47 protein-coding genes and 1 tRNA gene are annotated in these 57,671 nt (G+C 39.5%); 26 read left to right on the top strand and 22 right to left on the bottom strand.

All coding sequences use genetic code 11. The annotated features are described in order from the left end of the window. Nucleotides 1-19 precede the first annotated feature (19 nt). A complete protein-coding gene (gene rdgC / locus ACOB82_RS14945; protein WP_448213784.1) occupies nt 20-943 on the bottom strand; it encodes a recombination-associated protein RdgC in 924 nt (307 codons plus the stop codon). Nucleotides 944-1,074: 131 nt separating this feature from the next. After that, nucleotides 1,075-2,826, bottom strand: a complete 1,752-nt coding sequence (locus tag ACOB82_RS14940; protein WP_448213783.1) for an ATP-binding protein — start codon at nt 2,824-2,826, stop codon at nt 1,075-1,077. A 318-nt stretch (nt 2,827-3,144) separates the two neighbouring features. Between ACOB82_RS14940 and ACOB82_RS14935 the strand changes: the two genes are divergently transcribed. From ACOB82_RS14935 to ACOB82_RS14915, 5 genes are all read left to right on the top strand, one after another. After that, on the top strand, nt 3,145-4,068 hold the full coding sequence (locus tag ACOB82_RS14935; RefSeq protein ID WP_448213782.1) for a porin: 924 nt from the start codon (nt 3,145-3,147) through the stop codon (nt 4,066-4,068). 314 nt (nt 4,069-4,382) lie between these two features. Then, complete coding sequence (gene phoB / locus ACOB82_RS14930) at nt 4,383-5,078, top strand: phosphate regulon transcriptional regulator PhoB (protein WP_448213781.1); 696 nt, start codon at nt 4,383-4,385, stop codon at nt 5,076-5,078. A gap of 4 nt (nt 5,079-5,082) precedes the next feature. Then, on the top strand, nt 5,083-6,384 hold the full coding sequence (gene phoR / locus ACOB82_RS14925) for a phosphate regulon sensor histidine kinase PhoR (protein WP_448213780.1): 1,302 nt from the start codon (nt 5,083-5,085) through the stop codon (nt 6,382-6,384). A gap of 303 nt (nt 6,385-6,687) precedes the next feature. Then, nucleotides 6,688-7,647, top strand: coding sequence for a PstS family phosphate ABC transporter substrate-binding protein (locus tag ACOB82_RS14920; RefSeq protein ID WP_448213779.1), 960 nt, complete (start codon nt 6,688-6,690; stop codon nt 7,645-7,647). A 306-nt stretch (nt 7,648-7,953) separates the two neighbouring features. Then, nucleotides 7,954-9,981 (top strand): oxidoreductase, encoded by a 2,028-nt coding sequence (locus ACOB82_RS14915; RefSeq protein WP_448213778.1) that lies wholly within the window; start codon nt 7,954-7,956, stop codon nt 9,979-9,981. A 146-nt stretch (nt 9,982-10,127) separates the two neighbouring features. On the opposite strand, the gene ACOB82_RS14910 is transcribed toward ACOB82_RS14915, so the two are convergent. The 6 genes from ACOB82_RS14910 to ettA form a co-directional block, all read right to left on the bottom strand. Next, nucleotides 10,128-10,247 carry a M13-type metalloendopeptidase gene (locus tag ACOB82_RS14910; RefSeq protein WP_448213777.1) on the bottom strand — a complete coding sequence of 40 codons (120 nt, stop codon included), beginning with the start codon at nt 10,245-10,247 and terminating at the stop codon, nt 10,128-10,130. 210 nt (nt 10,248-10,457) lie between these two features. Further along, a complete protein-coding gene (locus ACOB82_RS14905; RefSeq protein WP_448213776.1) occupies nt 10,458-12,026 on the bottom strand; it encodes a Ppx/GppA phosphatase family protein in 1,569 nt (522 codons plus the stop codon). Nucleotides 12,027-12,058: 32 nt separating this feature from the next. Then, nucleotides 12,059-14,182 (bottom strand): polyphosphate kinase 1, encoded by a 2,124-nt coding sequence (gene ppk1, locus ACOB82_RS14900; protein WP_448213775.1) that lies wholly within the window; start codon nt 14,180-14,182, stop codon nt 12,059-12,061. 96 nt (nt 14,183-14,278) lie between these two features. After that, on the bottom strand, nt 14,279-14,776 hold the full coding sequence (locus tag ACOB82_RS14895; RefSeq protein WP_448213774.1) for a glycine cleavage system protein R: 498 nt from the start codon (nt 14,774-14,776) through the stop codon (nt 14,279-14,281). Between the two features lie 18 nt (nt 14,777-14,794). Next, nucleotides 14,795-15,157: a PilZ domain-containing protein gene (locus ACOB82_RS14890; protein WP_448213773.1), complete on the bottom strand. Its 363-nt coding sequence runs from the start codon at nt 15,155-15,157 to the stop codon at nt 14,795-14,797. 99 nt (nt 15,158-15,256) lie between these two features. Further along, entirely contained in the window at nt 15,257-16,930 is a 1,674-nt protein-coding gene (gene ettA, locus ACOB82_RS14885; protein ID WP_448213772.1) for an energy-dependent translational throttle protein EttA, read from the bottom strand. Between the two features lie 264 nt (nt 16,931-17,194). Between ettA and rimK the strand changes: the two genes are divergently transcribed. The 3 genes from rimK to ACOB82_RS14870 are packed head-to-tail and all read left to right on the top strand — an operon-like array spanning nt 17,195 to nt 20,117. Further along, the gene (gene rimK, locus ACOB82_RS14880) at nt 17,195-18,100 is read left to right on the top strand and encodes a 30S ribosomal protein S6--L-glutamate ligase (RefSeq protein WP_448213771.1); all 906 of its coding nucleotides are present in this window, start codon (nt 17,195-17,197) and stop codon (nt 18,098-18,100) included. Between the two features lie 3 nt (nt 18,101-18,103). Further along, on the top strand, nt 18,104-19,108 hold the full coding sequence (locus ACOB82_RS14875; protein ID WP_448213770.1) for a succinylglutamate desuccinylase/aspartoacylase family protein: 1,005 nt from the start codon (nt 18,104-18,106) through the stop codon (nt 19,106-19,108). 37 nt (nt 19,109-19,145) lie between these two features. Continuing rightward, nucleotides 19,146-20,117: a magnesium transporter CorA family protein gene (locus ACOB82_RS14870; protein WP_448213769.1), complete on the top strand. Its 972-nt coding sequence runs from the start codon at nt 19,146-19,148 to the stop codon at nt 20,115-20,117. 134 nt (nt 20,118-20,251) lie between these two features. Here ACOB82_RS14870 and ACOB82_RS14865 read toward each other — a convergent pair whose 3' ends face one another. Continuing rightward, nucleotides 20,252-21,430 (bottom strand): hypothetical protein, encoded by a 1,179-nt coding sequence (locus tag ACOB82_RS14865; RefSeq protein ID WP_448213768.1) that lies wholly within the window; start codon nt 21,428-21,430, stop codon nt 20,252-20,254. A gap of 267 nt (nt 21,431-21,697) precedes the next feature. Beyond that, nucleotides 21,698-22,135: a CBS domain-containing protein gene (locus tag ACOB82_RS14860; protein WP_448213767.1), complete on the bottom strand. Its 438-nt coding sequence runs from the start codon at nt 22,133-22,135 to the stop codon at nt 21,698-21,700. A 184-nt stretch (nt 22,136-22,319) separates the two neighbouring features. Between ACOB82_RS14860 and ACOB82_RS14855 the strand changes: the two genes are divergently transcribed. The 11 genes from ACOB82_RS14855 to ACOB82_RS14805 all read left to right on the top strand — a co-directional run bounded on the left by ACOB82_RS14855 (nt 22,320) and on the right by ACOB82_RS14805 (nt 34,725). Then, complete coding sequence (locus ACOB82_RS14855) at nt 22,320-23,765, top strand: coniferyl aldehyde dehydrogenase (protein ID WP_448213766.1); 1,446 nt, start codon at nt 22,320-22,322, stop codon at nt 23,763-23,765. Between the two features lie 73 nt (nt 23,766-23,838). After that, nucleotides 23,839-24,495, top strand: a complete 657-nt coding sequence (locus ACOB82_RS14850) for a cupin domain-containing protein (RefSeq protein WP_448213765.1) — start codon at nt 23,839-23,841, stop codon at nt 24,493-24,495. Between the two features lie 154 nt (nt 24,496-24,649). Continuing rightward, complete coding sequence (locus ACOB82_RS14845) at nt 24,650-26,875, top strand: ABC transporter permease subunit (RefSeq protein WP_448213764.1); 2,226 nt, start codon at nt 24,650-24,652, stop codon at nt 26,873-26,875. Nucleotides 26,876-26,891: 16 nt separating this feature from the next. Beyond that, a complete protein-coding gene (pstA, locus tag ACOB82_RS14840) occupies nt 26,892-28,529 on the top strand; it encodes a phosphate ABC transporter permease PstA (RefSeq protein WP_448213763.1) in 1,638 nt (545 codons plus the stop codon). Between the two features lie 101 nt (nt 28,530-28,630). Then, nucleotides 28,631-29,455: a phosphate ABC transporter ATP-binding protein PstB gene (pstB, locus tag ACOB82_RS14835; RefSeq protein WP_448213762.1), complete on the top strand. Its 825-nt coding sequence runs from the start codon at nt 28,631-28,633 to the stop codon at nt 29,453-29,455. A gap of 46 nt (nt 29,456-29,501) precedes the next feature. Next, nucleotides 29,502-30,203: a phosphate signaling complex protein PhoU gene (gene phoU, locus ACOB82_RS14830; RefSeq protein WP_448213761.1), complete on the top strand. Its 702-nt coding sequence runs from the start codon at nt 29,502-29,504 to the stop codon at nt 30,201-30,203. A 201-nt stretch (nt 30,204-30,404) separates the two neighbouring features. Next, nucleotides 30,405-31,085, top strand: coding sequence for a TIGR00153 family protein (locus ACOB82_RS14825; protein ID WP_448213760.1), 681 nt, complete (start codon nt 30,405-30,407; stop codon nt 31,083-31,085). Nucleotides 31,086-31,097: 12 nt separating this feature from the next. Next, complete coding sequence (locus tag ACOB82_RS14820) at nt 31,098-32,363, top strand: inorganic phosphate transporter (protein WP_448213759.1); 1,266 nt, start codon at nt 31,098-31,100, stop codon at nt 32,361-32,363. 195 nt (nt 32,364-32,558) lie between these two features. Continuing rightward, on the top strand, nt 32,559-33,113 hold the full coding sequence (locus tag ACOB82_RS14815) for an RNA polymerase sigma factor (RefSeq protein ID WP_448213758.1): 555 nt from the start codon (nt 32,559-32,561) through the stop codon (nt 33,111-33,113). Beyond that, nucleotides 33,100-33,792 (top strand): hypothetical protein, encoded by a 693-nt coding sequence (locus ACOB82_RS14810; protein WP_448213757.1) that lies wholly within the window; start codon nt 33,100-33,102, stop codon nt 33,790-33,792. The genes ACOB82_RS14815 and ACOB82_RS14810 overlap by 14 nt, the downstream gene beginning before the upstream one ends. Nucleotides 33,793-33,795: 3 nt before the next feature. After that, complete coding sequence (locus ACOB82_RS14805; RefSeq protein ID WP_448213756.1) at nt 33,796-34,725, top strand: hypothetical protein; 930 nt, start codon at nt 33,796-33,798, stop codon at nt 34,723-34,725. A gap of 74 nt (nt 34,726-34,799) precedes the next feature. Here the strand turns inward: ACOB82_RS14805 and ACOB82_RS14800 are convergent, their stop codons facing one another. The 3 genes from ACOB82_RS14800 to ACOB82_RS14790 all read right to left on the bottom strand — a co-directional run bounded on the left by ACOB82_RS14800 (nt 34,800) and on the right by ACOB82_RS14790 (nt 39,293). Beyond that, complete coding sequence (locus ACOB82_RS14800; protein WP_448213755.1) at nt 34,800-35,285, bottom strand: hypothetical protein; 486 nt, start codon at nt 35,283-35,285, stop codon at nt 34,800-34,802. 565 nt (nt 35,286-35,850) lie between these two features. Continuing rightward, nucleotides 35,851-38,022: a malate synthase G gene (locus tag ACOB82_RS14795; protein ID WP_448213754.1), complete on the bottom strand. Its 2,172-nt coding sequence runs from the start codon at nt 38,020-38,022 to the stop codon at nt 35,851-35,853. Between the two features lie 335 nt (nt 38,023-38,357). After that, nucleotides 38,358-39,293: a LysR family transcriptional regulator gene (locus ACOB82_RS14790; protein WP_448213753.1), complete on the bottom strand. Its 936-nt coding sequence runs from the start codon at nt 39,291-39,293 to the stop codon at nt 38,358-38,360. 302 nt (nt 39,294-39,595) lie between these two features. Here ACOB82_RS14790 and ACOB82_RS14785 point away from each other — a divergent pair, with 302 nt between their 5' ends. Beyond that, a complete protein-coding gene (locus ACOB82_RS14785; protein WP_448213752.1) occupies nt 39,596-41,191 on the top strand; it encodes an isocitrate lyase in 1,596 nt (531 codons plus the stop codon). 124 nt (nt 41,192-41,315) lie between these two features. Here ACOB82_RS14785 and ACOB82_RS14780 read toward each other — a convergent pair whose 3' ends face one another. From ACOB82_RS14780 to tkt, 7 genes are all read right to left on the bottom strand, one after another. Beyond that, complete coding sequence (locus tag ACOB82_RS14780; RefSeq protein ID WP_448213751.1) at nt 41,316-41,837, bottom strand: redoxin family protein; 522 nt, start codon at nt 41,835-41,837, stop codon at nt 41,316-41,318. A 182-nt stretch (nt 41,838-42,019) separates the two neighbouring features. Next, the gene (locus tag ACOB82_RS14775) at nt 42,020-42,817 is read right to left on the bottom strand and encodes a DUF481 domain-containing protein (protein ID WP_448213750.1); all 798 of its coding nucleotides are present in this window, start codon (nt 42,815-42,817) and stop codon (nt 42,020-42,022) included. Continuing rightward, complete coding sequence (locus tag ACOB82_RS14770; protein ID WP_448213749.1) at nt 42,807-43,637, bottom strand: mechanosensitive ion channel domain-containing protein; 831 nt, start codon at nt 43,635-43,637, stop codon at nt 42,807-42,809. Before ACOB82_RS14770 ends, ACOB82_RS14775 begins: the two co-directional genes overlap by 11 nt. A 140-nt stretch (nt 43,638-43,777) precedes the next feature. Then, nucleotides 43,778-44,842, bottom strand: a complete 1,065-nt coding sequence (gene fba / locus ACOB82_RS14765; protein WP_448213748.1) for a class II fructose-bisphosphate aldolase — start codon at nt 44,840-44,842, stop codon at nt 43,778-43,780. Nucleotides 44,843-45,280: 438 nt separating this feature from the next. Next, complete coding sequence (locus ACOB82_RS14760; RefSeq protein WP_448213747.1) at nt 45,281-46,459, bottom strand: phosphoglycerate kinase; 1,179 nt, start codon at nt 46,457-46,459, stop codon at nt 45,281-45,283. 18 nt (nt 46,460-46,477) lie between these two features. Continuing rightward, nucleotides 46,478-47,491, bottom strand: a complete 1,014-nt coding sequence (gene epd / locus ACOB82_RS14755) for an erythrose-4-phosphate dehydrogenase (protein ID WP_448213746.1) — start codon at nt 47,489-47,491, stop codon at nt 46,478-46,480. 120 nt (nt 47,492-47,611) lie between these two features. Beyond that, on the bottom strand, nt 47,612-49,594 hold the full coding sequence (tkt, locus tag ACOB82_RS14750) for a transketolase (protein ID WP_448213745.1): 1,983 nt from the start codon (nt 49,592-49,594) through the stop codon (nt 47,612-47,614). Nucleotides 49,595-49,882: 288 nt separating this feature from the next. Here tkt and ACOB82_RS14745 point away from each other — a divergent pair, with 288 nt between their 5' ends. From ACOB82_RS14745 to ACOB82_RS14735, 3 genes are all read left to right on the top strand, one after another. After that, nucleotides 49,883-52,558 (top strand): CHASE domain-containing protein, encoded by a 2,676-nt coding sequence (locus ACOB82_RS14745; protein ID WP_448213744.1) that lies wholly within the window; start codon nt 49,883-49,885, stop codon nt 52,556-52,558. An 8-nt stretch (nt 52,559-52,566) separates the two neighbouring features. Then, the gene (locus ACOB82_RS14740) at nt 52,567-53,490 is read left to right on the top strand and encodes a 2-hydroxyacid dehydrogenase (RefSeq protein WP_448213743.1); all 924 of its coding nucleotides are present in this window, start codon (nt 52,567-52,569) and stop codon (nt 53,488-53,490) included. Between the two features lie 117 nt (nt 53,491-53,607). Continuing rightward, nucleotides 53,608-53,742, top strand: coding sequence for a hypothetical protein (locus ACOB82_RS14735; RefSeq protein WP_448213742.1), 135 nt, complete (start codon nt 53,608-53,610; stop codon nt 53,740-53,742). A gap of 113 nt (nt 53,743-53,855) precedes the next feature. Here ACOB82_RS14735 and ACOB82_RS14730 read toward each other — a convergent pair whose 3' ends face one another. After that, nucleotides 53,856-54,122, bottom strand: coding sequence for a hypothetical protein (locus ACOB82_RS14730; RefSeq protein WP_448213741.1), 267 nt, complete (start codon nt 54,120-54,122; stop codon nt 53,856-53,858). A 555-nt stretch (nt 54,123-54,677) separates the two neighbouring features. Between ACOB82_RS14730 and ACOB82_RS14725 the strand changes: the two genes are divergently transcribed. Next, nucleotides 54,678-54,753 (top strand) — tRNA-Arg (locus ACOB82_RS14725). Between the two features lie 113 nt (nt 54,754-54,866). Here the strand turns inward: ACOB82_RS14725 and ACOB82_RS14720 are convergent. Continuing rightward, nucleotides 54,867-56,036 carry a flagellar assembly protein T N-terminal domain-containing protein gene (locus ACOB82_RS14720; RefSeq protein ID WP_448213740.1) on the bottom strand — a complete coding sequence of 390 codons (1,170 nt, stop codon included), beginning with the start codon at nt 56,034-56,036 and terminating at the stop codon, nt 54,867-54,869. Nucleotides 56,037-56,297: 261 nt separating this feature from the next. On the opposite strand from ACOB82_RS14720, the gene ACOB82_RS14715 reads away from it, so the two are divergent. Both ACOB82_RS14715 and ACOB82_RS14710 read left to right on the top strand, forming a co-directional pair. Then, nucleotides 56,298-56,945 (top strand): FlgO family outer membrane protein, encoded by a 648-nt coding sequence (locus ACOB82_RS14715; RefSeq protein WP_448213739.1) that lies wholly within the window; start codon nt 56,298-56,300, stop codon nt 56,943-56,945. 9 nt (nt 56,946-56,954) lie between these two features. Continuing rightward, the gene (locus tag ACOB82_RS14710) at nt 56,955-57,422 is read left to right on the top strand and encodes an LPP20 family lipoprotein (protein WP_448213738.1); all 468 of its coding nucleotides are present in this window, start codon (nt 56,955-56,957) and stop codon (nt 57,420-57,422) included. The last annotated feature ends 249 nt before the right edge of the window (nt 57,423-57,671 follow it).

Here is a 57,671-nt window from a genome sequence, read left to right as displayed (position 1 = left end):
ATCAATAAAATAAATTAACTTACTCTTCTTCTATATAACTATTTGTTGTTAACGAGAATTGTGCGAGTAAGTCGACAATAAAGCGGTTAATTTCACCAGTCATTAAGGCAAAGTCAGCGTCTAGTCGAGCAACAATATCATCTTTGTCGATGTCATCATTTTGTTCATGTAATACGTCGAAAAACTTCAATTTCTTAATGGCTAAATCATCACACAGCATGCATGAAAGTGCTTCGTCCCACTCTAAAGCAATTTTCGTTGCGAATTTTTCAGCATCGATGTGCACTTTAATTTCGTCACTTAATAAATCTTGGTTTTTAACGCGAATAACCGCGCCATCATCACCTAAGGCGTTAAACTCGGCTTCCATACCTAGCTGGAAGTTTTCACCAAGGCTTTGCTCGGTGATCCAGTCAGTCATAATTTCATCTGGTGCTTGCTCTGGACTAAAACTAGTCACAGGTAATGTACCTAACACCTTACGCAGTAATGCTAAGAAATCTTCTGCTTTGCCACGAGAACTTGAGTCAACGACAATTAAATTATGCTGTGGCGAGATATAACCACGGGTATCGCTAAAACGGCTAAAAGCTCTTGGTAATAATTCAAAGGTAATGTCTTCTTTAAATTGTTCTTTTTCTTTTTTGGTGGCACTGCGACCATGCTCTTCTTCTAGTTTAGCGCAGCGCTCCTCTAACATTTCCTTAATCACCGGAGCGGGTAAAATTTTCTCTTCTTTGCGAGCACATAATAGGTAACTGCCATTGGCTGCATGTACTAAGGTGTTGCCATGCTTCCCTAAGGCATTTACCCAACCAAAATGTGATTGTTCCGTTGACTTACAAGGGGTAAAAGGATGCTCGGATAAATGTTGCTCAAGCTCTTGTTCGGTCCATTTGAATGGACGGGTAAAGGCGAAAAAATAAAGGTTTTTAAACCACATGTAAGCGTTCCTTTAACATAATTTGAATAATAAAACGGACGGCATCATACCTTAATTAATGCTATCGATCATTAGCTAAAGGTAATTAGAAAGGGGCAATTATTTTATTATAATGGCAGCGGCACTTTAGCTTAGCGCATATTGCCAAATTCGATATCAAACGTAAGGCCGTTACCTTGCTCACTGCTGGCGACAATTGTGCCATTTAAGGTGTCTGTTACCAGGTTATAAATGATGTGGGTACCCAGTCCTGAGCCTCCTTCACCTGCTTTAGTGGTATAGAAAGGTTCAAAAATATTGGGCAATACTTCGGGGGCTACACCTATACCATTGTCGCGATATTTGAGGTGTAAAAGGTCGTTTTGATAATTGACATCAATTCTAATTTCACCGCGGTTTTTTCCTTCAAAACCATGAATAATTGAATTGATAATTAAGTTAGTTAATATTTGCGATATAGCACCTGCGTGCACGAACATATTAATATCATCAGGGCAATTAACTTTAACGCTATGGGTGGTTTTCTTTAATTTCGGGTGTAGTGACTGAATGACTTCATCAATATATTTAGCAATATTTATTTGCCTAATTTTATCACTGGTTTGGTCAACTGCGACTTGTTTATAGCTTGAAATAAGCTCAGATGCGCGGCTTAAGTTGTTAACCATCAGTGTTACACTACGGTTAGCATTATCGATAAAATCTTCCAAGCCTCGTTTGGTCATGGATTGGCTATTCATACTTTCCCGTAACGCTTCTAACGCATCGGCTAAATAGGTGGTAGAGGTAATGGCAACACCGATTGGCGTGTTAATTTCGTGGGTAACTTCGGCTGACAAATTACCTAATACGGCCATTTTTTCAGCTTCTAATAAGCGCTCTTGTGCTTTATTCAGTTCGTTAATCGATGCTTTTAGATCTTTATTAGTATGAATTAAGGTGCTTTCTGTTTGACGACGTCGGTTATTTTCTTCTTTAAGTTGGTCTTGCTGTTTTAGTAACTCTCGTTGCTGCATTTCCATTTTTAACATTGTGGTACTAAGCGACGACGTCTTTTTCGCAACCTCTTGCTCTAACAATAAGTTTTGTTCATCAAGCTGCTGGTTAGCGGCAACAATATCACTTTGTGCCAACGCGAGTTTTTCTTTAAACAGCACTAATTCATCAATTAAGTTGTTATATGCATCTTCGAGGATATTTAATTCGTTCTTTTCAAAGTTCATTGAATGAAGTTTGGATGCTTCGGGATCTTCTAGATCTAATTGATTAATTTGTTCGGTCAATTCATTTAATGGCGCGGTAAGTAATTTATTAAACGCTAAGCTAAATAAGAATATTAATGCCGCGGTTTTTACCATGGCATTGCCGATTAGAAAGTATAAGCCGACTTCTATCCGGTTAAAAATAACCTCGTTACTTGAAAGTAAGGTCACCGAGCCGACTTGAGTCGTACGTCCAGAGAATTCAAATATTAATGGAAAAGTATGACCAAACAAATTGCCCGATACTGAGCTCATATTTGTGGTGCTACCACCATTAACCTCGCCGTTATTATTGTTATAGTTAAACGCGGTATCATCACCGGTTTCGCCAAGTTGGGTAATTACTTGGTTATTTTCATCGGTAACTTTAATCCCTTTAATCATAGGAATAGCTACTAACCCTTCGGCGATATCGATGGCTTGTTGGGTATTTAGCTCCCATACCGCTCGCGTTAAACTGCCACTAAAGGTTTTTTCTAAAGTTAATAATTCACTATTGATATGGCTTTTCGCATTAAAGTATTCAGCAAAAATCTGTGCACCTGTAACAAGTAACGTTAACAGGAAATAGAGAGACAACACTCTAGATAACAGTTTTCTGGATATGCTGGTGACTTTCATTGCACGCCTATTTTTTATTTTTATGTTAGAGCTCAAGCTTATACTACCTAGTTTAGCTGAGCTTGACAGCTTTTTTAGTTAAGTCGCTGTTTTAACATCGACATTAGGGATTATTTTAAAACCTAGTCTATATTTAGCAATGGCAAAGTGACTAATACAAAGTCACACGAAGTCACACAAATGAAACAGAAAAGAAACAAAAGTTACAAAAAAAAATAATAAAACTTTCAACTTTATTTCACACTGTAATAAAAGTGTCATATTGGGTTGTCACAATGCGCGGCAATTAAATGACCTCTTTACATTAAAGGTATAAACATGAAATTCACTAAACACATGCTAGCGTTAGCAATCCTTTCAGCATCTTCGTTCGCAGCAAGTGCTGCATCGATTGATATTTACGGTAAAGCTAATGTCACAATTCAAAACTCTGACGATGGCGAAGGCTCTTATTCTGAAATTAAGAGCAATAACTCTCGTATTGGCTTTAAAGGTACTCATGAATTAGGTAACGGTTTAACTGCTGTTTATAAAGCTGAATTTGGTGTAGATATGGACGGCGACAGTGAAGATAACATCACTGCGCGTAACCAATATGTTGGTCTACAAGGCGTTTTCGGTGAAGTATTAATCGGTAAAAATGACACCGTACTAAAACAGTCACAAGGTAAAGTAGAGTTATTCAGCGATCTAAACGGTGATATTAATGTGTTATGGAAAGGCGAAAACCGTATGGCTGATACCTTAACTTATAAATCACCAAAATTCAGTGGCTTCCAGTTTGGTTTAACGTATGTTGCTGAAGACAGTGTTGATGCTGATGATGCTATTTCTGCATCAATCACTTACGGTGATTCATCTCTTAAAAAATCTGAGATCTACGCAGCAATTGCTATGGACTCTGATGTAAAAGGTTATGATATTGTTCGTGCTGTAATTCAAGGTAAAGTGGCAGGTGTTACTTTAGGTGCAATGGCGCAAACGCAAGAAAATCAAGATACTGGTGTAGACACTGATGGTTTCTTAGTGTCAGCTAAATACGGTTTAACTAAAGAGTTGGCGTTAAAAGCACAAGTGCAAACTGCGAACACTGATGGTGGCGATGATAAATTTGGTGCAACAATTGGTGCAGATTACGCGTTAGCAAAAAATACTAAGCTGTTCGCTTTCTATACCACTTATGACATGGACTCTAAAGCAGACCAAGATTATTTAGCCGTTGGTCTTGAATATAAGTTTTAAGCTAACAACAATTAGCTGTTAAAAAGTCGCATTCGTGCGACTTTTTCACTTTTATGAGGGCTTATGACATTTTGATTGCAAATAATCTGGTTTATGTCATAAAAGTGTAATTAAACTTTATCACAATGTTCTTATTTATTAGGAATGTTGAGCGTCTAACTTATCAACTTTTTTCTACTAAGGTTGAATAGAAAGTCAGTATTTAGCATATCTCAATGCAGCTTGAAGCAGTGATTTGCCGGTTAAATTGTCATAATGATAAATAATAGCGTCTACATATCTAAGGTTGATTACAATATCTCAGGTAATTTTGAATGAATAGACAAATTTTAGTGGTTGAGGACGAAGCTCCTATCAGGGAAATGATTACTTTTGTGCTAGAGCAAAATGGCTTTAATGCAGTTGAGGCCAATGACATTGATCAAGCTATGACCAAAGTTGTTGAACCCTATCCTGATTTAGTGCTGTTAGACTGGATGCTACCGGGGGGTACAGGTGTAAAATTAGCAAAAACCTTAAAGCAAAATGAATACACCCGTAATATTCCTATTATTATGCTTACCGCAAGAGCTGACGAAGAAGATAAAGTGAAAGGTTTCGATGCTGGTGTTGATGATTATGTGACTAAACCATTTTCACCTAAAGAACTTATCGCTCGCATCAAAGCGGTGATCCGCCGAGTATCGCCAACAGCATTAGAAGAAGCGATTGAGTTTCATGGGATGAAACTCGACCCAGTTGCACACCGTGTTACTATTGAAGGTAATGATTTAGATTTAGGTCCAACAGAGTTTCGCTTACTCCATTTCTTTATGACTCATACAGAACGTGTTTATTCTCGTGAGCAATTGCTAGATAATGTATGGGGAACAAATGTTTATGTCGAAGATCGTACCGTAGATGTGCATATTCGACGTTTAAGAAAAGCGATTTCAGGTCAAGGTCATGAAGAGTTTATTCAAACGGTTCGAGGTGCTGGTTATCGTTTTTCCGGGAAGGTACTAAACTAGCGGTATGCCAATTAAATTATCTGTCAGTCAAATTATTCAGCGACTGACAATTCTCTTTTCTATCAGTGCCTTACTAGGCTTTCTAGTAGGGCACGTTTTTCTTGTGATGTTAATTGCAGCATTGGCTGTCATTATATATCAGTATAAATACATTTTATTGTTGTCTGATTGGCTTTGGAAAACCAAATCTATCTCCCCGCCGCAGGCAGAAGGCACATGGGGGTGTATATTTGACGGTTTAGACAAGCTCGTTAAAAAGCACCGAAGAAAGCAAAAACGCTTAAGTGAGCGTATTCGTCGTTTCCGTGATGGTGCTGACGCAATTCCTGATGCTGGCGTTGTTCTTGGGCATGATTTAACTATTCAGTGGGCGAATAAGCGCGCCATTAAATTACTTGGCATTCGCTGGCCTGGAGATGAAGGGCAGCGCATTGATAATTTATTACGTGCGCCAGAGTTTTCTGAGTACATAGAAAAAGCCCGTTTTGATAGCCCTTGTCTGTTGCCTGCGCCAGTAAATGCCGACATTCAACTAGAGTTGCGCTTTATGGATTATGGCCAGGATGCGTTGCTATTATTGGCGAGAGATGTCAGTAAAATACATCGTATTGAAGAAATGCGCCGTGACTTTGTGGCTAATGTTTCCCATGAGCTTAAGACCCCACTTACCGTAATGCGCGGTTATGTTGAGATGATGAACACGCCGGATAGTGGTTTGGCGCCGCAATGGCATCAAGCAATTAAAGTGATTGAAGGGCAAGTCTCTCGTATGGATCGCTTGGTTGAGCAATTATTAGTGTTATCGCGTGTTGAAGTTAATACTGAAAATGAAGTTAAGCAAGTGCTTAACGTACCTGAAATAATTCAACAATTATTGCGAGATGCTAATTGGCTTAATCAGGAAAAACATCATGATATACAATCAAGTATTGACTCTTCAATTGGCGTGTTAGGAGTAGATACTGAACTTAAAAGTGCGTTTGCTAACTTAATTTCAAATGCCGTTTCCTATACGCAAGCCAATGGTAAAATTGATGTGATTTGGCAGCGCTTTGGCAGCAAAGTTAAATTCTCGGTCAAAGACAATGGGCCGGGTATTCGACCGGAAGATGTTAATCGCTTAACCGAACGTTTTTATCGCGTTGATAAGTCACGATCACGAAATACAGGTGGCTCAGGTTTAGGTTTAGCCATCGTTAAACATGTACTTCATCATCATAACGCTGAGCTAATCATTGACAGTCGCTGGCAACAAGGTAGTGAATTTTCAATAACTTTTGATGAAAGTTCGGTAGTTACACTTTAGATGTTTAAAACAAGCAATGGAGGCTCAATGCTACCATTGCTTAGTTTATCGTTTCCCATTCACCACACATCACCGGCTTAGCAAAACAGCTTTGCTCAAAATCACTCATTAAATCTCTTTGTCTGTAATATAAGTGTCATAAAGTGGAAATATAATTGTCACAATTGCTTTATATAGTAGTCACAAATCTTACATACAAATGATTTGTTACACTCTTGAACTTCGCTTTTAAGCAAAGGGAAGAAACAAAAAAGAGTTAATAAGTTATTGGTATTACACATTACACGCTCATTGGAGATGATTATGAGTTTTAAACGTGCTTTAAGCGCAATTAGTTTAGCCGGTTTAGTTAGTTTTTCTGCTTTTGCCATTGATAAAGACTTACCTGAGTACACTAAAGTTAGTGGTATTTCAGGCAACTTATCATCAGTAGGTTCTGATACATTAGCAAACATGATGACATTCTGGGCTGAAGAGTTTAAACGTACTTACCCAAATGTTAACGTTCAAATTCAAGCTGCTGGCTCTTCTACTGCGCCACCAGCATTAACTGAAGCAACTTCAAACTTAGGCCCAATGAGCCGTAAAATGAAGTCTCGTGAAATTGAAGCATTTGAAAAGCGTTACGGTTACAAGCCTACAGCAGTTCGCGTAGCAATTGATGCATTAGCGGTATTTGTTCACAAAGATAACCCAATTGAAGGTTTAAACATCGAGCAAGTAGATGCAATTTTCTCTAGCAACCGTAAATGTGGTGCAGAAAAAGACGCTGATCGTTGGGGTGACTTAGGTTTAACTGGTGAGTGGACTGGTAAAGATATCCAATTATATGGTCGTAACTCAGTATCAGGTACTTACGGTTACTTTAAGTCAAAAGCACTTTGTAAAGGTGACTTTAAAAATACCGTTAACGAACAACCTGGCTCTGCGTCAGTAGTACAATCAGTATCAGCGTCATTAAATGGTATCGGCTATTCAGGCATTGGTTACCAAACGTCTGGTGTGCGTGCATTACCATTAGCTAAAAAAGGTACTGACTACGTTGAAGCAAATATGGACAATGCGATTCAAGGTAAGTACCCATTATCTCGCTACCTTTATGTTTATGTAAACAAGCACCCTAATAAGCCACTAGCACCAATGGAAGCTGAATTTTTGAAAATGGTTTTATCAAAATCAGGTCAAAAAATTGTTGAGAAAGATGGTTACATTCCACTTCCTGCATCGGTTGTAGAAAAAGAATTTAAAAAGTTAGGTTTATAATCGCTCCTGCGAAACTAACTTAAACAAAAGGTCAGCAATGCTGGCCTTTTTTGTTGCCTGCATTTTAATTAGACCGTTTTCCTTTTTTCTTGTATCAAAGGCTCAATATCAATATCCGCTATCTGTTTCTGTTCTGAATATCTAACATTATAGTTTTTATAGGGTTTATTGCTTGTGGTTACCGTGTAAATACTTGGTATAGCAAACTGGCCATTAATTTAATCTTGACACTGTCAATATTGGTTGCTATTTTGACCAAAAATTTAAGCTACATTCATTCTATAACTGAATATCGACGGTGCCGTTATGACTACGCAATACCCTAATATTTTAAAGCCTTTAGATCTTGGTTTTACTACGTTAAAAAATCGCATTTTAATGGGCTCAATGCATACCAATTTGGAAGAAATTCCAGGTGGGTATGAAAAGCTAGCCAAGTTTTATGCCGCACGTGCAGCAGGTGGTGTTGGTATGATCGTTACGGGTGGTATTGCGCCAAATCGCAGCGGTGTAGTATTTGAAGGCGCCGCCTGTATGGATGATGACAAAGAAGTGCCGGATCACAAAATTGTTACCGATGCTGTTCATAAAGCTGGTGGTAAAATTTGTATGCAAATTTTGCACACCGGTCGTTATGCCTATACCAAAGCGCTTGTGGCACCATCGGCTGTTCAGGCACCAATTAATCCGTTTCCCCCGAAAGAATTAACTGAAGAAGATATTGAACAGCAGATTTCAGATTATGTGCGTTCGGCAGTACTGGCGCAAAAAGCAGGTTATGATGGCGTTGAAATCATGGGCTCTGAAGGTTATTTAATTAACCAATTTATTGCTCAGCAAACTAACCACCGTGCGGACCGTTGGGGGGGGAGTTTTGAAAACCGTATTCGTTTCCCATTAGAAATTCTTCGTCGTGTTCGTGAAGCGGTAGGCAATGAATTCATCGTTATTTATCGACTCTCGATGCTTGATTTAGTTGAAGGTGGTAGCACTTGGCCGGAAGTTGTAGAGCTTGCCAAGCAAGTGGAACAAGCGGGCGTAACCATTATTAATACCGGTATTGGCTGGCATGAAGCGCGTATACCTACGATTGCTTCAGGTGTGCCTCGGGCGGCGTTTACTGGTGTTACTGCCAAATTACGAAAAGAAGTTTCAGTGCCGGTGATTACTTGTAACCGCATTAATACGCCAGAAGTAGCTGAAGAAATTTTAGCGAGTGGGCAAGCCGATATGGTCTCAATGGCGCGTCCATTCCTAGCAGATCCTGACTTTGTGATTAAGGCCGAGCAAGGGCGAGCACAGGAAATTAATACCTGTATTGGCTGTAACCAAGGCTGTCTTGATCAGGTGTTCGAAGGCAAGTTAACTACTTGTTTGGTTAATCCATTGGCGTGTAAAGAGTATGAGCCTGAAGCACAACCTACCACTGAACCACGTAATATTGCGGTGATTGGTGCAGGTCCTGCGGGCATGATTATTGCCGCTGTTGCTGCTGAGCGCGGTCATAAAGTGACCTTAATTGAGGCGCGCGACACCTTAGGTGGTGAATTTGAAATTGCCGCTCGTATTCCGGGTAAAGAAGAGTTTTATGAAACGCTGCGCTATTTCCGTAACCGTTTTGATAAAGCAAACGTAACTGTGCGTTTAAATGAAACGGCAACTAAACAGCAGTTGGTTGCCGAAGGTTATGATGATGTAGTTGTAGCCACTGGTGTTAACCCATGGACGCCACCAATTCCAGGTACTGAAAATGCAGAATACCTTAATTACCTTGATGTGTTAGTTGAAGGGAAAGAAGTTGGTAAGCGCGTTGCTATTATCGGCGCAGGCCCTATTGGTTTTGACGTTGCTGAATTTTTAACAGAGCCAGAAAGCCACAAACAGCAAACTAAAAAAGAGTTTATGGCCGAGTGGGGTGTTGATAGCAACTTTGAAGTTCGCGGTGGGGTTGTTCAGCCGAAAGCGATGGAAACAGTAGATCGCGAAATCTATATGTTAGAAGTGCGCGATATGAAAGTGGGGGCCGATTTAAGTAAAACCACAGGTTGGATCCATCGTACAGTATTACAAAAGCGTAATGTCACTATGTGGGGCGGTGTGCAGTTTAATCAGGTCGACACCAATAAAGTTAGCATTACCCATAAAGGCGAAGATAAGGTATTAGATGTTGATACTGTTATCGTTTGTGCAGGTCAAAAATCACGTAACGATTTAGCTGAGCAGCTAGCCGACACAGGTATGAAAGTACATGTAATTGGCGCAGCTGAAAATGCACGCGGTATGGATGCAAAACTTGCTTTTGCAGCTGGTCTTAAATTTGCGCAAACTCTTTAATTGTTTAACTAAAGTGATAAATTAAGGCGATTAGGTAATCTTATCTATTAAAAATAGCTCTGTTGATTTTCAGCAGAGCTATTTTTGCATGCCAAGCTCACCGTAAGTAACAAGCCCGTTCTTATTTAACGGGCTTGTTAAGTTATTTACCAAATTTTTACTCTTTCTTCTGGTTTTAAGTACAAAGCATCATCGGGTTGTACGTTGAATAATTCGTAAAATTCGGGGATATTGCGGACAACGCCGTTGATTTGATTAGGTGCCATAAATCATTTTATTTTCTAACTACCTTTTGTTCTGAAGATAGAAAGATTAAATGTCTGTTATTATAATTTTATGAGTCACTTTAAAAAAATGACCGAACGACACATAATGGGGCGAAAAGCGGATATTAACTATCAACTTTGATTGAGGCCTAATAATTAAAACTGGCATATTGAATTCGAGCTTATTTATCACATTTATTACTCGAAAACCTAACCAAAACTTAAATCAATACCTAGTTGAGTCAGCTGTTTGTGCTCTTGTAATAAGTCTGCTTCAAATAACGGTTTTTCAGCCAGCCAGCCTGAATCAAACAAAAGTACCGCCATTTGTGTGGTGACATTAAATTCAGCAGCAATTTGCTCGGTAAGTTGTCGCTGTTGATTCAAGATAATGGCTAATCGAATAATTACTAATAGCTTGTTAAGTGCACTTTGTTTTAAGGTATAGCATTGTAATTGTTCATTAAATTGAATTTTTTTACGCTGATTGCCCACCAGCCAAGCTATTGCTGTTTGTTGTTCAAGTGTAAAGCCCGGTAAATCGGCATTGCTTAGAATGTAATGCCCATGTTTATGGTACGCTGACGGGTTAATATCAAAGCCTATTTCATGTAAATTAACGGCCCAAAACAGTAATTGATGATAGATTTTTTTATCGATTTCCCAAGTTGATTTTGCTGATTGATATAGGTTCTCTGCTGTTTGCCAGACATTGTCAACTTGTTGTAAATCAATATTAAATCGAGTGGCAAGGCTGTTGATGGTTCGCTCACGAACATCTTTAAATTGTTTGGCATCTAACTGTTCACATAACACGCCTTCACGTAATGAGTAATCACAATAGGTGATAGGCCCTGCGCCTAACATTTCTGCAACGCCAATTAATATAGCCAAACCTGGGGCAATAATGTTGCGCCGCGTTTCTTTTAAATTGGGTAAATTAATATGCTCAACATCACCAAAGTCGATAAGTATCTGGCGAAACTGATATAACTCTTCAAGAGTAAAGGCTTGTTCATGCCCTCTGATTTGGTTGAGTTGATTGTAAATACATTTTAACGTGCCAGATGTGCCAATAACTTCTTGCCAGCCGGCTGTTTTAAATCGTTTTACATGAGATTCAATTTCTTGCTTGGCGTGCAATATTGCGCGGTTAAAGGCGACAGCGGAAATCGTGCCATCAGCAAAATATAACGACTCAAAGCTAACACAACCGATATTTAAGCTGGTTAGCCGTTTGGTCTCGAGATTTATACCAATCACGCATTCAGTACTACCACCACCAATATCTATCACTAATCGCTGAATATCTGGCGGCAAATAATGAGCGGCGCCTTGATATATTAATCGCGCCTCTTCGTGGCCTGAAATAATTTCAATATCAAATGGGAATACTTTAGCGGCGGCGGTTAAAAATTGATTGGCGTTGACGGCTTGACGCAACGTGTAGGTAGCAACAACCCTGAAGTTATCAGGGGTTAGTTGCTGGGTAAGTTCACTGAGTTCAGCTAACGTGGCTATGCCTCGGTCTATGGTTGCTTGATCTAAGACAAAATTACTGTCTAGTCCTTGTGCCAGTTTTACTCGATATTTTTCGCTATGTAAGATCTGCAAGTTGTTATTTACTATGCGAGCGAATACAAAATGAAAACTATTCGAGCCAATATCCAACGCACCAATATGGCTGGTTTCAATAATATGTGTCGGATCTTCAAGTTGGCTTACTTGACCTATTTGGCTAGCATTAGACGCTTGATTTAATTGGCTCTTTTCGTTCATCTGAATTGCTCTTTGCTTTAGCATTAGCACAGCTATTCTAGTTGTTGCAGTAACGCTTTATCGGCTTGCTCTTGTGCTTTTAAGTAATCATAAATTGCCAATTGCGAACGCATTGGTACTTTTTTGCCTTGTTTAACATAAGTATTGTCTTGAGATTGATTAATCACACGAGCTTTTTGGTTATCTTTTAACTGTAGCGATAATAAATCAATAATGCGTTGTTTAAGTGCTGGATCATAAATCGGGCAGGCAACTTCAACGCGTTCATCAATATTACGTTCCATCCAGTCAGCGGAGCTTATAAAAACCGTTGGGTCGCCATGGTTATGAAAGACCATGACGCGAGGATGCTCTAAAAACTGATCGACAATTGAAATAATCTTAATATTTTCACTGATGCCAGGCAGCTGTGGAATTAACGAACACATGCCTCTGACGATAATATTAATCGTTACACCAGCATTGCTGGCTTTATATAAGCGGTCAATTAAGCATTTATCTACTAAGTTATTTATTTTCAAAGTAATACTAGCTTCATCACCTGTTTTAGCAGACACAATTTCATTATCAATAAGTTGGTATAAACGTCGGCGAGAGGTCAGCGGCGATACAATTAAGTGACTAAAGCGGAAACGCTTATAGCTGTGGGCAATAAATGAAAAGACATTATCGACTTCTTGGGTGATTTCTTTGTGCTTAGTAAATAATGAAAAATCGGTATAAATACGGGCGTTCTTTTCATGGAAGTTTCCTGTGCCAACATGGGCGTAACGCACGGTTTGGCCATTCTCAATGCGAGAAACAATACATAATTTTGCATGTACTTTCAGCGACTCAATACCGAATTCAACATTAATGCCGGCATCTTTCATACGCTCAGCCCAAGCAATATTAGCTGCTTCATCAAAACGTGCGCGTAGCTCTACTACAACAGTGACTTTCTTACCATTTTTTACCGCTTCAATGAGCGAGTGAATAATCTCGGAATTTTTCGCAACCCGATAAATATTGATTTTAATGCTTTGTACTAGTGGATCATACGAAGCTTGTCGAAGGAATTCGGTAAAATGACGGAACTTATAATAAGGGTAATACACCAAGACATCTTGGTGGCGAATGGCGTCAAACGCGTTATTAAAAGCGAGGAAACGTTGTGAATCTAAGGCGTTAATGCTTTGTCGTTCTAACGATCTATCGCCTAAATTAGGAAAACTAATAAAGTCTTTAAAGTGGCGATAGCGCACACCTGGCACTAAGTTATTTTCGTCTTTAATTTTTAACGCTTTACGTAAAAACCGCACCATATATTCTGGCATATGCAGGTCAAAGCCCAAGCGCGATGGTGCCGCTTTCAGCCGTTGTTTTAACCCTCTGGACATTTTATCTAGCAGGCTTTGATCAATTTCATCGTCAAGATCATATTCAGCATCGCGCGTTAGTTTAACTGAATAAGCGTCCATATCTTCGTATTCAAAAATACCTTGGAAAATATCATCTAAAAAGTAATGAACAATATCGTCAAGCATTACGATGCGTTGGGTCGTTGCATCGTCACTTTTCGGTAATAAAATAAAACGACTGACTTCTGCACGTGGAATTTCAATTAACGCATATTGAATATTTTCACCCTGTATTAACGCAACTAATAAATAGATACCGTCATCATCTAAGCAATTAACCAAATGGGTATTTGAAGAAATAATGATTGGGGTGATATGACGAATAACTTGATGGTCAAAAAAGGTTTTCAGCCAATGTTTTTCGTGATCGGAAAGCTGTTTTTTAAAGACTTTCGATTTTTCATCGTTAAATAGTAATTCAACATTATTCGCTTTTAGTTCGTCAAAAGCGATATTGGCGATGGTCTGAAATTTGTCAGTTAAGGTATTTACCTTGGCAATAATATCATCAAGTAATTTTTGGTGAATAGCTTGTTGGGCAGAAACCCCCTCATTAGCGGCTTCTTCCAATAAAATTTTACGGCGAATATTGGCAACTCTAACCCGGAAAAATTCGTCTAAATTGGCTGAATAAATTCCTAAAAAATGAATGCGTTCAATCAGTGGAACCTTGTTATCAGCCGCTTCTTGCAATACTCGTTCATTAAAAGATAACCAACTGAGTTCTTTATCAAAATAAATGCGGGAATCGTTCATATACCACTCGAAAATACGAAAAGCGTTTAGTGTAAAACGCCAATGTGACAGTTTAACGAAAGTTGTCTTTAAACTGTCACATATTAAATGTGCAATTTATTTTGAAATGTCGACCATTAAATCGTCGGCAATATTTTCTAGCGCTTCAATTAAACTATCAATTTGGCTTTCATTTACCGTCACTTGCACTTTAGCACTAAACATCATCTGGCCAGTGTGTGGAGCAGGGCCTTGTTTACTGACCAATTTAATTAAGTTGCCGCCTTGGTGATGTATTACCGACGAAATATCTTGAACAATACCGCCGCGATCATTAGCGGTTAACTCTAACTGTATTGATGAGTGGCTTTGCTCTGTAGCTGGCGTTGTTATTTGGCTAATAACGGTTAAGTCATCAATACTTTTTAACGCAGCATCTAAATTAGTGATATTTTCTTCTGTTGCCGACACTTCAATAACACCAGCAAAAGTGCCACTTAAATGATGAAGGCTACTGTTTTGCCAGTTACCGTTATGGCTTTTAATCAGGCGTGATAATTTTTCAACTAAACCCGGCTTATCATTGCCGACAAAACTAATGACGATATGATTCATGGAAAGGTCCTCGGAAAGTTATTGTTGTTTTGAAAGTTGGGAAAGTTCTTTTTCTAATTGCGATTCATCGCCTAAATTAAGTTCTACTAATCGTCTTAAATGGGTGACGCTGTCAATATCAATGGCGTTACATTGCAAGCCAATAACATCCGGTTCTTGATGAACCACGGCAACATGCATTTCGACTTGGGCTTCACTTCCGGCAAGCGCAAAATTTAATGTACCTAATTTGCCTTTAAGCTCGGGGTTGCCTTCGGGCACAGTGACTAAGGCACCGTTAAGAGAGATATCGTGTATTGAAACGGAATATTCTTGCTCGTCTACCGTTAATGAGGCAGTTATTGAAAACAGGATACGGGTGAATTGACGTCTATTTTCCATTACGTTTCCATTTCAGTCGCTAAGTTTTAGTTATCGTAATTCTTAGCATAGCCTGAGATAAAAAAAAAGGCACCCTTAAGTGCCTTAATTTATTAAAAATTAACTAATTTTTTTGTATTTAATCCGATGCGGTTGATTCGCTTCTGGCCCTAAAGTCTTTTTAAGCCACTCATCGTAATCGGTGAAGTTACCTTCGAAGAAGTTCACTTGACCTTCATCGCGGTAATCAATGATATGAGTGGCAATACGGTCTAAGAACCAGCGGTCATGGGAAATAACCATGGCACAGCCTGGGAATTCCAGCAATGCTTCTTCTAGCGCACGCAAGGTTTCAACATCAAGATCGTTAGTTGGCTCATCCAGAAGTAATAAGTTACCGCCAGTTTTCACTAACTTAGCTAAATGTACGCGGTTGCGCTCACCACCGGATAAATCACCAATAAATTTTTGCTGATCATTGCCTTTAAAGTTAAATCGAGAACAGTAAGCGCGCGCTGGAATTTCATAATTGCCAATTTGAATAATGTCATGGCCTTCTGAAATTTCTTGGAATACTGTGTTCTTGTCGTTCATGTCATCACGGAATTGATCAACACTAGCCAGCTTAACGGTTTCGCCTAGCTCAACGCTGCCAGAATCTGGCTGCTCTGCGCCTGATAACATTTTAAATAACGTTGATTTACCCGCACCGTTGGCACCAATAATACCGACAATCGCGCCTTTAGGAATCGAGAAGCTTAAATCATCAATTAATACGCGATCGCCAAATGATTTGGTTAAGTGGTTAACTTCTAATACTTTGTCACCTAAACGTGGCCCAGGTGGAATGTATAGCTCATTGGTTTCATTACGTTTTTGATGAACTTGGCTGTTAAGCTCTTCAAAACGCGCCATACGGGCTTTGTTTTTGCTTTGACGTGCCTTCGGGTTTTGACGTACCCACTCTAGTTCTTGCTTAATGGTTTTCTGTAAGGCGCTTTCAGAACGTGCTTCTTGCTCTAAACGCTTGTCTTTTTGCTCAAGCCATGACGAATAGTTGCCTTCCCATGGAATACCTTCACCACGGTCAAGCTCTAAAATCCAGCCAGCAACATTATCTAAGAAGTAACGGTCATGGGTAATGGCAACCACAGTACCAGAGTAATCGTGTAAGAAGCGCTCTAACCAAGCAACAGATTCGGCGTCTAAGTGGTTAGTTGGCTCATCCAGTAATAACATATCTGGCTTTTGCAATAACAAACGACAAAGCGCAACACGGCGACGCTCACCACCACTAAGTACGGCAATTTTTTGATCCCACTCAGGTAAGCGTAATGCGTCAGCGGCACGTTCTAACTGGTTTTCTAAATTATGACCGTCGGCACTGGCTAAAATAGCTTCTAATTCACCTTGCTCTTTAGCAAGGGCATCAAAGTCTGCATCTTCTTCTGCGTAGGCTGCGTAAACTTCGTCAAGGCGTGCCATGGCGTTTTTAACCACAGACACCGCTTCTTCAACAATTTCACGTACGGTTTTGTTTTCATCAAGCTCAGGCTCTTGCGGTAAGTAACCAATGTTAGTACCGGCTAACGCCTTTGCTTCACCTTCAAATTCGGTATCAACGCCCGCCATAATACGCAGTAGTGTTGACTTACCGGCACCATTTAAACCAAGGACACCAATTTTAGCGCCAGGGAAAAATGATAATGAAATGTCTTTTAAAATTGTACGTTTAGGTGGCACCACTTTGCTAACGCGGTGCATTGAATAGATAAACTTATCTGGCAATGCCATAAGAAACCTTCAGTTATTGAGTAATAAAATTGTCTGGCTGTATTGTAGTTTAACTACCTCCGAGCAGGCAACTGATTGCCAATGCCAACGCAGAAAATAAACGTAAATAATAGCTAGCAGACTAAAAGCTATTGGTAATAATTAGGGAAAACAAAGATCAACACGCGCTAGTTACATTAAATGAATTATCGTTGAAATAATTATTATACTCACTAATACTATACTAATTGATTGAAATTAAATAAAAAAAGGAAGGTTGCTGACATGAAAATTGCTATTTTATCGCGAAATGAAAATTTATATTCCACCCGTAGATTAGTTGAAGCAGCGCAGCAACGTGGTCATGAAGTTGATGTAATAGACACCTTACATTGCTATATGGACATTACCAGCAGTAAGCCAGCAGTTAGATATCATGGTAAGCAGTTACCTAAATATGATGCGGTTATTCCGCGTATTGGTGCTTCTGTCACATTTTATGGTACAGCCGTTGTTCGACAGTTTGAAATGATGGGCACATTTATTGTCAATGAGTCGGTAGCCATTAGTCGCTCGCGAGATAAATTACGCTCTATGCAACTGTTATCGCGTAAAGGTATTGGCCTGCCTCGTACAGGTTTTGCTAGTAAACCCGATAACATTAAAGATTTAATTAAAAATGTTGGTGGTGCGCCTGTGGTTATTAAACTGTTGGAAGGTACACAAGGTATTGGCGTGGTACTGGCTGAAACTGCAAAAACTGCTGAAGCGATTATTGAAGCGTTTATGGGGCTTAAAGCCAATATTTTAGTGCAAGAATTTATTAAAGAAGCTGGCGGCGCCGATATCCGTTGTTTAGTGGTTGGTGGTAAAGTAGTCGCCGCCATGAAACGCCAAGGCGCGGAAGGTGAATTTCGCTCAAACTTACATCGTGGCGGCAGTGCTGAATTAGTAAAATTAACCAAAGAAGAGCGCGCTACTGCGGTTGCTTCAGCCAAAATTATGGGTTTAGCCATGTGCGGCGTTGATATTTTAAGAGCCGAACGCGGCCCAGTGGTAATGGAAGTTAACTCGTCACCTGGATTAGAAGGTATTGAAAGTGCAACAAAAAAAGATGTCGCGGGCATGGTTATCGAATATATTGAGAAAAATGCAAAAGAAGGCAGAAACCGTACAAAAGGAACCGGTTAATTTATGAGTGAAGTAACCATTGCAGGTGTTAGTGTCAAACCTGGGGAAACTAAGCAGTTAGAGCTCCCAGTCGCAAGATTATATACAGATACTGAAATTTCTATGCCGATCCATGTGCAACGTGGCAAACGAGAAGGGCCGACGCTATTTATTAGTGCCGCCATTCATGGTGACGAGTTAAATGGCGTTGAAATTATTCATCGCATTATTAAATCTAAAGCGTTGAAAAGTTTGAAAGGGACGTTAGTGGCGGTGCCAATAGTGAATGTCTATGGGGTACTAAGTCAAAGCCGCTATATGCCAGATAGACGCGATTTAAATCGTAGTTTTCCAGGTTCGGAAAAGTCATCATTGGCTGGCCGTGTAGCAAATTTATTTTTAACCGAAATTGTCTCCCAATGTGACTACGGTATTGATTTACACACTGGCGCCATCCATCGCAGCAACTTACCACAAATTAGAGCAAACCTTGATGAAGCTAATGTTCTGGAACTGGCTGAGGCTTTTGGTGTACCTGTGGTTCTTAACGCTAATATTCGTGATGGCTCTCTGCGGCAATCGGCATCGGAAGAGGGCACGCCAGTGTTACTTTATGAAGCAGGTGAAGCCTTACGTTTTGATGAACTGTCGATTCAGGCTGGTGTAAAAGGCATTATTAATGTGATGAGAAAGCTTGGAATGTTGCCAGCAACCCGCTCTAAAAAAGAACAAGTATTGCCATTTATTGCCAAAAAATCATCGTGGCAACGGGCGTCTGCCTCGGGTTTAGTGAAGGATAAGAAAAAGCTGGGCGAGCAGGTAGGTAAAAATGATGTGTTGGCGGAAATCTGCGATCCTTTTGGTAATGTTATTAGCCAACTTAAGGCAAAGTTTTCTGGGATCATTATTGGCAAACAAAATATCCCATTAGTGCAAGAAGGCGAAGCAATGTTTCATATCGCCTACTTTGAAGATCATGATGAAGTGGTCGAGAATATTGAACTAATGCACGATAATATTATTGATTAATCATTGATGATAACGCTTGCTTGTGAAGAGGGGAGTTATGATTAAGGCAATGCTGATATCTACCGATGCTTCAGTGCAGATTGGCGGCGAAGAGTTAATTGATGTTTGGCAAAATGACGAGCAGACAACATTATGGTTAGATCTTAACGGCGTAGAGCGTGAGCAAGAGAAACGGTGGCTAGAACGTTTTGGTTGCCATGAATTAGCAATTCAAGATGCACAACGAGACCGCCACCCTCCGAAAATTGAAGTGTTCGATGACTTTATTTTTATATTGTATCGAGGGTTTGTTGCCCATCATGACAAATTAAAATTTGAACACTTACAGGTCAGTATGTTTGCTGGGCATAGGTTATTAATTACTTGTCACCCTAAAGCCTCAATTGCCATAAATAGCTTATTTAATAAAGACAGCGCTAAATATTTAGCAAGCAGCCCGATTAATTTAGCCCTTAAAATTTTTCATAGCAGCTGTGGAAACTACCTTAAACAATTATTCGAATTTGAGCACAGCCTTGAGCAAATTGAAGATAAATTTCAGCTCAGTGGTAATGATAAAATGATGCGCGAATTAACTCTGTATCGTTCTCATTTAGTTAAGCTAAGGCGTATATTTAATTACCATGTTGCAATTGGCGATAGCTTAAATATTTTAGTGGAAGATGAAGATACCGACCTGATTACAGAAAAAGAAGTACACAATGTTAATGACCTACGTGAGCGTCTTGAGCGTTTATTAAGCTTGTTGCAAATGTATTATGATATTTGTAGTGATTTAATTGATGGTTATATGTCGATTACCTCTCATCAGCTAAATGCAACTATGCGGGTGTTAACCGTGATCACCGCGTTGTTTGTACCACTCACATTCTTAGCTGGAATTTACGGAATGAACTTTGAGTATATCCCCGAGCTTAAAGCAGAAAATGGTTACTTTATTTTACTCGGCGTTATGTTGGTGATTACTGTTGTGTTGGCGATTTTGTTTCGAAGGAAGCGCTGGTTGTGAACTTAATACGATTAAATGTGAACACTAGGCTATGGCAAGGCGGAAACTATATAGAAACCAAAAGAGCACTTAACGTGCTCTTTTTATGTGGTTAAAAATTATTTTAATTATTAGCTTTTATTAACTTAGTGGCACTAACTTAGCGGTACTAACTTATTGGTCGCACGATTATATAAGTAGAACTTCAATCCAGCATTTTCTTGATTAGTTGCTTGCTGACCCACTTTAACAATAAATATTGTATCGTCTTGGCTTTTACTGGCTATTTCAAGTTGTTGGTTTTTAAACACATTTAGTAAACCTGAAAACACTTGCGCTTCAGCACTGTCGAGCTGATGAACAACATAGTTAACTTCAGGTGAATTTGCCAAAAGTGCATATATGCTGTGACCATCGTTACTAATAAGTGCTTTTTTTACGTCATCAGGGCTATTGTCGGTAATTTTTGAATATTCACCTGAGGCTAAGTTGTAGCTAAATAAGCTGGTGGTCGATTGGTTTAGGTTATCTAACGCCAGCAAGTTCTCTCCGCTTTTATCAATGATTAATGGCGTAAATTTATCACCAAAAGTATCAGCATTGATCTGTTGCCAATTATCTTCAGTTAATACATAAAATTGCTGTTTAGCGTCTCGGCCATAGGCTACTTTCACTTCACCTGAGCTGTCGCTTAAGATAGATGCGTAAGATACTGGTGCTCCAGCAATACGTTTATTTTCAAACTGACCATTGTAAATATCTAAACGATGCAGTGATGCTGAGCGTTCGCCATGATCCACCCAACGAGTGTCAGAAGGTTTGATACCTGTTGGCCACAGTGTTGAACTAATTAAGATTGTGCGGTCGTCATTGGCTAATAAATTGATAATTTCGGCAGAGCCTTCCGTCGGTTCTTTCTTTTTAAACTTCGAGCCAGCACCACGTGCTTTGCGGTCATATATCGCACGGTAGCCGTAGATCATTTCTGCTTTGGTGCCATCAATATTGGTGGCAAAAATTTCACCGTAGTAAATAGACTCTTTCCGCCAGGCTTCTTTTTTTAACACTTTCACTAAAATGCGTTCATTGTTAGCCCAATAAAAATCACCCACTTCACTAAGTCTTGGTAATTTAGTTGCGCCAACATATTGCATTGACTCTAGATTGATAAATGCAAGTGAGCGTTTACCTTCAGTGAGCAAAACAACCGCTAAGTGTTTGCCGTCGGGTGATACTTTAACTTCCTGAAATGGTGAGCTATTTTGAGCATTAGCTGTTTGCAGTATGGCTAATGACAAAATGAGCACTGCGAGGTGTTTTAATGATTTAAACATGTTGACCATTTATCCTTAATGTCAGCGATGGTTTTGAATCGATGGTTTTGAATCAAAGTTTTCCAACCGGCATGTTCTAACCGATATTTTACCAGCGATAATTAGTAACCAATTTGTTACAAGTAAAGTTTAGCAGCTAGATTTAGTTGTTTAGCGCGGCCATTTCAAGCAAAGAGTTGTAACAAAGTATTGGAGCTGCGAAATTCTACGCCCTGATTTTTCGCGTTTTAACGCATGTTTTTATTAAGTTGTGATTAAAGTTTGTACTTAACTAGCGCTTTGGTTTTTGCGTTGTTGGCGGTGAATATTGGCTAGCACTTTGACGATATCACGCCATGAAACTATGCCAACAAGTTGTTGATTATTAATCACAGGTAAGCAAGAGATATGATTATCATCGAACCATTCTAGCGCTTCTTTTACCGGTAAGGTCGGCGGCGCAGCAATAATGTTACGCGTCATAATGAGGTGCACTTTTTTCTTTAACATTGTCGCATCGGCATGGGTTTGTTTTGCGGTGCCAATACTTGGGCTTAAATGTTTATATAAGTCTCGGTCTGTCATTATACCGACGAGTTGCTTGGTCTCATCTAATATTAAAATGTGATGAATCGGGTGTTGCTCAAATAAGGCTTTGGCATGACCAAGCGTTTCGTCTAAGTTTAGGGTAATTAACTTGGTCGACATAATAGCGTCAATATTCACTTTAATTTCCTGTATAAAGCGAGACTTACGCCATTAAAGTAGAATAATTTTATTGTAAGGTAAAGGAAAGTAACGCGCTTTATTTTAAGCATTACACTGGTGACTAAAAAAGTTGAACTTGCATTGAACTTTAAGTAACCTTGGGTAACTTAGTTGGTGTTTATTTATATTTAAGGCAAGAAATATGGCGGAAAATACCTATACACAGGCGCAAGATGACAGTTTAATTGAGCAAATTGATCAGTTATTTGATCTGCAAAAGCAAGCGTTTAGAGGTACACCTTATCCGTCAGTTGAAGCGAGAATTGAAGCGCTTCAAAAGTTAAAGGCAGCAATGTTAAGCCATCAAGATGCTTTAGTTGATGCCCTGAATAGCGATTTTGGCTGCCGCTCGGTTGATGACTCAAAAATGGCCGATTTAATGCCAACGCTAATGGCAATTGATTACGCCATTAAACATGTAAAAAAGTGGATGAAGCCTTCTAAACGTCATGTTGGTATGTTATTTCAGCCAGCCAAAGCTTACGTGATGTATCAGCCGCTTGGGGTAATAGGTATTATCACGCCATGGAATTACCCGTTGTATTTATCAATTGGCCCACTGGCGACTGCACTTGCAGCTGGCAATACCGCAATGATTAAAATGTCGGAATTCACGCCAGCGACTAACCAAGTACTAACCGAATTAATTGCCAATACCTTCGATGCAAAGCAAGTGTGCGTAATTGCTGGTGGTGCATCTGTCGCTGCGCACTTTTCAACGAAAGCTTTTGATCACTTATTATTTACTGGTTCAACACGCGTAGGTAAGTTAGTGATGGCGGCGGCGGCTAAAAACCTAACACCGGTAACACTAGAGCTAGGTGGTAAATCGCCAACGATTATTGATGACAGCATCAATATGAAAGATGCAGTATCTCGATTTATCTTAGGTAAAACTCTCAACGCAGGGCAGACCTGTGTAGCGCCTGATTACATATTATGTCCAACAGCTCGTAAGGACGAGTTGCTTGCTGCTTGTCAGTACTGGTTTGAAAAAATGTACCCTAGTGTTGAAAGCAATAATGATTACACGGCAATCATTAATCAGGGGCAGTTAACTCGCCTTAGTCAATGGCTTGAAGATGCCAAGGCAAAAGGCGCAGAAGTTACAACCTTAGGTAAAGACAGTATTGAACAATGTTTAGCTGCAGGTAAATTACCACTGACATTGTTAACGAATGTTAACAATGATATGACGGTAATGAAGGAAGAGATTTTTGGACCGTTGTTACCGATTGTTTGCTATGACAATTTAGAACAAGCAATTGATTATATTAATGAACGTGACCGACCATTAGCCTTATATATTTGTAGTCATGATAAAGAAGTTCAGCAGCGAGTGTTAAAAGCGACGCATGCCGGTGGTGTTTGTATTAACGATGCGGCAATGCATGTGGCGCAAGATGATTTGCCATTTGGCGGTGTAGGTCCGTCAGGTATGGGTCATTATCATGGACCCGAGGGTTTCTATACCTTTAGTAAAGCGAAGCCGGTTTTTGCCAAAGGTAAATTTAACTCAGCAACGCAAGCTTTTCCGCCATACGGTAAATTAATTCATAAGCTTATTTATAAGTTTTTTATTAAATAGCTTTGGTTTTTATTAAATAGCTTTGGTTAATAATGGTCGCTAAGTTAACGCCATATTTACCTATGGACATTGAATGTTAAATTTAGCTTTTGAGCAAAAGTTAGCTATTGATACTGAGCAGATGCCTTGGGAGTCATCGCCTGCTCAAGGCGTTTGGCGTAAGAAATTAGAGCGGGAAGCTGCAGAGTCAGGCCATGTTACTAGCATTGTGAAATATGCTGCCAATAGCCACTTTAATGCGCATACTCACCCTAATGGTGAAGAGATCTTAGTGCTAGAAGGCACTTTTAGTGATGAGCAAGGCGATTATCCTACAGGAAGTTATTTACGCAATCCTGCGCAAAGTCGTCATCAACCTTACAGTAAAGATGGTTGCACGCTATTGGTAAAACTTAACCAGTTTCAGCAAGGTGATACTAACCAACTGGCGATTAATAGCCATCAACTTTCATGGCAGCCTGGTTTAGTTGAGGGGTTACTTGCTAAACCCTTACATAGCTATGGTACCGAACATGTTGCTTTGGTTAAATGGCAGCCTAATACGTATTTTAAACCGCATGTTCATGCTGGCGGTGAAGAAATTTATGTTATCGATGGCATCTTTGAAGATGAATTTGGTAGCTATTCAGCTGGTAGTTGGTTGCGTAGTCCCGCCTACAGTAAACATACGCCTTATAGCAAAACTGGCTGCACCATTTGGGTGAAAACTGGCCATTTACCACCACGATAAATACGATTCTGCTTTTATCAACCGCCCATTTTTACTGATGAATTTTCTTTTGTGACAGTTTGATGAAGCTCTTGCTGTCACAAAACTGTCATATAACTGTCTTATAATGCTCGCCAATTCATTTTAATCCCATTTAATTAAGTAGGTAAATTGAGTGTCTATAGCGTCTCAATCGGCTGATATACGTCAGTTGAAAAATAAGCTAGCGAAATGGTTCATCTCCCTTGGAGGTGTCATGGTGCTATTTACTTTGATCTTAATCTTTTTATATTTGCTTTATGTTATTAAGCCAATTTTTGAATCAGCTCATGTCGAGCCGGTGAATGAAGTTAGTGTGCAAGTTAACGGAGACATCTTAGCAACAGGCTTAGATGAGCTTAAGGAAGTGGCGTATCAAATTGATTCGTCAGGCACCATTAGCTTTTATCAAATGGCTGAAAGTGACTTTCGCGCTCAAGGTAGTGAAATGTTATCTGAACAGATTACTACTAATGAAATTGCTCAAGTTAAATCGAGTTTTGGCGGCAAATATTTAGTAGTAGATGTTGATGGCGGCGTGAAGTTAGTTCGTGCGAAGTTTTCATCTATTTATCCAAATGATAAACGTGATATTTCACCATCAGTAGCTTACCCGCTAGGTGAAGAGCTTTTACCCGTTGATGAACAAAATAGTAAACTAGAAAATATCAGCTTTGCTATGAACGATGAAAAAGCGGTATTTGTTGCGTTTACTGAAGATCAACGACTCATTAAGACGACCTTTGTTGCCGATGATGACTTTAGCTACGACGCTGCTTTTGAAGCTGTTTATCAAGAAATAGAATTCTACGGCCCAAGTGTTGATGATATTTTGATCACGCCAGATCTAATGATGGCCTTTGTTCGTGTTGGCGATAAAGTCACTGTCTACGATTTAGATGATGAGTTCTCAGTTGATGTAAAAGCCGAACTTAATAACGTAGTTGCCAACGGCACTCATATTACCAGCATGGCATTATTATCAGGTGGCAGCTCAGTACTATTTGGTGATAGTGATGGTCAGGTGAGTCAGTGGTTTGAAGTTGCTGGTAAAAACGGCCGTCAGTTCCAAAATATTCGTCAGTTTACTGCCAGTAAGACAGAACCAGTAGTAGCTATTTACACGGAAGCATATAGAAAAAGTTTTTATACCTTAACACCAACAGGTGAAATGGGGATTTTCTATACCACTAGTGATGCTGATTTATGGCACGGTGCTATTGCGCAAAAAGCGCCTAATGCGGTTGCTATTGCGCCAAGAGCTGATGCCTTAATTTTAGCTGAGAACAATCGGTTAGCGGTATTAAAGCTTGAAAACGAGCACCCTGAGGTGACTTGGAAAGCGTTATGGCAAGAGGTGTGGTACGAAGGTTACCCTGAGCCTGACTACATTTGGCAGTCAACTTCAGGTAACGATGATTTTGAAGCTAAGTTTTCATTAGTACCAATTTCGTTTGGTACGATTAAAGCGGCAGCTTATGCCATGTTATTTGCTGTGCCAATTGCCTTAAGTGCGGCAATTTATACCGCCTACTTTATGCCGCCAGCGCTGCGTAAAAAAGTCAAGCCAACCATAGAGTTGATGGAAGCCTTACCAACGGTAATTCTAGGTTTCTTAGCCGGCCTTTGGTTAGCACCATTAATTGAAACTTATTTACCTGCAATTGTGTTATTGCTGTTGTTCTTACCGTTATCAACATTTTTAGCGGCATTTGCTTGGTACAAACTACCAAAGCAGTACAAAGCGATATTACCAGAAGATTGGGCACCAATTATTTTAATACCAATATTGCTACTTGCAGGAAGTGCTGCATTTGCGCTATCGCCAGTCATTGAGTCGGTATTCTTTGGTGGTGATATTCGCCAATACATTACCAATGATTTAGGTATTTCATTTGACCAGCGTAATGCGCTAGTTGTTGGTATTGCTATGGGCTTTGCTGTTGTGCCAACAATATTTTCAATGGCTGAAGATGCAATTTTCAGCGTACCTAAGCACTTAACGAGTGGTTCATTAGCACTTGGCGCTACTCCGTGGCAGACCCTTGTTAAAGTTGTGTTGTTAACTGCAAGTCCAGGTATTTTCTCTGCAATTATGATGGGCTTAGGTCGCGCCGTTGGTGAAACCATGATTGTACTGATGGCAACGGGTAATACGCCAATTCTTGATTGGAGTATTTTCCAAGGGATGCGTACTTTGTCAGCAAACATTGCGGTAGAAATGCCAGAGTCAGAGGTGGGTAGTTCGCATTACCGTATTTTATTCTTGGCGGCATTTGTCTTATTTGTCTTCACATTTGTTTTTAATACGTTAGCTGAATTTGTTCGCCAACGTTTACGTGAAAAATACAGTTCGCTGTAAGGGAAGGATTGATTAAATGAAAGATTGGTTTAAAACAGGCTCCCCTTGGGTTTGGTTGTCAGCGGGCGGTGTAAGCCTTAGCTTAATCTCAGTTGTTGGCTTATTGTGGTTGATTGCGTCAAATGGCTTGTCGTATTTCTGGCCATCACAAATCCATCAATTTAGTGTAATGGACGAGCATGGCAAATCATCAGTAGTTATTGGTGAAATTTACGACCGTGAATCAATTCCTGCTATTCAATTAGCACATGTTGATTTAGGTAAAGAAATTGAATCAGACACTATTGAACGCTTTTTAGTTAAAACCGGTAACCGTGAGTTAGTGAGCTTAGATTTCCGTTGGATTTTAGAGCCACAAATTACTGAGCGTAGCTTGCCTGCTGATGTTGCAGTGGTTGAACGCCGCAGTAACGGTAACTTCTATGGCTTTGTCGATGCGATTATTCTTGATGGTAAAGAAGTTGATTCGACAAATTTGGAGCCACTATTAGAACGAGTGAATCAGTTCCAAGAGCAAATTAGCGAATTGCAAACAGTTGATATCGGCGCAATTAACTATCAATTGGAAAGGCTACGTTTGAAAGAGCGTAAGCATGTCATCGATGGCACATTAACTGATGAAGTAAAAGCTGATATTGAGCAAGAAACTGCTTCGTTAAAAGCTGAATATCAAACATTAGAAAAACAATTAATGGCGCTGCGCGAAGATGTATCGCGCGATCAACTGGTTATGCGTGCGATGGGTGGTGAGAAAGTCACTATTGGTTTCGAGCAAATTATTCAGATCAACTTTAACAACCAATTAGGCTTCTTTGGCAAAGTAGGTGTGTTCTTTGAACAAATTGGTAGCTTTATTTTTGACGAACCACGCGAAGCAAATACTGAAGGTGGCGTGTTCCCAGCGATATTCGGTACGGTATTAATGGTATTGCTGATGACCGTAATTGTTGCGCCGTTTGGTGTTATTGCTGCGATTTACTTACATGAATATGCCGGCAAAAATGCCTTTACTAAATTATTACGTATTGCCGTAATTAACTTAGCGGGTGTACCGTCAATCGTTTACGGGGTATTTGGCCTGGGTTTCTTTGTATACATGGTAGGCGGCAATTTAGACCGATTATTCTACCCGGAAACATTGCCAAGTCCGACATTCGGTACGCCAGGTGTTTTATGGTCAGCCATTACATTGGCGATTTTAACGCTGCCAGTAGTTATTGTTTCAACAGAAGAAGGCTTAGCACGTATCCCTGCGTCAATGCGTCACGGCAGTTTAGCGCTAGGAGCAACGAAAGCCGAAACTTTGTGGCGAATTATATTACCTATTGCCAGCCCTGCGATTATGACCGGTATTATTTTGGCGATAGCGCGCGCAGCAGGTGAGGTAGCTCCACTAATGCTTGTTGGTGTGGTAAAAATGGCACCAACGCTGCCGCTTGATGGTAACTTCCCGTTCTTACATTTAGATCGTAAGTTTATGCACCTTGGCTTCCATATCTACGATGTAGGTTTTCAAAGCCCAAATGTTGAAGCGGCAAGACCATTGGTTTATGCAACGGCATTATTACTGGTAACTATTATTGTTGCGTTGAATATGACCGCGGTAAATATTCGTAACCGATTACGTGAAAAATACCGAGCGCTAGAGCACTAGTGCAAACAACGTTACTGATTAAAGTTTTTAATTAAAAGTTTATTTGGCGCTGTTAGTTATTATTAGCAATAGCGCCGTTAAAAAGGTTGAAAGAGTTATTTATGATTAAGGTAACCCCTAAAACAGCAATTGATATGCCAGCACCATTGGACTTGGCTAACTTGTCACCTGAGCAAACGGCACTTGAAATTCAAAACCTGAATTTATTTTATGGTGATAAGCAGGCATTGCAGAATATTGGCATGAAGATCCCTAAAGGTCAGGTTACAGCGTTTATCGGGCCAAGTGGTTGTGGTAAGTCAACATTATTGCGTTGTATTAACCGCATGAATGATTTAGTTGATACTTGTCGTATAGAAGGCAGCATTGAGCTGAATGGCGAGAATATCTATGGTAAGCATGTTGATGTTGCTGCGCTTCGTCGTAAAGTAGGAATGGTATTCCAACGTCCAAATCCGTTCCCGAAAAGCATTTACGAGAACGTTATTTACGGTTTACGTATTACCGGTGAAAACAATCGTCGTGTTCTAGATGAAGCGGTAGAGCGCTCTTTAAAAGCGGCAGCGTTATGGAATGAAGTAAAAGATCGCCTTCATGACAGTGCGTTAGGTTTATCTGGCGGTCAGCAGCAACGTTTAGTTATTGCCCGTGCAATTGCTATTCAACCCGAAGTGTTGTTACTAGATGAACCAACCTCGGCACTTGATCCAATTTCAACGCTAACGATTGAAGAGTTAATTAACGATCTGAAAAAGCAATTTACTGTGGTTATTGTAACTCACAATATGCAACAGGCAGCGCGAGTTTCAGATCAAACTGCGTTTATGTATATGGGCGACTTAATTGAGTATTCAGATACCAATACGCTATTTACTACACCAGCTAAAAAACAAACCGAAGATTATATTACTGGCCGCTACGGTTAATCTTTGATTGGTTATAATATAGATAGAGCAGCTTAAAGAGATACTTATGGATAATTTAAATGTCGGCCGTCATATTTCAGGCCAATTTAATGAAGATTTAGAGCGTGTAATTAATCACGTAATGGGCATGGGTGGTTTAGTTGAGAAACAACTAAAAGATGCCATTGTCGCCATGATTGAAGGCGATGAAGAAATGGCGAACAAAGTGCTTAAAAACGATTATCAAATTAACAATATGGAAGTTAATATTGATGATGAATGTACCCGCATTATAGCCAAGCGACAGCCAGCAGCTGGCGATTTACGCCTAATTATGGCGATCATCAAAACCATTACCGACTTAGAGCGTATTGGTGATGAAGCCGAGAAAATTGCTAAGGTTGCTCAAGAAAGCTTTTCTAAAGAACAGCGTGATTTATTGCTGAACTTAGAAAACTTAGGGCATAGCGTGTTAAGCGTATTGCAAGCAACCTTAGATGCATTTACTCGTATGGACTTTGATGCCGCAATCAAAGTACATAAAAGCGATGATAAAATTGATCGCGAATACGAAGGGTTAATGCGTCAGTTAATGACCTATATGATGGAAGATCCACGTTCAATTCCACAAATTATGAGTGTAATTTGGTCGGCTCGTGCGTTAGAACGCATTGGTGATCGTTGTCAAAATATCTGTGAATACATTATGTATTTTGTCAAGGGTAAAGTAGTACGCCACACACGACCAGAAGATATGGAAAACTTATAAAAATTGTTTTAACTAACAACTGGTTGAAAATTAGACTAGAATCAAGAGACACACATTTTGTGTGTCTTTTTTATGCCTTTAAATATGGCGCATGGCTCAAGTTTATTGAAATACTTTGTGACTATTGGTTGCAAATAGTCGCTATTAAGCTAGAATCCGCGTCGAAAAATAACAAAGAGATTTGTACCCGGAACTTTTATTATGCCGAACAATTCAATTTTAGGTGTTTTTGCTAAATCACCTATAAAACCCCTCGAAAAGCACATTCGAATAGTAACCAAGTGTGCTCGCCAATTACCGCCATTTTTCGATGCAGTAGAAGCCAAGGACTGGGACAAGGCCGCAAAGGTACGCGGAAAAATTTCACAAATTGAAAAAGACGCTGATGCATTAAAACGCCAGCTACGATTGGAGCTACCTGGTGGTTTATTTATGCCAGTTAACCGTGCTGATTTACTTGAACTATTAACCCAGCAAGACCGTATCGCGAATAAAGCGAAAGATATTTCTGGTCGCGTGCTAGGTCGTAAATTAGACATTCCAGCTGAACTTCAAACAGACTTTAGAAGTTATTTAACTCGTTGTATCGATGCTACAGAAAAAGCAGCAGATGCGATAAATGAGTTAGATGATTTGCTTGAAACGGGCTTTAGAGGTCGTGAAGTTAATTTAGTTGAAAAAATGATCCTTCAGTTAGATGAAATTGAAGATGATACCGATTCAATGCAAATTGCACTACGCCAAAGCTTATTGAACATTGAAAAAGACCTTAACCCTGTAGATGTGATGTTTTTGTATCAGATCATTGAATGGGTTGGTGACTTAGCCGATTTAGCTGAACGTGTAGGTGCACGTTTAGAAATTTTATTAGCGAAAAACTAGGGTAAACAAGCTATGGATATTTTAATTTCATATGGCCCTATGTTGGTCGTACTAGCTGCGGTTGTCGGCTTTTTTATGGCATGGGGTATTGGTGCCAATGACGTGGCTAACGCCATGGGTACCTCGGTTGGTTCAAAAGCTCTAACCATTAAACAGGCGATTATTATCGCGATGATTTTCGAATTTGCCGGTGCTTATTTAGCTGGTGGTGAAGTAACTTCAACTATTCGTAAAGGCATTATTGACCCAGCTTACTTTACTGAAATTCCGCACCTACTGGTGTTTGGTATGATTTCAGCATTATTAGCGGCGGCAACTTGGTTATTAGTCGCATCAGCCTTAGGCTGGCCGGTTTCTACCACTCACTCAATTGTTGGTGCGATTATTGGTTTCGCGGCAATTGGCGTAAGTGTTGATACCGTTGCTTGGGCAAAAGTGGGGGGGATTGTCGGTAGTTGGATAGTCACACCACTTATTTCGGGTGTCATCGCATTTGTGATCTTTAACAGTGCTCAGAAGTTGATATTTGATACCGAGCAACCCCTTAAGCAAGCCAAGCGTTGGGTACCGCTTTATATGTTCCTAGCGGGCTTTGTTTTATCGCTAGTAACGATTAAGAAAGGTTTAAAGCATATTGGTTTAGAAATCGGCTCAACGGAAGGTTTTATCTACGCGATTGCTGTCGCAGCTGTGGTGGCAATAATTGGTAAAGCGTTTATCTCACGCATTAAGTTTGATGAGAAGGCTGATAAATCAAGTCACTATGTTAATGTTGAAAAAGTATTTGCAATCTTAATGGTCGTTACCGCTTGTTGTATGGCGTTTGCTCATGGTTCAAACGATGTAGCAAATGCTATTGGTCCATTAGCTGCCGTGGTAAGCATTGTAGGTCATGAAGGTGAAATTGTTAAGAAAGCAGCGCTTGAATGGTGGATTTTACCGTTAGGTGGTTTAGGTATTGTAGCCGGTCTTGCCATTTTCGGTCACCGAGTTATTGCGACTATTGGTAAAGGTATTACGCACTTAACGCCAAGCCGAGGCTTTGCGGCTGAACTTGCTGCAGCGTGTACTGTAGTAATAGCATCAGGTACAGGTTTACCGATTTCAACAACGCAAACTTTAGTTGGTGCGGTATTAGGTGTGGGTATGGCACGTGGTATTGCTGCAATTAACTTGGGTGTAGTCAGAAATATTGTTGTTTCTTGGGTTATTACTTTACCTGTAGGCGCGGGTTTATCAATTGTATTCTTCTGGATACTGAGTAACTCATTTGTTTAAGTTAGTCAGATTCTAAAAATAAAAGAGCCACTTGTAAAAGTGGCTTTTTTTTGCCTGATTTTCATAGAATAATCAAATGACTAGTAGAAAAGTCAGTAAAAAATTGAAAAAAGTTAAATTAAATTCAAACTTTTTTCTTAAGTAAACCTACCTTATTAATAACAAAGACAAAACATATGGAAAAGTGGGATTTAAGTGTTTGAACGAAGCGACGAAACACTCATAAAGCAAGCACTTAAAGGCAAGAAATCGGCTTGGGTGAGCTTAGTGAAGCGTTATGAAACTAGCATATACAACTATGCCTATCGTATGGTCAGTCACCCTGATGATGCCATGGACTTAATGCAGGACGTGTTTATTGCAGTCTTTCGCAATTTGTCATCTTTTCGCGGCGATAGTCCATTTAAAGGTTGGCTGTTTAAAATTGCTCATTACCGCTGCATTGAATATTACCGCAGAAAGCGGCCACTACAGTCAATAGATGATGCGCCAGAGCAATATGATGAAGATGAACAAGGTTGTCCTGAGTTTTCGATGACTCAAGGCCAAGATAATGCAGCACTGTATCATGCCATGCAAAAATTGGCATTTAATCAAAAAATTATGGTGGAAATGAAATTCTTTCAACATTTCACTTTTGAAGAAATTGCTCAGCAGTTGGGTATTTCTACCAATACTGCTAAATCACGCCTTTATAGTGCGTTAGATAAATTAAAAGATTATTTGGAGGTCAGCGATGTCGCCGCATGATAAATCCTTTGAACAGTGGTTAAACAAAGAGTTACCCCCTGAACAAGCTGCACAGTTTGAAAATGATGAAGGTCATGAACAGTTTATGAAAGAACAAATTGCAACGGCGAAGTATGTTGAATATTTAGCTGATAATCAGCCACAGCATAAGGTACCTGAATGGGATAGAACCGCAGGTATTGAGTTTGAGCAGAAATCTTGGTTTCAGTGGCAAGGCTTTCCCGCGCTTTCCATGGCGTTTTCATGTTTTGCCATAGCGTTAGTGTTGTTTAATGTGCAGTTAAAAGTAGGTGAACAAGGCATATTACTTAGCTTTGGCGATCAAAATAATCAGGCGCAAGTGGCAGCTCAGGTTACAGCAATTATAGAACAGCAAGTAGATGAAAAGTTAGCGACTTATCAACAACAGCAACAACTGGCTTTAGTTAAGTTTACCGCTGATTTAAATGAACGCCAGCAACAAAGTAATTTGCAACTAGCCAGTTATATTCTTGATACCTCTCGTCAGGAGCGTAAAGAAGATATGAGTGACTTTATTCAGTTTGTTAATGCTCAACGCCAAGATGATGTATTAGAGCAAAGAATTCGTTTTCAGCGGCTTGAAGATGCCCTGAAATATCAAAATCAAATGATTAATAGCAATACTATTCAGCAAGCAAGCTGGGTGACTGAGGAGTAAGAAATGAAGAAGTTTTTAGCGATAGCCCCATGCCTTTTAGCGTCATGGGCGGTAAATGCCAGTGATGTTAATGTTGAACAGCTACAGAAACAAATTGGCATTATGGATAATATTATTAAATCCTCGGTCGGCAACTCAGGCAATAACCAGGGCATTAAATTATCAAGCGTAGAAAGTACTTATTTAATGAATCAAGGCGTGGTGATCGCGCTAAATACCAGTGCACGCTCTGGCTCTTGGGGAAATTATAATTTTGTTATTCCACCACTGCCACCAATGCCAACATTTTCTCCTGATCAAATAGAGAGCATTGAAGCAGAAATTCAGGTTGCCAGTGAAATGGCTAATATTGATGTTGATAAGACATTTGCCAAGGCGATGGAGAATGCCTCGAGAAGCTATGAACGAGCAATAGAAAAATTGCATGGAAATAGGGAAGAGGTCAGAGAGCTTCATGAAGAGCAACGTGATATTGAATATGAATTACGCGATATAGAACGAGAACATCGTGATATTGAGTTTCAGATGCGCAGAGCGGATAAAGACGAAAAGCCTGAGCTGACCAAAGAAAAAGAGCAATTAGCAGAAAAGCGTAAAGCGTTATTAGAACAGAAAAACATGCTAACCAAGCGCAGCCAAGAGTTTAAAGCCAAGCAAGCTGAAACAGCTAAGCAAAGTGAATTAGCGCGAGTGGAATACTTTAAATCACTAAGCAAAGAAGTAGCAGAAACCCTATGTTTATATGGCAATGGTTTAAAGGCGTTACCAAAAAATGAACACGTTACGGTTATTATGAAATCTGGCGGAGCGCTACAAGGTCGCCATTACCAAGATAATATTTATGTCTTTAGCAAGCGTGATATTAATGGTTGCGCCATTGATGATATTACTTCAGCGCAGTTGCTGGAAAAAAGTAAGAATTATCAATTTTAGCGAAAGGCTATAACGGAAATTAAAAAGGCCACTGAATAAGTGGCCTTTTTAGTTGGATATTTTTTTAGCTTTTATTAACTATTCTTAGATGCGCGACAACCTTGATTTGACGAGCTATTTAATGCCATTTCGCCTTTATCATTTACTGAGTAGCTTGGTGAAGATTGAGTTAGCTTAGCAATAAGTTGCTGTAATTTATCATTAAATACAGTTGCTAAGGCAAAGAATTCATTCTTTTTACTTGCCTTTTTAGTTGCTTGCATTGGTAGGTTATCTAAAGGAATTCTTACCAATGGCTTATCAAACATTTGGGCAAAGGTTTCTTGCTTAAAAACGTTATTAATTTGGCCATGGGTATTTAGTTGAGTGATAGCGGTAACTTTATTCACCACGACAAAATTTTGCTCTGAATACTTTTGATTAGCGTACGTTTGATCAGAGTACATTTTATCAAAATACGTGGGTATAGCGGCTGTTACGCTAGAACTTGCAACGGTACTACATAAACCAACTGTACTCAGCGCTGTGGCGATAAATAACTTTTGTAGTTTGGTAGACATCGTTTTGCCCTCTAAATCCATGTTAAATAGTTTTAACATAATTGTAACTAAATTGCTCCATTTTACTTTAATTTGTAACATGCAATTGCGCTAGTGTTTTGGGGTGAATGGCTGATATGGTGAGACAAGCCGCAAAAATAAAGGAGTTTGGGCTGCTTCAACACATAATTGCCATATGCAATCTTTATTAGCGCTTATTAATTGTTAATTAACAAGTAGGATTTGACAGAGCAAAATGTCATTTGTTCCTGCCTGAGTTAATTAGTTTGGCAAAAACAAATGACGCTTTGATGAAGGGTTAGGGTCTGTTGATCTTTCAGTTTATAATTCTGTTGTTTATGAAAAAGCGGTCAATCGCGGCGCTCAATATAAAGTTTGGTTGTTCCAAATGCATATTAAGCAACAAAGAGTGACACTTTTTCAAAACACCCCGAAGGGCTATGGCTAATTTTCAACCTAACTGCGTTGAAAATCGTTAATGTAGAATAACTACATTACACTCTGTTCGCCTTGTCATCTTAAAAATTAGCCTATAGCAGAGACTAAAATGAAAGATCAACAGCCCCTAATGTTGTTGTTTTCTTATTAGTCGATAATGGTGTAATAAAGGCTCTGTATAACCAGAAGGCTGTATGTCACCTTTAAAGATTAAATCGCATGCCGCCTTAAACGCAATGTTGTTATCAAGGTCTTGCGACATTGCCTGGTAGGCAGAGTCTGATTGGTTTTGTTGATCAACTATTTTAGCCATTTTGGTCATGCTCGCCATGACTTGTTCTTGTGTGCAAATACCGTGTTTTAACCAGTTAGCAATATGCTGACTTGAAATTCTTAAGGTTGCTCTATCTTCCATCAAGCCAATATTATTAATATCTGGCACTTTAGAGCAGCCTACACCTTGATCAATCCAACGAACTACGTAACCTAAAATACCTTGCGCATTGTTATCAAGTTCCTGGGTTATTTCTTCATCGGTCCAATTAGTGTTATCAGCCAGTGGAATTTTTAAAATATCGTCAATGTCCGCCGGTGTGCGTTGGCTTAGTTCTTGTTGACGTTCAGCAACGTTTATTTGGTGGTAGTGCAGGGCATGTATAGTTGCCGCGGTGGGTGATGGCACCCAAGCGGTATTAGCACCTGATTCTACATGGGCAATTTTTGCTTGATACATGGCGTCCATATTATCAGGTACTGGCCACATTCCTTTACCAATTTGAGCTCGGCCACTAAAGCCACAAGCTAGACCAATATCAACGTTACTCTGTTCGTAAGCTGCTATCCACTCGGTTAGTTTAATATCATTTTTGCGGGTCATCGCACCTGCTAGCATTGACGTGTGAATTTCGTCACCAGTGCGGTCAAGAAAACCTGTATTTATAAAGACCACGCGTTCTTTAGCCTGGTAGATACAGTTTTTTAAGTTCAAGCTGGTACGGCGCTCTTCATCCATGATCCCCATTTTGATAGTGTTAGGGGCCAAGTTTAACAACTGTTCAACCTTAGCAAATAAGCTATTAGCAAATGCTACTTCTTCACTACCGTGCATTTTAGGTTTAACAATGTAAATTGAGCCACAACGGCTGTTGCCACCTGCATATTGCCCGTTGATATCCAAACTGGCAATTAAGCTGGTCATAATCGCATCTAAAATACCTTCAGGAACTTCGTGGTTGTTTTTGTCTAAAATTGCTGAGTTAGTCATTAAGTGACCGACATTTCGGACAAACATCACACTGCGAGATTTTACTTGAACGCTTTGGCCTGACGGTTTTATAAACTCTCGATCTGTGGCCATTGCCCGGGTAAAACTTTGTCCATTTTTATTAATGGTTTCGGTTAAATCACCCTTGATAAGACCGAGCCAATTTTTATAGGCAAGCACTTTATCTTCAGCATCAACTGCTGCTACAGAGTCTTCGCAGTCCATAATAGTGGTTAATGCTGACTCTAAATTGATGTCTGAAAGCCCTGAGCTATCTTGTTGCGAAATAGGGTTTTGTTGATCAAAACATAATTCGATAAACAAATTATTATGACTAAATAATAAGCTTTCACTTGTGTCTGAAGTGACTGCTTTACCTATATAGCTCTGTGGCTCACATAATTCACTAATGCTGTCGTCAATAAATTGTGCAACAATCGAATCGTCCTGCGCGATATAACGGCATACGTCTTTATGACTGCCTTTTGTTAAAGGAAGTGATTTATCTAAGAATGCTTTAGCAAAACTAATGACTTGGCTACCGCGCACTGGGTTATATTGCGTGCCTTTGTCGCAGCCATTTTGTTCACTAATAAGGTCTGAACCATAAAGCGCATCATACAGGCTGCCCCATCGTGCATTCACCGCATTTAACGCAAAGCGAGCGTTCATAATAGGCACAACTAATTGTGGACCAGCCATCGTGGCTAACTCTGCATCTACGTTTTGAGTTTCAATTTGAAAGTTTTCAACCTCTGGCTCAATGTAACCTATGTCAGTTAAAAATTGTTTATAGCCAGTAAATGTCTCTTGGCTGTATTTATTTGCGGAATGCCAGTCGTCAATTTGTGTTTGTAACTGATCACGCTTTGCTAAGAGTGCAGCATTTACTGGCGATAAATCATGAATGATTTCAGCGGCGCCAGCCCAGAAAGTTTCAGTGTTATAGTGAGTTAATGGTAAGACTTCATTGGTAATGAATTCATATAGTTCACTAGCAACTTGTAATCCATGAGCGTTAATTCGAGTTGTCATAACTGTACCATCATTGAAATTTATTAAACTTATGGCAATGTATTCACATAAGGTTATAAGAGCAATAGCTCAATAATGTACTGACTGATGATTTAACATAAATATGGTGCAGGTTTTTGAGTTAACTTATTGATTGTTAACGGTTAAATTTTAAGGGTTGAAAGCTTTATATGTTTTATTTTTGTTTGTGATAATAGGTATAAATAAAAGTTATTGTTGGTGGCTTGGTATGTCAATGCGTAAATAATAAAAAGCCACCACGGGTGAAGTGGTGGCTTTCATTTTTGCAGCGCTAACTATTCAGGATTTAGTTGATGAGGTTAACGATTAGATGGTCAACTCTCTGCGGCCGCTTCCATTACTAAATGTCTAAACCAAATATGGCTGGCATCGTGGTGTAGCAACGGCGACCAGATCATTTTTAACTCAATATCAGGGATGTCAAATGGTGGTTTAAGGATAGTAAAGTTAGGGTCGTTTTTATGCAGTAAAGCGGCTTTGGTTGGCAGGGTTGCAATCAAGCCATCTTCATAAGCAAGCTGCATTGCCACATGATAATTTCGCGTAAATACTTTAATGTCACGCTTTTTACCTAATCTAGCTAACGCTTCATCAACCCAACCTAATTTTTGAACATCTTTCGGGTCCATACCTACGCCTACACCAAACCCTGTTTTTGATACCCAAACGTGTTTTGATGCTAGGTAAGTATTTAAATTAAATTTAGTAACAACTTCATTGTCGGCACTTAGTAAGCAAGAAAAGCCATCACGCCAGATTGTTTTTTGGTGAAATGATTGCGGCAATTCATCAAAGCGGTTAATCGCCATATCAATTTTGCCCGCCTCAACATCATGAAAGTTAACGTCACTTGGCGTCATAATATCGATGGTAACATTGGGAGCAATTTTATTGATATTTCTTAGTAGCTTAGGAATTAACGTCGATGCGGCATAATCACTGGCCATGATCCTAAACACGCGCTGGCTGCTTTCTTGATTAAATTCTTCTTCGCCTTGTAGCGCCTCTTCTAATTCAAGCAATATTTTACGAATCACTGGTGATAATGATCTTGCCCGTTCGGTAGGTACCATGCCATCTGAAGTACGCACTAAAATAGGGTCGTTGAATAAGGTACGTAAGCGCTTTAAGCCATTACTCATTGCTGGCTGAGTAATATTGAGTTGACTTGCGGCACGTGTGACATTTTTTTCTCTTAGCAATACATCTAAATAAATTAACAAGTTCAAATCAATTTTAGAGATATTCACAAAATATATCCTTTGCTAGAAAATCATTTATTTAGAATATATTTGGCAGCAACTGCTTTGTAAAGACCTATTATTATATTTGGAGATAAATAAATTTCTTCCGTATTTGATCTGTTTTTAAGTTGTGTATTCACATTGTGAATGATGATGATAATAACTATAAATTATTTGGATTTTTATTTGTGGCAGTAAGATGAGTGACAAGGTTTAAGAATGTTTTCTAAACCGACTACAAAAAAGTTGTCAGTTATAGAAAACCTACAGAATTATTTATTTTAGCTTAGTAATGGAAGGGTAACCACATGTCTACATACAACGAGCAAATCAATCAACTAGCTAGCTTGAAATCAAGCCAATCAAGTGCGTGGGATGCAATTAGCCCAGAATATGCGGCTAGAATGCGTTTACAAAACCAATTTAAAACGGGTTTAGATATCGCTAAATACACGGCTGATATTATGCGTAAAGATATGGAAGCTTATGATAAAGATCCAAGTCAATATACACAGTCGCTTGGCTGTTGGCATGGTTTTATCGGTCAGCAGAAAATGATTTCTATTAAGAAGCATTTCCAAAATACAGATCGCCGTTATTTATACCTTTCTGGTTGGATGGTTGCAGCGCTTCGTTCAGACTTTGGGCCTCTGCCTGATCAATCAATGCATGAGAAAACATCCGTTGCAGCGCTAATTGAAGAGTTATATACCTTCTTACGTCAAGCGGATGCTCGTGAACTTGGTGGTCTTTTCCGCGAATTAGATAAAGCGCGTGAAGAAGGCAACGATGTTAAAGCGCAAGAAATTCAAAACCAAATTGATAATCACGTTACTCATGTCGTACCAATTATCGCTGATATTGACGCAGGTTTTGGTAACGCTGAAGCAACTTACTTACTTGCTAAGAAAATGATTGAAGCGGGCGCGTGTTGTATTCAAATTGAAAACCAAGTGTCTGATGAAAAACAATGTGGTCACCAAGACGGTAAAGTAACAGTACCGCATGAAGATTTCTTAGCGAAAATTCGCGCTGTACGTTACGCATTCTTAGAGTTAGGTGTTGATAATGGTGTAATCGTTGCTCGTACTGACTCATTAGGTGCTGGCCTTACTAAACAAATCGCAGTAACTAAAGAGCCGGGCGATTTAGGTGACCAATACAACGCATTCTTAGATTGTGAAGAAGTTGCATTAAGCGACATGAATAACGGCGACGTAATCATCAACCAAAACGGTAAATTAGTTCGTCCTAAGCGTTTACCAAGCAACCTCTTCCAATTTAAGAAAGGTACAGGTGAAGCACGTTGTGTACTAGATTGTATTACGTCATTACAAAACGGTGCTGACTTATTGTGGATTGAAACGGAAAAACCACATATTGGCCAAATTGGCGGTATGGTAAATGAAATTCGCAAAGTGATCCCAAATGCAAAATTAGTTTACAACAATTCACCGTCATTTAACTGGACATTAAACTTCCGTCAGCAAGTATTTGATGCATGGCAGGAAGCCGGCAAAGATGTATCAGCCTATGACCGTAACAACTTAATGAGTGCGGAATATGATGAAAGCGAATTATCAGTTGAAGCAGATGAGCGCATTCGTACTTTCCAAGCAGATGCAGCGCGTGAAGCGGGTATTTTCCATCATTTAATTACCTTGCCAACGTATCACACGGCAGCGTTATCAACAGATAACCTTGCGAAAGAGTACTTTGGTGAGCAAGGCATGTTAGGTTATGTGAAAGGCGTACAACGTAAAGAAATTCGCCAAGGTATCGCCTGTGTTAAACATCAAAATATGGCAGGTTCTGATATGGGTGATGATCATAAAGAATACTTTGCTGGTGAAGCGGCGCTTAAAGCTGCCGGTAAAGACAACACCATGAATCAGTTTGGTTAATAATCAGCACCTCTTTACTTAATACTTAACTAAGTTAAAGAAAATAGTTAAAGAAAATGCAAAAGCCGCTTGGTCCCAACCCCAAGCGGCTTTTTTATCTGCTAGCTATTCGCTTTAACGTCAATTAACGTTTTAAATACGCCAGCATAGTTTCAACATCACTACATTCAAATGGATCTTCTGGGCAATTATCCATTTTGCCCTTTTCGCAAAAAAGCTGTTTTATTTCGCCATTCACTACATACATAGAATAACGCCATGAGCGGTTACCAAAGCCTAAGTTATCTTTTTTCACTAACATGCCCATTAATCGCGTAAAGTCGCCATTGCCATCTGGTAGCATTTTTACCTGTTCAATGCCTAAGTTTTTTGCCCATTGATACATGGTAAAGGCATCGTTAACACTAAGGCAGTAGACCTCATCAATACCGAGAGCGATCAACTCTGAGTATTTTTGTTCAAAGCAGGGTAAGTGGTTACTTGAGCAAGTGGGAGTAAAGGCGCCTGGCAGCGAAAAAACCACAATATTTTTATGATCAAATATTTCTTTTGAGCTGATATCTTGCCAACGAAACGGGTTATCGCCGCCTATGGATTCATCTCTAATACGGGTTTTAAACGTTACATCTGGCACATGCTTTATCATAACCAAACTTACCATCTTTAGTGTTTGAACTACTATTAAAGGTAGGTGATTTGGTGGTGAATTCAAAACCACTGACATGAAAAAATATAACCCATTAAAAAGGTCGCAAATAGCGACCTTTTTAGTGAGCGTTAATGAGCTAATTAGTTCAAGTTAAGTTACTCGAATAAAGCCATTTAAGCTTAGAAATTATAAACTAGCGTAATAGCTGTTTGAGTGTCAGTGTTTTCTTTATCTTCGCTGACCTTAGTATTGTGGTCAACAATGAATGAAAACCTAATAGCTAACGCTTTGACTAATTTAGTGGTTAACGTAGTTTCTGCTTTATATACGCTGTTATCTTCACTATCTACCGCTTGAGTGGCACGAACCAGCTGCTTGAACTCTACAGCTTCATTTATTTTCCGCTTATACAATGCCTGTGCTTGAATAATAAAAGCGTCCATATTTTCTGCGTCTTCAGTTTCGGTACCTTTTACACGGTCTCTTTTGAAACCTGGACCTATATCTGCAAAAAATGACGCTTTTTCTGTTTCATACCACTTTTTACCCCAACCGCTCGAAACAGTGGTTTGATATTCAAAGCTGCTGAATCTGTCGTCTTCATACACTAGACTGCCGTACATATAGTTAGCACCATTTGCAGCAAACGAGTAGTTTGTTTGGCTATTAACCGTGATCTTCTGATCGGTAGTATTTAATTTATCTTTCGAATTACCGTTTTCATCAACCACCGCTACTTCAGATTTACGGTATAACAGTGACGCTTTTAACGTACTGCGCCACTTGCCATATAAATGTTCGAAGTCAAAAGCTGACTTTACATCGCCACTTTTATTGTTACCGGTTTTTAATAAAAAACCTAATTCAGCAGAAGCTTTATATTGGTGATCAAGGGCTGTTGGTTGTTGTTCTTCTGCATAAGAAGTTGCGCATAAAAATAAACTACAACATGCTGCAGCAACTAAATTATTTTTCATTAGATTCCTCTTTATTCAAATGTACACTCATTTGTGGGTATGGTATTTCAATGCCAGCTTCATCAAGTGCAACTTTAATGTTTTCTAATAGATCAAAGTGAACTGGCCAATAATCTTCTGATTTTACCCAAGGGCGAACGACAAGGTTCACTGAGCTGTCGGCTAATTCGCTTACGCCAATTGTGACATCTTTATCCTTTAATACACGTTCATCTTTAGCAACAACTTCAGCTAAAACACGCTTGGTATCGGCAAGATTCGCATCATAACTCACACCAATTATTAAATCGATACGGCGAATTGGTTTAGTTGAAAAGTTAGTGATGGTACCGCTAGTAATAGAACCGTTTGGGATAATCACGGTTTTATTGTCACCAGTTCGTAATTTGGTTGAGAAAATTAAAATTTCTTCAACAATACCCGCTGTACTGCCAATTTGAACAAAGTCGCCCGCTTTAAAAGGGCGGAAGGTAATCAGTAGTACACCAGAGGCGAAATTTGATAGTGAGCCTTGCAGCGCTAAACCTATAGCTAAACCGGCGGCACCAATAATGGCAACTAGTGACGAGGTGTTAAAGCCAAGGTGAGATATCGCAATAATAATCACCAGCGCCATGCCAACGCCATAAACTAGGCTTGATACAAACGCGATTACCGCATTATCAACCGACTTTCTTTCGAGTAATTTACCAACGGCTTTTGAAATTATGTGCGCGACAAATTTACCTATGATAAAGATTAAAATGGCGACGATAAATTTCATGCTGAAATTGATAATCATTTGCTGATTATTGACAACCCAATTTGAGATATTTTCCATGACTTAGCCCTTTTATTATTTTGTTAACAAAGTATATATAACTCTGTTATTGAAGCCTAGATTAAAAGTTTACTTTGTTAAATTTTTGTAACAAAAAAAAGGCCGTAATAGGCCTTTTTACTCAGTAATTTTCAATCAAGTTATTTGATTAAAGCAGATAACTCACCATTTTGGTATTTGACAAACATATTTTCTAATGAAATAGGTTTGATCTTGTCAGCATTGCCAGCGGTGCCAAATGCTTCATAGCGGGCAATACAAATGTCAGTCATTGCTTTAGTCGTTTCAGCAAGGAATTTTCTAGGATCAAATTCGCTTGGGTTATGTGCTAAAAAGCGACGCGTAGCACCGGTTGACGCTAAGCGTAAGTCCGTATCAATATTTACTTTACGAACACCGTTTTTAATACCTTCCTGAATTTGTGCTACCGGAACACCATAAGTTTCAGGAATATTACCGCCGTACTCATTGATAATCGCCAGCCACTCCTGAGGTACAGATGATGAGCCGTGCATTACTAGGTGAGTATTTGGAATACGGGCATGGATCGCTTTAATACGATCAATTGCTAAAATGTCGCCTGTTGGTGGACGTGTAAACTTATAAGCGCCATGTGAAGTACCACAAGCAATGGCTAAGGCATCAACTTGCGTTTTTTGTACAAAATCAGCTGCTTCTTCAGGGTCTGTTAACATTTGTTCCATCGTTAACTTACCTTCGGCACCGATACCATCTTCTTCACCTGCTTCACCGGTTTCTAGTGAGCCTAAGCAGCCCAGTTCACCTTCTACAGAAACGCCACAAGCATGTGCCATTTCAACCGTTCTGCGCGTAACATCAACGTTGTATTCATAGCTCGATGGTGTTTTACCATCTTCGCCTAATGAGCCGTCCATCATTACGGATGAAAAGCCTAATTGAATTGAGCGTTGGCAAACTGCAGGTGATGTGCCGTGATCTTGATGCATAACCACTGGAATATGTGGGAATTCTTCAATGGCCGCTAAAATTAAATGACGTAAAAATGGAGCGCCGGCATACTTACGGGCACCAGCAGAGCCCTGCAGAATAACCGGACTGTTGGTTTTATCTGCCGCGATCATAATAGCGCGTACTTGTTCTAAGTTGTTAACGTTAAATGCTGGAATGCCATAACCGAATTCTGCAGCGTGGTCTAACATTTGACGCATGGAAACTAAAGCCATGAAAGTGCTCCTAAATTTTTATCACTTAATTCAACATGAAGTGCAGCGGTACCAACTCACTTGGCCTTGTTGCGTACCTGTTAACGTATAAACAACAATGAATAAACCGCAACTTGTGTAATGCATTGTGAAAGTTTTCAAATGCGGCGGCATTATAGCAGAAAGTTTTTAGGCAAAGCGTCGCTTTTTAGCAAAAAATAAAAGATTTTATGCTGTCGATATTCAATCAAGATTAAGGGGGGATAATTACAAAAAATCTAGCGGTATTTGTTTCGCTAAACGCGAAAAACTTTGTAAAACTATGGAAGTTTACTACATTTTAAGCCAGCGAATTATCTTGGTCTTTGAAATTTATCTTATAAAAAAAAGAGCCTTAAGGCTCTTTTTTTTGCTTATAAACTAAAACTAGCTATTTTACTACTAGCTATTGGTAATGGTTTACTGTGCTGCGCGCTCTTCTAGAATAGCTACAGCTGGAAGTTTTTTACCTTCTAAGAACTCAAGGAAGGCACCGCCACCGGTAGAGATATAGGATACTTTATCTGCAATATCGTATTTATCTACTGCCGCTAACGTATCGCCACCACCGGCAATTGAAAAGGCGCCGCTATCAGCAATTGCCTGAGCGATAATTTTGGTCCCTTCACCAAACTGATCAAATTCAAATACGCCAACTGGACCATTCCAAACAATGGTGCCAGCTGATTTTAAAATATCAGCCAAGGCTTTAGCAGAATCAGGGCCAATATCAAAAATCATCTCGTTATCAGCAACTTCGGTAACATCTTTTAATGTCGCTGTTGCAGTTTCTGCAAATTCAGTCGCAACCACCACGTCAGTTGGTACAGGAATATTACCATTGTTGGCTTGAGCTGCTGCGGTTAAGCGGTTTGCTTCATCAATTAAGTCAGCTTCATATAATGATTTACCGACATTATGGCCGGCTGCTGCAATAAAGGTATTCGCAATTCCGCCGCCAACTACTAATTGGTCAACAACTTGTGATAATGAATCAAGTACAGTTAGTTTGGTTGATACTTTTGAGCCACCAACAATTGCCACTAATGGACGAGCAGGGTTATCTAACGCTTTGCCTAATGCTTCTAATTCACCCGCTAAAAGAGGGCCTGCACAAGCAACCGGAGCAAATTTAGCTACACCGTGAGTACTGGCTTGCGCACGATGGGCAGTGCCAAAGGCATCCATCACATAAATATCACAAAGCGCTGCTAGTTGTTTTGATAACGCTTCATCATTTTTCTTTTCGCCAACATTAAAGCGAATATTTTCAAATACCACCAACTCGCCTGTACCAACTTCGACACCGTCTAGGTAATCGGTCACCAAACGAACTGGATAGTTAAGTGCTGCGGCTAGGTAATCAACTACCGGTTGCAGTGAAAACTCTTGGTTATATTCGCCTTCAGTTGGGCGGCCTAGGTGAGACATCACCATTACTTTCGCGCCTGACTCTAGCGCTAACTTAATGGTTGGTAACGCCGCTTTAAGGCGGGCATCAGAAGTGATTTTTCCATCTTTTACCGGTACGTTTAAATCTTCGCGAATTAGAACGCGTTGATTGTTAAGTGATAACTCACTCATTTTGATAACTGACATGGTTGACTCCGTGTATTTTTATAAATGTTTTGCCATTTCACCGGCGGTATCTAGCATACGATTTGCAAAGCCCCATTCGTTGTCACACCAGACTAGCATTTTTACTAATCGTTTGTGACTGACCCGCGTTTGATTGCCATCAACAATACAAGAATGGGGGTCGTGATTAAAGTCGACTGATACCAGCGGTTCTTCGGTATAGCCGAGAATGCCAGCTAAGGGGCCAGCTTGTGCCTGCATAATCGCTTGATTTACTTGGGCAATAGTGACATCGCTATTTACGGTCAAACTTAAATCCATCGCCGTCACATTGATCGTTGGCACGCGCACGGCAATGGCTTCAAAGCGGCCAGAAAATTCGGGTAATATCCGTTCAATGCCCAATGCCAACTTGGTATCGACCGGAATAATCGATTGGCTGGCAGCGCGAGTTCTGCGTAAATCGTCATGATAAGCATCAATTACTTGTTGATCATGCATTGAAGAATGAATTGTGGTTATGGTGCCGCTTTCAACACCAAAAGCATCATCAATGACCTTGATCACCGGCACGATACAATTAGTGGTACAAGAACCATTGGAAACGATAGTATCGTTTGCCGACAAGCTTTGGTGATTAATGCCATAGATAATAGTGCTATCAATATCATGGCCGGCAGGGTGCGAGTACAGCACTTTTTTCGCACCTTGGTTGATATGCACTTCAGCGTTAGCATAATCGCCATAATTGCCGGTGCAATCTAAAACGATATCAACATTGTGTTGACGCCAAGGTAATTGCTCCGTTGTGCTATGGTGGCTAATCGCGATATTAGTGCCCGCAATATTTAAGGTATCACTTTCATAACTAACCGAGAATGGAAAACGTCCGTGAGTGGTGTCGTATTTTAATAAATGGGCGATGCCTTTGGTTGCCGCCACTTCATTAATGGCAACTAGGTTGAATTCGTGTTGTCTGCCACTTTCAAAAAGGGCTCTGGCGATACTTCGGCCAATACGACCAAAGCCATTTATCGCGATATTTATTGGCATACTAATATTGGCAACTAAGATTTTAAGGTAGTTGGCGCAGCAACTAAGCCGTTAATAAATCAATTAAATAATGGCTCAGTTGTCGCGCCGATTTTTCACTTACCGTGTTAAGCGGGTAAGTTACAGGCTGTTTACGGTGTTTACCACATTGTCAACGGTGAAGCCAAAGTGCTTCATTAAGTCGCCACCTGGTGCTGATTCACCAAATGTCGTCATGCCTACAACTTTGCCAGCAAAACCAACATACTTGTACCAAAAATCGGTGTGAGCTGCTTCAATGGCAACACGTTTAGTTACCGCACTTGGTAATACCGATTCTTTATAGTTGCTATCTTGCGTATCAAAAATATTAGTTGATGGCATAGAAACTACACGAACATGTTTGCCTAATTGCTCGGCAGCCTCTAGCGCTAAGCTAACTTCAGAGCCCGTAGCAATTAGGATCACAGTTGGCGCACCAACGCTGTCTTTTAAGATATAACCACCTTTAGCAATGCTCGCTACTTGCTCATCATTGCGTGCTAATGCAGGTAAACCTTGGCGAGAAAATACTAATGACGTTGGAGCATTTTGACGCTCAACCGCATTTTTCCATGCAACCGCAGTTTCAGTGGCATCAGCTGGGCGCCACGTTACCATGTTTGGTGTGGTACGTAGGTTAGTTAACTGCTCGATAGGTTGATGGGTTGGGCCATCTTCACCTTGGCCAATTGAATCATGGGTGTAAACAAAAATATTTTGAATGCCCATTAATGCTGACATACGTACCGCATTACGCGCATATTCCATGAACATCATAAAGGTAGCGCCGTAGTTGATAAAACCACCGTGCAATGAAATACCATTCATAATGCCGCTCATACCAAATTCACGAACGCCGTAGAAAATGTAGTTACCCGCTGCATCGTCTTGAATGCCTTTAGCGCCCGACCATAAGGTTAAGTTTGAACCTGCTAAGTCAGCTGAGCCGCCCATAAATTCAGGCAGTACTGCGCCAAAAGCTTCAATAGCATTTTGTGAGGCTTTACGAGTAGCAATGTTTTCAGCTTTTTCCTGACACTCGGCAATAAAGGCATTGGCTTTTGCTTCAAATTCTGCAGGTAAATCACCATTAATTACACGACGCTCATATTCAGCGGCAAGTGCTGGGTGAGCCGCTTTATAAGCAGCAAATTTTTCGTTCCAGCTTGCTTGTGCGGCATTACCTTTTTCGGTCTGGTTCCATGCATTAGCGATATTTTCAGGAATTTCAAACGGGGCATATGGCCAATTTAAGTATTCGCGTGCAGCTGCAATTTCATCATCACCTAGTGGCGCACCGTGACAATCGTGTGAACCTGACTTATTTGGTGAACCAAAACCGATAATGGTTTTGCAGCAAATCATGGTTGGTTTATCAGTAACTGCTTTCGCTTGTTCAATCGCGCTGGCTACTGCTACTGAGTCATGACCGTCAACACCACTGATCACATGCCAGCCGTATGAGGCAAAGCGTGCTGGTACGTCTTCGGTAAACCAGCCGTCAACTTGACCGTCAATTGAAATACCATTGTCATCCCAAAATGCAATCAATTTACCTAAACCTAAGGTACCGGCTAATGAGCAGGCTTCGTGAGAAATACCTTCCATTAAACAGCCATCACCTAAGAAGCAGTAAGTGAAGTGGTCAACAATATTGTGACCTTCTTGGTTAAATTGCGCTGCTAAGGTTTTTTCAGCAATCGCCATACCTACAGCATTTGAAATACCTGCACCTAGTGGGCCTGTGGTCGTTTCAACACCAGGCGTGTAACCATATTCTGGGTGACCCGGCGTTTTAGAGTGTAATTGACGGAAGTTTGCTAGCTCTGACATTGGTAAGTCATAGCCAGTAAGATGTAATAATGAGTAAATTAACATTGAACCATGACCATTTGATAATACGAAACGGTCTCGATCGCTCCATTTAGGATCGGTTGGGTTATGCTTTAAAAAGTCACGCCAGAGGACTTCGGCGATATCTGCCATACCCATAGGGGCACCCGGATGTCCTGATTTTGCTTTTTGAACGGCATCCATACTTAACGCACGGATTGCATTGGCCAATTGTTGACGCGATGGCATAATTGCTCCTAAAAATTCTTGTTTGATGATTCAATGGCGAAATGTGGGCGGTATTTTCGCTCAGCCATCCTAACACTGCAAATAAATTTGTCGCAATAGTGGGTAATTTTCAGGATTAATTACATTTTTACTAACAATGGTAAACAACTTATAACAAGTAGTGATAGCGCTCTTAGACTATTAGGTTGTTATATATAAAATTTCGTCAAGTTTTGTTCTACTTTTTTTAATGCTAGGGTTAGTATATTGACATCATTCAGTTCATCATTTCGCTAGGGAATAGCCTGTATGATCAGAGTTTCTGATTTTCTGACATCTTTAATTTCATTATTATTAGTTATTGCGATTGTTAATTTTAGCTTGTCGCCATTTTCGGTATTGAATTTTTTTGGCGCTGTCGCAGGTACTGCAAGCGCTTTGGTGGTGTTAAAAGGCCCTCGTATCTTGCTAAGCTTCTGGCTTAGTATCTTCATCGTACTTATTACTGGACATTTATTTGGCGAGATCGATGTTACCCCCGAGCTAATTATTTTAGGGGTGTTAAGTATTAGCCTACAAAGTGTTTGGGCGGCTCAGCTAACTGCTAAAGAAATGCAAGGCTTAGCGTGGTTAGCTAGTCGGGAAAAGCTTACTCGTTTCTTGTTTCGTTTAGGGCCGTTACCTAGTGTAATTTCAGCTAGTGCTGTACTGGTGTTAATTTCCGTTAGTGAAGAAGGCTACGCATCGGGTATTTTTTATAGCTTCGCATTAACATGGTCAATTAGTCAGTTAGTCGCGGTATTTTTGTTACCCGTGCTACTTTTTAGCATTGAACAATCTCACTTAAATCAGAATAAGCGCTATCAATTAATCGTAGCCTCAATTATAGCTGCGGTTGCTTTGAGCATTTTGTTCCGGGTGTCGCAAAGTGATTATCAACATAAACGCCACGATGATTTTAATTTGGCTGTCAGTGACATTAAAGTTGCGATAGATAATCAATTTTCCGATATTCATCAGCAACTGTCTGCCATAGAAGCATTTTTTCAAGCAAGCGACTCAATTAATTACCGTGAATTTACTGGGTTTAGTCAGTTAATTTATCAGCCAGAGTCAACCGTAAAAGCGGTGGAATGGGCACCGGTTATTCGCAATGAATTACTCGATGAGTTTCAGCGGTGGGCACAAATACAATATGGCTTAGGCTATAAAGTAGGGGGAACATTAAACCCAGAATCCCCGTTTTTAGCTCCGGTACTTTATGCTTACCCGCGAGAGCAAAATAAAAATATTCTCGGTATTAATATGTTTGGCGATAGCCAGCGAAGCGCAACTATGCTCCGCGCTGCTGAATTAGGGCAGGCGGTAAGTACCGGACCACTTACTTTTATAGATCAGCAACAAATAACTTCGGGGATCGTGATATTTAAGCCGTTTTTTAATTTATCGGGTGTCAATGCGTTTGGCGGGGTTACAGTAGGCGATCGCACACAGCTTGATGGTTTTATACTCTTAGTAGTTCAAATGGCCGAGGTCTTGGATCAGTTGGTTACTCAGCCATTTGCTGAACACGTGGTGATTAATGTTCAAGATGTAACGAATACTGAGCCTTATAACTTATATGGTGAACACCAACAAATTGGCAGTCGCTTGCATCATGTTATAGAGCGCCAAGAATTTAATCGTTTATGGCGTATAAATATTGTCGAACGCACTGCTTGGTTAGCACAGCCTAGAAATTGGCTAAATTGGGGAGTACTGTTAGGTTGCGCATTAGGTGGTTTTTTATATCAAATGTTGCTGTTGTTGATGACTGCATATTCTGCTGAGCTTAACCAAAAAGTCGCAGATAAAACTAAAGAGCTAATTATCCAAAAAGAGCAGTCGGATCAAAAAAATAAAGCGAAAAGCCAGTTTTTAGTTAATTTAAGCAATGAATTAAAAACCCCCACTAGTGCTTTAACTGGATTATTGGCGCAACTGAATGAACAATCAACTTCTAGTGCACAGCAAAAGTTGATAGAAAAAATAAATAATGTCGCGGCAAACTTAATGCAGGTTGTCGATACCTTGTCAGATCTCACTGATATTGAGCAAGGCAAATTAGTCTTTCAATCGAACGGCTTTGATTTTTATATCTTTTTGCAACAGATAGAAACAATGCTCAATGTAAGTACCGAACGTTTAATGACCAATGTTTCTTTTATTTTTGATGAAAGTATTCCTCATTATGTGGTGGCCGATAAGTTACGGCTTCAGCAATTAATTGTCGCCTTAATTAATAATGGCGCATTAATTTTCAATAATGATCGGTTAAACGTATCGATCAAAGCCCACCGTCATCAAAATGGTATCGCTACTATTTTTATGGTGGTCACACCTGACACAGAGCATGGTGAAAGAAAAATACTACCAAAGGCTTTACTTGAGCAAGAATTTGAGAATTTAACTACCTCAATGACCATGGCCAAAGAAATTTGTCAGCGCCTAGATGGTGCGATTAAATTAGCTCCTGTGCCTGAATCTGGTGATTACATGCTAAGCGCGTCATTTAAGCTGACATTAGACGGCTTAGCGCAGGTTGCTACCAATAACTTAGACAGTAGTTTACTGGATTTATCAGGTCGCCATATTGTTATTGTCTGTGATGACGAGGAAGTGGTTGACACTTTATTAAATTATTTTGATAAATTTGAATGCACTATAAAGCATTATCAGACCTTAAATGAAAAGGTCATTAACGAAATAGCGCTAAGCAAAACCGATATCATTTTTCTTGCCTGTATTTTTTCCCAAGAAAGTGGCTTTTGGTTATGCGATAAAATGAGGCGCATGGAGCAACTTGCCAACACTCCATTGATTGGTATTGCGCCAGAATCAATGTCGATGGAGCAATATAGTTCAGTACAAAGTGGCTTAGAGTCATATATCAGCAAGCCAGTGAAACTATCCGCTCTTAACCAAATTGTTCAACAATATTTATAGAGACTTACATGGCAATTGCATTAATGGTGACAGATCGTGATTTAAGTAACTTAGCTAAAAATTTAGCGAAAGAGCTATCTGAAGAAATTATTTGTTGGCCTGATCAACAGCTGCGAACTGATGTTGAATTTGCCATTGTCTGGCGGCATCCCCCATCAATTTGGCAACAATATCCGAACTTAAAGGTGCTTTGTTCACTTGGGGCTGGTGTTGATCAAATAATTAATGACAAACAGCGCTCATCTTCGGTAGCAATTACCCGTATTGTCGACCCTGGATTGTCTATTCAAATGGCCGAATATGTATTAACAGTGATCTTAATGAATCAACGTCGTTTAATCGATTACTTGCGAGATCAGCAGCAACGTACTTGGCAATATCTGCCTATATTAGAAAATAAGTCTGTAACCATTCTTGGTGCAGGAAAAATTGGTCAAGTGGTTGCGAAAAGATTAGCGGACAATGGCTATATTGTTAGTACATGGAGTCAATCTGCAAAAGCAGAAGATTACATTTATAAAAGCTATGTTGGCCGTGAGCAACTATATGAAGCAGTCAAACAAGCGGGATATGTTATTTCGATATTACCTGCGACATTAGCAACCAATGATTTATTTGATAAGGCTTTCTTCGAACATATGAATAGTAATGGCTATTTTATTAATGTTGGTCGTGGAAATACACTAGACGAGTGTGCACTTGTCAATGCCTTGCAATCTAAATCAATAGCTGGTGCAACCCTAGACGTATTTAAACAAGAGCCACTGCCAGAAAATCACAAATTTTGGTCAATCGATAATTTGACCATTACGCCCCATATTTCAGCAATAACCGATCAAGCAAGTGTTGTTGCACAAATAGTAGATAATTTTCAGCGTTTTCAGCGTAAAGAGCCGCTAAAAAACCTAGTTAATGCCGAAATTGGCTACTAAATGCTAAAAAGTCGCTTTATTTGAAATAAACAATTGAATTGTGGTGATTAATCAGATAAGTTTTTTGATGTTGTTATCAATTACAATAACAAAACAACAAAGAAGGTAGGTTTGCGTATGAATAGACCAGCTTCGAAAGGATTTAAACTTACTACTGTTATTGTCGCTGTACTAGTATTAGCAGTATCAGCAGTATTAAGTAATACATCGGTTGCACAAGATACGGAAATCTTAATAGAGCAGTCAGAATAAGTTGTCGATTGTGAAACAAAAAAGCCCCTATTTAGGGGCTTTTTTGTTGGAATTAGCTAGGTAATCTCAGTTTCAATTAAATTTTACCAAATTAAGCGTTACCGAATATCAAATTATGAAGAGCACTCTAAAACTACAGCAGGCTGTTCTTCTTCTGCTTCTTCTACAGTGCGCTTTAATAAATAAAAGGCATTAATTACCACTAAAATTACGTTAGACACCATGCCTTGCGCAACATCAATATAAATATAATACACACCCATTAATGAGCAACCTATTAGTGTTGCTAACCTAAGCATAAACATATCTTTGATAAAGAAAGCACCTATACAAATGGCCAGTCCTATCCAGCTTAAGGCGTCAAAGAATATTGGGTTCATTAGTGTGTATTACTCCTATAAAATAAATTGTCTCAAAATAAACGCGCGCATTATCCATATATACTGATTCGCCAACAAACTAAAATAATTACCATTTCGCATTAATAAAACTAATGATAGTGACTTAATTGTTTTGCAGGGTAAGTACTGTGGGATAAGGGATGGTTTTAAAAATGATGGTGATTTGTTTTTTAATTGTAATGTGTTGATATTATTGTTTTTTCTATAGAGGTTAAACAATGGTTTTTAATGTTGGAAACTATGCAGGTTATTCAGCGATTTATACTTGTTTTATTTAGAGTTCAAATGACTTTTGGTATTAGCCAGATCAATCTTTATAAGTTTAGCTTTTACGGATAAGTCGTATTAATTCATAGTAAAACTAACGCTAGCAACGCCTTTTGTTATTTCCTGCGGCTATTCCTTTAGGAGTAAAGCAGTCAATAAAGCAGGAAGTATAATGATTGCGACTAAGCTTAACTCTTTGTTGTTTAACACTTTACTTGATAGTAAAGTGTTACTTAAAGGGCGGAACAGCGCTCGTTGAAATAATACGTCCTCGTCGGTTAACAGGATAAACCCCAGGCCTCCTAAGCCTGAACTGCTGGTTCGAGTCCAGCCGGGGACGCCATTTACCTTCCTGCTTTTAAATAATTAACTTCAGTGTTTTACCAATTAACAAGACTTTTCATACTCAACCAACCTAACCCTACCTAATATAGGCTTGGCTAACTTATCTAATCGCTAATTTTTGACCGCTAAATCACTGATTTGAATATTACCAAGTAAACCGGCATCGGTACTTTTAGCGACAGCACTATCTTGAAAAACTTCAGTAACACTGACTTGATAAGAACTAAGATTAAAGCCTGAATAAGTTTTCCCATCATCTGTGGTAAAGTTATTCATATGTAATAAAGAGAATTCATCACCAATTTGCACACCTTGTCTTTTACCGACATTAACAACAATTTCATTACCATCTACTTTGACAATTTTTGCTCTGGTTTGCTTGCACATCATATTGTCATCAATATCAATAATTGCTTTTTCCAAAGTGCTATCGATCATTTGGCCGTAAGGCGATTGCCAAAAGCTTTGACCATTGAAATCTGCTGTTTCTCTTTTTCCCGAAATCCAAGGGGCAAGATTAGCGTATTGCATTTCTACTAATAACTCGCCATTTATTGCACTATATATATAAAGATCGGTTTTAAAGTTACGCTCATATTGATCTTCTTGCCAAAACTGCCAATTGTTTAAGACGCCAGTGCCAAATGAAACATCGGTAATTTCACTGTAAAGAATAAACTGAGTGTCAAAACGACGACCTAGCTCCATGGTTAATGCCTTAATTTTTTCGCGATCAAAGCTTTGATTGTAACGACTAAAAGGCGTTTTGTTTTTATAGGCAAGTTTTACATCGATATATTGGCTATTTTTTTTAATCTTTTCAGCCAGCTTTATCGCGAGTTGCTGGTCAATATCATAGATTTGTCCAATATTGGCTTGCTCTCGATGCGCTAGGTGAGCTCTTGTTACTAGCATTGATTTTTGAAAGTCGGCGGCAAAACATTGCTTTTCTTGCGGAAAAATATCGGCACGAATGGTCACTTTGATCACCCCATTTTCATAGGTTTCATCAATTAATTCGACAGAATTTAATGTGCCACTAGCGCGAATACTAAGCTCGTCTTGTGTTAAAAGGCCATTAACTACTTGCTGAACACTATTAAGAGAGGCTCCAGCCACCAGCAAAGTTTTCTTGAGAGCGTTCTTTATAGCTTCAGTTCGAGCGGCTTCTTTCTCGCTGTTTAGTACTGTTGCACTACCTTGGGCCTGATACCATTGGGCAGACAAAGGAGCAGATAAAGCACCGGTGAATAAAAAAACTGAGAAAATAATTAAGCGCATTGAGCGACTACCTTTTAACGTTTAATTGTATAGTTGTACAAACTACAGGTATAAAACTTGCTGCTTTAAAAAAAGATAAAGTAGCGTCTTACCATCAAGTTGATAATGACAATATCTTGTCATTATTTAATATATGAAAATGGTTAAGCACAATTTATGCCTAATTATAAATATTAGCTATGAACTAGGTTTTATGGCATGAAATCTGCATTTGATTTACTAGTCAAAAAATAGATTGTTGTAAATAGTTGGGGTGTCTCAATGAAAAACTGGGCTTTAGTTACTTGCCTACCATTATTGTTATCTTGTTCAATGATGAATGATGAACAGGATTTTTATAGTGTTAGTCATGAAAAAAGAGATGAGATTGATAGTTATGATCTGCCAAAACACGCAATTAATGATGTCGTGAAAGGGCTAGCCTATCAAATGTTGGAGCATAGCTCGTTTGTCTCGCCAAAAACGCCAATTGCTGTTGCCTCATTTGTCAACCTAGAAGATCTCGAGTCAACTAATTGGCTTGGCAATCAGCTATCGGAAAACTTTGTACATGAACTACAACGCCATGGCATGGTGGTAGTCGATTACAAAGTAACAGGTCATATTAGAGTAACTAAAGAAGGTGACTATATTTTTAGCCGCGATTGGAAAGAGTTACCTGAACGACAAATAATTGACTACGTGGTGACAGGTACCATGATGGAGCAAGAAACTGGAATTTTAGTTAATGCTCGGATGATAGGTATGCAGTCGCGGGTCGTAGTAGCAAGTGCACAATCATTTATTCCGAAATGGGTTTTAGGTGATGAAGTTTATCGTGATGAAAATGTCACGATGAAAGACGGCATGATTATTCGTAGTAGCGATAACTTAACTGAAGAAAGTCGTGCAGTTAGAATTCAGCAATAGGGTAGTCAAATGATTAGCTTTAAACCTAAAACATTGTTATTACTTTTAGCTACGGTATTACTTTCTGCTTGTACTGCTGTTTATGATAAGCATGTTAATTGGCAGCCAGTTAAGCCAGAATCATTTCCTGTGATCACAGCTATTGGTTACGCACCTATTAGTTTACAAAAATCTACAAATGAAACTCAGCGGATGTTAATGGCAATTAAAGCGTCAAAACTTGCCGCTTATGCGGAACTTGCTGAGCAGGTATATGGCCAACAAATTACCAGTAAAGCCTCTATGGCAGACTTAATTGTAGAAAACCATCAATTAAAGTCATCAATTCAAGGGGTGATCCGTGGCGCTAAAGTAATAAAAACGTATCCAGTAGGAGACACTTATGCCACTGAACTTAGTATCGACTTCAAAGATGTTTACGATATTTACTTAGCATCTATGCAAAAACAGGAAATCAAAGACGTTACTTATTATTAATTCTGCTATATATAGGTAGAAATAAGGGTAGGGTTTGCGATAACTGATGAAGGGTAACGTTCTTTTTTAACCTTTTACCTATAAATAAGCACTATTTTAAATCACTTTGATTGATAAATGACCAAACAGTAAATAAATTAAAAATAGTGCTTGATCCTTTCTAAAAAATCCCTAAAATGCGCATCCACTTCCCAGGGAGACTTGAGAATGCTGTTTTGAACAGTTTAGTGTTAACGATTTAGCATTAAA

Source organism: Colwellia sp. MEBiC06753 (genome assembly GCF_053470325.1).
This window is presented reverse-complemented; position numbering and strand designations above follow the sequence as displayed.

Coding starts and splice junctions, on each gene's coding strand:
- epd (WP_448213746.1), bottom strand. CDS start 47,491: ATGCCAATAAATATCGCGATAAATGGCTTTGGTCGTATTGGCCGAAGT.
- ACOB82_RS14915 (WP_448213778.1), top strand. CDS start 7,954: ATGACTACGCAATACCCTAATATTTTAAAGCCTTTAGATCTTGGTTTT.
- ACOB82_RS14735 (WP_448213742.1), top strand. CDS start 53,608: ATGAATAGACCAGCTTCGAAAGGATTTAAACTTACTACTGTTATTGTC.
- ACOB82_RS14810 (WP_448213757.1), top strand. CDS start 33,100: ATGTCGCCGCATGATAAATCCTTTGAACAGTGGTTAAACAAAGAGTTA.
- ACOB82_RS14895 (WP_448213774.1), bottom strand. CDS start 14,776: ATGAATCATATCGTCATTAGTTTTGTCGGCAATGATAAGCCGGGTTTA.
- phoR (WP_448213780.1), top strand. CDS start 5,083: ATGCCAATTAAATTATCTGTCAGTCAAATTATTCAGCGACTGACAATT.
- ACOB82_RS14780 (WP_448213751.1), bottom strand. CDS start 41,837: ATGATAAAGCATGTGCCAGATGTAACGTTTAAAACCCGTATTAGAGAT.
- ACOB82_RS14820 (WP_448213759.1), top strand. CDS start 31,098: ATGGATATTTTAATTTCATATGGCCCTATGTTGGTCGTACTAGCTGCG.
- ACOB82_RS14760 (WP_448213747.1), bottom strand. CDS start 46,459: ATGTCAGTTATCAAAATGAGTGAGTTATCACTTAACAATCAACGCGTT.
- ACOB82_RS14910 (WP_448213777.1), bottom strand. CDS start 10,247: ATGGCACCTAATCAAATCAACGGCGTTGTCCGCAATATCCCCGAATTT.
- ACOB82_RS14710 (WP_448213738.1), top strand. CDS start 56,955: ATGATTAGCTTTAAACCTAAAACATTGTTATTACTTTTAGCTACGGTA.
- pstB (WP_448213762.1), top strand. CDS start 28,631: ATGATTAAGGTAACCCCTAAAACAGCAATTGATATGCCAGCACCATTG.
- ACOB82_RS14770 (WP_448213749.1), bottom strand. CDS start 43,637: ATGGAAAATATCTCAAATTGGGTTGTCAATAATCAGCAAATGATTATC.
- ACOB82_RS14850 (WP_448213765.1), top strand. CDS start 23,839: ATGTTAAATTTAGCTTTTGAGCAAAAGTTAGCTATTGATACTGAGCAG.
- pstA (WP_448213763.1), top strand. CDS start 26,892: ATGAAAGATTGGTTTAAAACAGGCTCCCCTTGGGTTTGGTTGTCAGCG.
- ACOB82_RS14805 (WP_448213756.1), top strand. CDS start 33,796: ATGAAGAAGTTTTTAGCGATAGCCCCATGCCTTTTAGCGTCATGGGCG.
- ACOB82_RS14890 (WP_448213773.1), bottom strand. CDS start 15,157: ATGGAAAATAGACGTCAATTCACCCGTATCCTGTTTTCAATAACTGCC.
- ACOB82_RS14905 (WP_448213776.1), bottom strand. CDS start 12,026: ATGAACGAAAAGAGCCAATTAAATCAAGCGTCTAATGCTAGCCAAATA.
- ACOB82_RS14920 (WP_448213779.1), top strand. CDS start 6,688: ATGAGTTTTAAACGTGCTTTAAGCGCAATTAGTTTAGCCGGTTTAGTT.
- tkt (WP_448213745.1), bottom strand. CDS start 49,594: ATGCCATCGCGTCAACAATTGGCCAATGCAATCCGTGCGTTAAGTATG.
- ACOB82_RS14775 (WP_448213750.1), bottom strand. CDS start 42,817: ATGAAAAATAATTTAGTTGCTGCAGCATGTTGTAGTTTATTTTTATGC.
- ACOB82_RS14875 (WP_448213770.1), top strand. CDS start 18,104: ATGAGTGAAGTAACCATTGCAGGTGTTAGTGTCAAACCTGGGGAAACT.
- fba (WP_448213748.1), bottom strand. CDS start 44,842: ATGGCTTTAGTTTCCATGCGTCAAATGTTAGACCACGCTGCAGAATTC.
- ppk1 (WP_448213775.1), bottom strand. CDS start 14,182: ATGAACGATTCCCGCATTTATTTTGATAAAGAACTCAGTTGGTTATCT.
- ACOB82_RS14740 (WP_448213743.1), top strand. CDS start 52,567: ATGGCAATTGCATTAATGGTGACAGATCGTGATTTAAGTAACTTAGCT.
- ACOB82_RS14825 (WP_448213760.1), top strand. CDS start 30,405: ATGCCGAACAATTCAATTTTAGGTGTTTTTGCTAAATCACCTATAAAA.
- phoU (WP_448213761.1), top strand. CDS start 29,502: ATGGATAATTTAAATGTCGGCCGTCATATTTCAGGCCAATTTAATGAA.
- ACOB82_RS14720 (WP_448213740.1), bottom strand. CDS start 56,036: ATGCGCTTAATTATTTTCTCAGTTTTTTTATTCACCGGTGCTTTATCT.
- rdgC (WP_448213784.1), bottom strand. CDS start 943: ATGTGGTTTAAAAACCTTTATTTTTTCGCCTTTACCCGTCCATTCAAA.
- ACOB82_RS14715 (WP_448213739.1), top strand. CDS start 56,298: ATGAAAAACTGGGCTTTAGTTACTTGCCTACCATTATTGTTATCTTGT.
- ACOB82_RS14800 (WP_448213755.1), bottom strand. CDS start 35,285: ATGTCTACCAAACTACAAAAGTTATTTATCGCCACAGCGCTGAGTACA.
- ACOB82_RS14935 (WP_448213782.1), top strand. CDS start 3,145: ATGAAATTCACTAAACACATGCTAGCGTTAGCAATCCTTTCAGCATCT.
- ACOB82_RS14855 (WP_448213766.1), top strand. CDS start 22,320: ATGGCGGAAAATACCTATACACAGGCGCAAGATGACAGTTTAATTGAG.
- ACOB82_RS14795 (WP_448213754.1), bottom strand. CDS start 38,022: ATGACAACTCGAATTAACGCTCATGGATTACAAGTTGCTAGTGAACTA.
- ACOB82_RS14865 (WP_448213768.1), bottom strand. CDS start 21,430: ATGTTTAAATCATTAAAACACCTCGCAGTGCTCATTTTGTCATTAGCC.
- ACOB82_RS14745 (WP_448213744.1), top strand. CDS start 49,883: ATGATCAGAGTTTCTGATTTTCTGACATCTTTAATTTCATTATTATTA.
- ACOB82_RS14730 (WP_448213741.1), bottom strand. CDS start 54,122: ATGAACCCAATATTCTTTGACGCCTTAAGCTGGATAGGACTGGCCATT.
- ACOB82_RS14785 (WP_448213752.1), top strand. CDS start 39,596: ATGTCTACATACAACGAGCAAATCAATCAACTAGCTAGCTTGAAATCA.
- ACOB82_RS14870 (WP_448213769.1), top strand. CDS start 19,146: ATGATTAAGGCAATGCTGATATCTACCGATGCTTCAGTGCAGATTGGC.
- phoB (WP_448213781.1), top strand. CDS start 4,383: ATGAATAGACAAATTTTAGTGGTTGAGGACGAAGCTCCTATCAGGGAA.
- ettA (WP_448213772.1), bottom strand. CDS start 16,930: ATGGCATTGCCAGATAAGTTTATCTATTCAATGCACCGCGTTAGCAAA.
- ACOB82_RS14940 (WP_448213783.1), bottom strand. CDS start 2,826: ATGAAAGTCACCAGCATATCCAGAAAACTGTTATCTAGAGTGTTGTCT.
- rimK (WP_448213771.1), top strand. CDS start 17,195: ATGAAAATTGCTATTTTATCGCGAAATGAAAATTTATATTCCACCCGT.